53 protein-coding genes (1 of these 53 cut by a window edge) are annotated in these 57671 nt (G+C 60.1%); 26 read left to right on the forward strand and 27 right to left on the reverse strand.

Annotated elements, in window-relative coordinates; all coding sequences use genetic code 11:
• Positions 1-42 precede the first annotated feature (42 nt).
• From pcaC to pcaR, 11 genes are all read right to left on the reverse strand, one after another.
• Positions 43-441 (reverse strand): 4-carboxymuconolactone decarboxylase, encoded by a 399-nt coding sequence (pcaC, locus tag TX23_RS04745; protein ID WP_003189316.1) that lies wholly within the window; start codon positions 439-441, stop codon positions 43-45.
• A gap of 11 nt (positions 442-452) precedes the next feature.
• A complete protein-coding gene (gene pcaD, locus TX23_RS04750; RefSeq protein ID WP_057701247.1) occupies positions 453-1244 on the reverse strand; it encodes a 3-oxoadipate enol-lactonase in 792 nt (263 codons plus the stop codon).
• Positions 1245-1254: 10 nt separating this feature from the next.
• Positions 1255-2619, reverse strand: coding sequence for a 3-carboxy-cis,cis-muconate cycloisomerase (locus TX23_RS04755; protein WP_057701248.1), 1365 nt, complete (start codon positions 2617-2619; stop codon positions 1255-1257).
• A 10-nt stretch (positions 2620-2629) separates the two neighbouring features.
• Entirely contained in the window at positions 2630-3925 is a 1296-nt protein-coding gene (locus TX23_RS04760; protein ID WP_005785878.1) for an MFS family transporter, read from the reverse strand.
• A gap of 190 nt (positions 3926-4115) precedes the next feature.
• Positions 4116-4682, reverse strand: coding sequence for a protocatechuate 3,4-dioxygenase subunit alpha (gene pcaG, locus TX23_RS04765; protein WP_057701249.1), 567 nt, complete (start codon positions 4680-4682; stop codon positions 4116-4118).
• 1 nt (position 4683) lies between these two features.
• The gene (pcaH, locus tag TX23_RS04770; protein ID WP_057701250.1) at positions 4684-5388 is read right to left on the reverse strand and encodes a protocatechuate 3,4-dioxygenase subunit beta; all 705 of its coding nucleotides are present in this window, start codon (positions 5386-5388) and stop codon (positions 4684-4686) included.
• Positions 5389-5405: 17 nt separating this feature from the next.
• Positions 5406-6608 (reverse strand): 3-oxoadipyl-CoA thiolase, encoded by a 1203-nt coding sequence (pcaF, locus tag TX23_RS04775; RefSeq protein WP_209445911.1) that lies wholly within the window; start codon positions 6606-6608, stop codon positions 5406-5408.
• Entirely contained in the window at positions 6605-7384 is a 780-nt protein-coding gene (locus TX23_RS04780; RefSeq protein WP_057701252.1) for a CoA-transferase subunit beta, read from the reverse strand. Before TX23_RS04780 ends, pcaF begins: the two co-directional genes overlap by 4 nt.
• Positions 7384-8241: a CoA transferase subunit A gene (locus TX23_RS04785; RefSeq protein ID WP_057701253.1), complete on the reverse strand. Its 858-nt coding sequence runs from the start codon at positions 8239-8241 to the stop codon at positions 7384-7386. The genes TX23_RS04780 and TX23_RS04785 overlap by 1 nt, the downstream gene beginning before the upstream one ends.
• A gap of 336 nt (positions 8242-8577) precedes the next feature.
• A complete protein-coding gene (locus TX23_RS04790) occupies positions 8578-9918 on the reverse strand; it encodes an MFS transporter (RefSeq protein ID WP_057701254.1) in 1341 nt (446 codons plus the stop codon).
• Between the two features lie 145 nt (positions 9919-10063).
• Positions 10064-10906, reverse strand: a complete 843-nt coding sequence (gene pcaR / locus TX23_RS04795) for a pca regulon transcriptional regulator PcaR (RefSeq protein ID WP_032877325.1) — start codon at positions 10904-10906, stop codon at positions 10064-10066.
• Between the two features lie 568 nt (positions 10907-11474).
• Here pcaR and TX23_RS04800 point away from each other — a divergent pair.
• Positions 11475-11675, forward strand: a complete 201-nt coding sequence (locus TX23_RS04800) for a hypothetical protein (RefSeq protein WP_057701255.1) — start codon at positions 11475-11477, stop codon at positions 11673-11675.
• A 332-nt stretch (positions 11676-12007) separates the two neighbouring features.
• Positions 12008-13483: an inorganic phosphate transporter gene (locus TX23_RS04805; RefSeq protein WP_003189291.1), complete on the forward strand. Its 1476-nt coding sequence runs from the start codon at positions 12008-12010 to the stop codon at positions 13481-13483.
• Positions 13484-14223: 740 nt separating this feature from the next.
• Here the strand turns inward: TX23_RS04805 and ccoM are convergent.
• Together ccoM and TX23_RS28155 are read right to left on the reverse strand one after the other, a co-directional pair.
• Positions 14224-14340, reverse strand: a complete 117-nt coding sequence (gene ccoM / locus TX23_RS28665; protein ID WP_019817835.1) for a cytochrome c oxidase subunit CcoM — start codon at positions 14338-14340, stop codon at positions 14224-14226.
• A 143-nt stretch (positions 14341-14483) separates the two neighbouring features.
• On the reverse strand, positions 14484-14645 hold the full coding sequence (locus TX23_RS28155; protein WP_003193515.1) for a hypothetical protein: 162 nt from the start codon (positions 14643-14645) through the stop codon (positions 14484-14486).
• A 133-nt stretch (positions 14646-14778) separates the two neighbouring features.
• Between TX23_RS28155 and TX23_RS04815 the strand changes: the two genes are divergently transcribed.
• The 3 genes from TX23_RS04815 (at position 14779) to TX23_RS04825 (ending at position 17391) form a co-directional block, all read left to right on the forward strand.
• On the forward strand, positions 14779-15651 hold the full coding sequence (locus TX23_RS04815) for a LysR substrate-binding domain-containing protein (RefSeq protein ID WP_057701256.1): 873 nt from the start codon (positions 14779-14781) through the stop codon (positions 15649-15651).
• Between the two features lie 91 nt (positions 15652-15742).
• Positions 15743-16213: a RidA family protein gene (locus TX23_RS04820; protein ID WP_057701257.1), complete on the forward strand. Its 471-nt coding sequence runs from the start codon at positions 15743-15745 to the stop codon at positions 16211-16213.
• A complete protein-coding gene (locus tag TX23_RS04825; protein ID WP_057701258.1) occupies positions 16210-17391 on the forward strand; it encodes an aminotransferase class V-fold PLP-dependent enzyme in 1182 nt (393 codons plus the stop codon). The genes TX23_RS04820 and TX23_RS04825 overlap by 4 nt, the downstream gene beginning before the upstream one ends.
• On the opposite strand, the gene TX23_RS04830 is transcribed toward TX23_RS04825, so the two are convergent.
• Positions 17388-17729, reverse strand: a complete 342-nt coding sequence (locus TX23_RS04830; protein WP_003193522.1) for a hypothetical protein — start codon at positions 17727-17729, stop codon at positions 17388-17390. The genes TX23_RS04825 and TX23_RS04830 overlap by 4 nt on opposite strands.
• Before the next feature lie 219 nt (positions 17730-17948).
• Here TX23_RS04830 and rapA point away from each other — a divergent pair, with 219 nt between their 5' ends.
• The gene (rapA, locus tag TX23_RS04835) at positions 17949-20795 is read left to right on the forward strand and encodes an RNA polymerase-associated protein RapA (protein WP_057701259.1); all 2847 of its coding nucleotides are present in this window, start codon (positions 17949-17951) and stop codon (positions 20793-20795) included.
• A gap of 723 nt (positions 20796-21518) precedes the next feature.
• On the opposite strand, the gene TX23_RS04845 is transcribed toward rapA, so the two are convergent.
• Positions 21519-22865: a spinster family MFS transporter gene (locus TX23_RS04845; protein ID WP_057701261.1), complete on the reverse strand. Its 1347-nt coding sequence runs from the start codon at positions 22863-22865 to the stop codon at positions 21519-21521.
• Positions 22866-23117: 252 nt separating this feature from the next.
• Here TX23_RS04845 and TX23_RS04850 point away from each other — a divergent pair, with 252 nt between their 5' ends.
• Both TX23_RS04850 and TX23_RS04855 read left to right on the forward strand, forming a co-directional pair.
• A complete protein-coding gene (locus TX23_RS04850) occupies positions 23118-23486 on the forward strand; it encodes a YkgJ family cysteine cluster protein (RefSeq protein WP_057701262.1) in 369 nt (122 codons plus the stop codon).
• A gap of 138 nt (positions 23487-23624) precedes the next feature.
• Positions 23625-25889, forward strand: a complete 2265-nt coding sequence (locus TX23_RS04855) for a putative bifunctional diguanylate cyclase/phosphodiesterase (RefSeq protein ID WP_057701263.1) — start codon at positions 23625-23627, stop codon at positions 25887-25889.
• Positions 25890-25952: 63 nt separating this feature from the next.
• Here TX23_RS04855 and TX23_RS04860 read toward each other — a convergent pair whose 3' ends face one another.
• Positions 25953-30155: a dermonecrotic toxin domain-containing protein gene (locus TX23_RS04860; RefSeq protein WP_157243905.1), complete on the reverse strand. Its 4203-nt coding sequence runs from the start codon at positions 30153-30155 to the stop codon at positions 25953-25955.
• Positions 30156-30406: 251 nt separating this feature from the next.
• Positions 30407-30718: a DUF2288 domain-containing protein gene (locus TX23_RS04865; protein WP_057701265.1), complete on the reverse strand. Its 312-nt coding sequence runs from the start codon at positions 30716-30718 to the stop codon at positions 30407-30409.
• Positions 30719-31059: 341 nt separating this feature from the next.
• On the opposite strand from TX23_RS04865, the gene TX23_RS04870 reads away from it, so the two are divergent.
• The 9 genes from TX23_RS04870 (at position 31060) to TX23_RS04910 (ending at position 38750) form a co-directional block, all read left to right on the forward strand.
• On the forward strand, positions 31060-32187 hold the full coding sequence (locus tag TX23_RS04870; protein ID WP_003193533.1) for a branched-chain amino acid ABC transporter substrate-binding protein: 1128 nt from the start codon (positions 31060-31062) through the stop codon (positions 32185-32187).
• Between the two features lie 227 nt (positions 32188-32414).
• Positions 32415-33338, forward strand: a complete 924-nt coding sequence (gene livH, locus TX23_RS04875; protein ID WP_003193535.1) for a high-affinity branched-chain amino acid ABC transporter permease LivH — start codon at positions 32415-32417, stop codon at positions 33336-33338.
• Positions 33335-34588, forward strand: coding sequence for a high-affinity branched-chain amino acid ABC transporter permease LivM (locus TX23_RS04880; protein ID WP_057701266.1), 1254 nt, complete (start codon positions 33335-33337; stop codon positions 34586-34588). Before livH ends, TX23_RS04880 begins: the two co-directional genes overlap by 4 nt.
• Positions 34585-35352, forward strand: a complete 768-nt coding sequence (gene livG, locus TX23_RS04885) for a high-affinity branched-chain amino acid ABC transporter ATP-binding protein LivG (RefSeq protein ID WP_057701267.1) — start codon at positions 34585-34587, stop codon at positions 35350-35352. The genes TX23_RS04880 and livG overlap by 4 nt, the downstream gene beginning before the upstream one ends.
• A 1-nt stretch (position 35353) precedes the next feature.
• Positions 35354-36055 (forward strand): ABC transporter ATP-binding protein, encoded by a 702-nt coding sequence (locus tag TX23_RS04890; protein WP_057701268.1) that lies wholly within the window; start codon positions 35354-35356, stop codon positions 36053-36055.
• A 241-nt stretch (positions 36056-36296) separates the two neighbouring features.
• Complete coding sequence (locus TX23_RS04895) at positions 36297-36593, forward strand: BufA1 family periplasmic bufferin-type metallophore (protein ID WP_057701269.1); 297 nt, start codon at positions 36297-36299, stop codon at positions 36591-36593.
• Between the two features lie 23 nt (positions 36594-36616).
• A complete protein-coding gene (gene bufB / locus TX23_RS04900) occupies positions 36617-37495 on the forward strand; it encodes an MNIO family bufferin maturase (protein ID WP_057701270.1) in 879 nt (292 codons plus the stop codon).
• Positions 37492-38268 carry an HvfC/BufC N-terminal domain-containing protein gene (locus TX23_RS04905; RefSeq protein ID WP_057701271.1) on the forward strand — a complete coding sequence of 259 codons (777 nt, stop codon included), beginning with the start codon at positions 37492-37494 and terminating at the stop codon, positions 38266-38268. The genes bufB and TX23_RS04905 overlap by 4 nt, the downstream gene beginning before the upstream one ends.
• A complete protein-coding gene (locus tag TX23_RS04910) occupies positions 38265-38750 on the forward strand; it encodes a DoxX family protein (RefSeq protein WP_057701272.1) in 486 nt (161 codons plus the stop codon). The genes TX23_RS04905 and TX23_RS04910 overlap by 4 nt, the downstream gene beginning before the upstream one ends.
• Here TX23_RS04910 and TX23_RS04915 read toward each other — a convergent pair.
• Positions 38747-39655 (reverse strand): LysR family transcriptional regulator, encoded by a 909-nt coding sequence (locus TX23_RS04915; protein ID WP_057701273.1) that lies wholly within the window; start codon positions 39653-39655, stop codon positions 38747-38749. The genes TX23_RS04910 and TX23_RS04915 overlap by 4 nt on opposite strands.
• Positions 39656-39867: 212 nt before the next feature.
• Between TX23_RS04915 and TX23_RS04920 the strand changes: the two genes are divergently transcribed.
• On the forward strand, positions 39868-40467 hold the full coding sequence (locus tag TX23_RS04920) for a short chain dehydrogenase (RefSeq protein ID WP_057701274.1): 600 nt from the start codon (positions 39868-39870) through the stop codon (positions 40465-40467).
• Positions 40468-40501: 34 nt separating this feature from the next.
• On the opposite strand, the gene TX23_RS04925 is transcribed toward TX23_RS04920, so the two are convergent.
• Positions 40502-40891 (reverse strand): hypothetical protein, encoded by a 390-nt coding sequence (locus TX23_RS04925; protein WP_057701275.1) that lies wholly within the window; start codon positions 40889-40891, stop codon positions 40502-40504.
• Positions 40892-41027: 136 nt separating this feature from the next.
• Between TX23_RS04925 and TX23_RS04930 the strand changes: the two genes are divergently transcribed.
• Positions 41028-41699, forward strand: a complete 672-nt coding sequence (locus TX23_RS04930; protein WP_057701276.1) for a COG3650 family protein — start codon at positions 41028-41030, stop codon at positions 41697-41699.
• A 106-nt stretch (positions 41700-41805) separates the two neighbouring features.
• A complete protein-coding gene (locus tag TX23_RS04935) occupies positions 41806-43419 on the forward strand; it encodes an NAD(P)/FAD-dependent oxidoreductase (RefSeq protein ID WP_057701277.1) in 1614 nt (537 codons plus the stop codon).
• Positions 43420-43481: 62 nt separating this feature from the next.
• On the opposite strand, the gene TX23_RS04940 is transcribed toward TX23_RS04935, so the two are convergent.
• Positions 43482-44576: a PLP-dependent cysteine synthase family protein gene (locus TX23_RS04940; protein ID WP_057701278.1), complete on the reverse strand. Its 1095-nt coding sequence runs from the start codon at positions 44574-44576 to the stop codon at positions 43482-43484.
• 215 nt (positions 44577-44791) lie between these two features.
• Between TX23_RS04940 and nhaA the strand changes: the two genes are divergently transcribed.
• The gene (nhaA, locus tag TX23_RS04945; RefSeq protein ID WP_057701279.1) at positions 44792-45976 is read left to right on the forward strand and encodes a Na+/H+ antiporter NhaA; all 1185 of its coding nucleotides are present in this window, start codon (positions 44792-44794) and stop codon (positions 45974-45976) included.
• A 102-nt stretch (positions 45977-46078) separates the two neighbouring features.
• Here nhaA and TX23_RS04950 read toward each other — a convergent pair whose 3' ends face one another.
• The 6 genes from TX23_RS04950 to dinG form a co-directional block, all read right to left on the reverse strand.
• Entirely contained in the window at positions 46079-46543 is a 465-nt protein-coding gene (locus TX23_RS04950; RefSeq protein WP_003189251.1) for an outer membrane lipoprotein, read from the reverse strand.
• 263 nt (positions 46544-46806) lie between these two features.
• The gene (pdxH, locus tag TX23_RS04955; protein WP_057701280.1) at positions 46807-47454 is read right to left on the reverse strand and encodes a pyridoxamine 5'-phosphate oxidase; all 648 of its coding nucleotides are present in this window, start codon (positions 47452-47454) and stop codon (positions 46807-46809) included.
• 27 nt (positions 47455-47481) lie between these two features.
• Positions 47482-48627: an OmpA family protein gene (locus tag TX23_RS04960; protein ID WP_057701281.1), complete on the reverse strand. Its 1146-nt coding sequence runs from the start codon at positions 48625-48627 to the stop codon at positions 47482-47484.
• Positions 48628-48769: 142 nt separating this feature from the next.
• The gene (locus tag TX23_RS04965; RefSeq protein ID WP_057701746.1) at positions 48770-49915 is read right to left on the reverse strand and encodes a serine hydrolase domain-containing protein; all 1146 of its coding nucleotides are present in this window, start codon (positions 49913-49915) and stop codon (positions 48770-48772) included.
• Between the two features lie 82 nt (positions 49916-49997).
• Positions 49998-52295 (reverse strand): beta-galactosidase, encoded by a 2298-nt coding sequence (locus TX23_RS04970; protein ID WP_057701282.1) that lies wholly within the window; start codon positions 52293-52295, stop codon positions 49998-50000.
• A gap of 88 nt (positions 52296-52383) precedes the next feature.
• Positions 52384-54528, reverse strand: a complete 2145-nt coding sequence (gene dinG / locus TX23_RS04975; RefSeq protein WP_005785803.1) for an ATP-dependent DNA helicase DinG — start codon at positions 54526-54528, stop codon at positions 52384-52386.
• Between the two features lie 99 nt (positions 54529-54627).
• Here dinG and TX23_RS04980 point away from each other — a divergent pair, with 99 nt between their 5' ends.
• Positions 54628-55092 carry a CopD family protein gene (locus TX23_RS04980; protein ID WP_057701283.1) on the forward strand — a complete coding sequence of 155 codons (465 nt, stop codon included), beginning with the start codon at positions 54628-54630 and terminating at the stop codon, positions 55090-55092.
• Positions 55093-55209: 117 nt separating this feature from the next.
• Here the strand turns inward: TX23_RS04980 and TX23_RS04985 are convergent, their stop codons facing one another.
• A complete protein-coding gene (locus TX23_RS04985; RefSeq protein ID WP_057701284.1) occupies positions 55210-55968 on the reverse strand; it encodes a collagen-like triple helix repeat-containing protein in 759 nt (252 codons plus the stop codon).
• A 187-nt stretch (positions 55969-56155) separates the two neighbouring features.
• Here TX23_RS04985 and TX23_RS04990 point away from each other — a divergent pair, with 187 nt between their 5' ends.
• The 4 genes in view from TX23_RS04990 to TX23_RS05005 are tightly spaced (at most 21 nt apart) and all read left to right on the forward strand, a layout consistent with a single transcriptional unit that may run on beyond the window.
• Positions 56156-56653: a DUF6231 family protein gene (locus TX23_RS04990; protein ID WP_057701285.1), complete on the forward strand. Its 498-nt coding sequence runs from the start codon at positions 56156-56158 to the stop codon at positions 56651-56653.
• 4 nt (positions 56654-56657) lie between these two features.
• The gene (locus TX23_RS04995; RefSeq protein ID WP_057701286.1) at positions 56658-57128 is read left to right on the forward strand and encodes a YchJ family protein; all 471 of its coding nucleotides are present in this window, start codon (positions 56658-56660) and stop codon (positions 57126-57128) included.
• Positions 57129-57149: 21 nt separating this feature from the next.
• Complete coding sequence (locus TX23_RS05000) at positions 57150-57632, forward strand: LEA type 2 family protein (protein WP_005785795.1); 483 nt, start codon at positions 57150-57152, stop codon at positions 57630-57632.
• Positions 57629-57671, forward strand: the 5' portion of a protein-coding gene (locus tag TX23_RS05005) for an SEC-C metal-binding domain-containing protein (protein ID WP_003189235.1). Its footprint extends 158 nt past the window's final position; 43 of the gene's 201 nt are visible here — the first part of the coding sequence; the start codon lies at positions 57629-57631; its stop codon lies beyond the right edge, outside the window. The genes TX23_RS05000 and TX23_RS05005 overlap by 4 nt, the downstream gene beginning before the upstream one ends.

Consider the following 57671-nt stretch of genomic DNA (forward strand, 5'->3'; position numbering starts at 1 on the left):
AATCGCAGGCAAGCCAGCTCCCACATTTGATCGCCTTCACATTCAGTCTTGTTGGCGAGACTCCACACCCAACTCATCCCACACCGACTCAGCCAGATGAAACGTCGCATTCGCCGCCGGGATCCCGCAGTAAATCGCACTCTGCATCAGCACTTCCTTGATCTCGGCGCGGGTCACGCCGTTACTGGCGGCCGCACGCAGGTGCAGTTTCAGTTCTTCACTACGGTTCATGCCGATCAGCATGGCGATGGTGATCAGGCTGCGGGTATGCCGAGGTAGCCCGGGGCGGGTCCAGATATCGCCCCAGGCATGGCGCGTGATCATTTCCTGGAACTCGCTGTTGAACTCGGTCAGGGCATTGAGGCTGCGGTCGACATGGGCATCACCCAGCACTTCGCGGCGCACCTGCAGGCCCTCGGCATAACGTTGTTTCTCGTCCACAAAAACGCTCCTCAGCGGGCCAGCAGAAAGTTGATCACACGGTCGCTGAAGGCAGCGCCGGCTTGCACATTGGACAGGTGCGCCGCGTAGAACTCGGCGTACTCGGCGCCCTGCACATAGCGCTGGATAAAGTGGCTGCCAGCCGGCGGTGTCACCGCGTCTTCGGTGCCGGCAATCACCAGGGTCGGCACCTTGATCGACGACAGTTGCTCACGGAAATCCGCATCGCGCACGGCGCTGCAATTGGCGGCGTAGCCCTCGGGCGACGTGGCCGCGAGCATGTCGGTGATCTGCTTGGCCTGGTGTGGGCTGGCCGAAGCAAAGTCCGCAGTAAACCAGCGCGCAATCGAAGCATCGCGCAGGGCCACCATCGCAGCGGCGCCGTCACGCAGGACCATTTCGATGCGGGGGTTCCAGACCTCGGGCGTGCCGATTTTGGCGGCGGTGTTGCACACCACCAGGCGCTGCAAACGCTCGCCGGCGTGGATGCCCAGCCATTGGCCGATCAAGCCGCCCATGGACAGGCCGCAAAAATGCGCACGCTGGATATCCAGCGCATCCAGCAACGCGAGCACGTCTCGGCCCAGTTGTTCGATGCTGTACGGCCCCTCGGTCACCAGGGACTTGCCGTGACCGCGAGTATCAAAACGCAACACACGAAAATGCTCGGTGAACGCCGGGATCTGCACGTCCCACATATGCAGGTCGGTGCCCAGGGAATTGGACAGTACCAGCACCGGCGCGTCCACCGGCCCGTCCAATTGGTAATGCAGTTCGCCCTCGGCGAGTTGTACAAAAGCCACAGCAATCTCCTCAGGCAGTCAAAGCAAAGTGTTCGGTCACTGCACGGGTGACCCAGGTTTGGGCCTGGCCCAGGTAGTAAGCCGGGTCAAGCAGGCGGTACAGTTCAGCCGCCGACAGCTCAGTAGTCACCTGGGGCTCATCGGCCAGCACGGCGCGCAGGTGGCGCTGCTCGGCCACGGCGCGCTTGCAGCATTGCTCCAGCAAATGGTGCGCGGTGTCGCGCCCCAGGCGTTGGGCAAGTACGATGCTGACCGCTTCGGCCAGCACCAGGCCCTGGGTCAGGTCAAGATTTTGCGTCATGCGCTCGGCGTTGACCTCCAGCCCTTCACTGACCAGCAGCGCCTGTTGCAAGGCGCCGGACACCAGGCGGCAAATCTCTGGCAAGGTTTCCCATTCGGCGTGCCACAAGCCCAGGCTGCGTTCGTGCTCCTGGGGCATGGCGCTGAACATCGTCGCCACCAGGCCCGGTACGCGAGTGGCAGCGCTGATCAATACGGCGGCGCCTACCGGGTTGCGTTTGTGCGGCATGGTCGATGAACCGCCCTTGCCCGGCGCGGCGGGCTCAAACACCTCCGCCGCCTCGGTTTGCATCAACAGGCTGATGTCGCGCCCCAGTTTGCCGAGGCTGCCGGCGATCAGGCCGAGCACGCTGGCGAACTCCACCAGACGATCACGCTGGGTATGCCAGGGCTGTTCCGGCAAGCCCAGTTGCAACTCGGCGGCCAAGGCTTCGGCCACAGGCATGGCGTGTTCACCGAGCGCCGCCAAGGTGCCGGACGCTCCGCCGAATTGCAGCACCAACAGGCGCGGCTTCAGCTCGGCAAGGCGCTGGCGACTGCGCGTCACGGCGCCCAGCCAACCGGCGATTTTCATGCCAAGGGTGACCGGTGTCGCGTGCTGCAGCCAGGTGCGGCCAGCCAACGGCACGGCGGCGTAACGCTGCGCCTGGGCAGCCAGCACGCCCCCCAGCCGCGCCAAATCCGCCTCGATCAGCACCAGCGCCTGGCGCACTTGCAGCACCAGACCGGTGTCCATCACATCTTGACTGGTCGCGCCCAGATGCACATAACGCTCGGCATCGGCATCTTCGCTGGCGATCAACTTGCCCAGCGCCTTCACCACTGGAATCGCCGAATTACCCGCCGTGGCAATCGCTGCGCCGAGCGCATCGACGTCATACAGCGAAGCCAGGCACGCCTGGGCAATCGGCGCGACGGCGCTTTGCGGAATCAACCCGACCCGAGCCTGGGCCCGGGCCAGTGCCGCCTCGAAATCCAGCATGCCCTGCAAGCGCCCCTGATCACAGAACACTTCGGCCATGCTGGCGGCGGTGAAGTAAGCGTCGAACAGTTGATTGCTCGTGCGCAGCGTCATAACTCTTCCCTTACAAATCGTGATGCAGATACGCCGCCTGCTTAGGCAGGCGCAAGCTGAACAGGAAAGCCACCGCCATCATCGCGGTGACGTACCAATAGAAGGTGTTTTCCATGCCGATGGATTTCAGGCTCAGTGCGACCACTTCCGCCGAACCGCCAAACACCGCGTTAGCCACGGCGTATGCCAGGCCTACACCCAAGGCACGCACTTGCGGCGGGAACATCTCGGCTTTGACCAGGCCACTGATCGAGGTATAGAAGCTGACAATCGCCAACGCCAAAGTGATCAGCACAAACGCCAGGAACGGACTGGTCACGGTTTTCAAGGTCAACAGAATCGGCACAGTGAACAAGGTGCCAAGGCCCGCGAACCAGAGCATGGAATTACGTCGGCCGATCTTGTCGGCCAGCATCCCGAACAGCGGCTGCATGCACATGTACAGAAACAGCGCGCCGGTCATGATGTAGCTGGAAGTCTTGGCGTGCATGCCAACGGTGTTCACCAGGTACTTCTGCATGTAAGTGGTGAAGGTGTAGAAAATCAGCGAGCCGCCGGCGGTGTAGCCCAGCACGGTGATGAAGGCTTTGCCGTGGTCACGAAACAGCGCGACGATGCTGCCGGCGTCCTTGTCCTGGCGCATTTCCTTGCTGGTGGTTTCTTTCAGGGTGCGACGCAGCAGCAGCGAGATCACCGCAGCGATGGCGCCGATCACAAACGGAATACGCCAGCCCCAGGCGCGCAGTTCTTCTTCGCTGAGGATCTGCTGCAGGATCACCACCACCAGCACCGCCAGCAACTGGCCGCCGATCAGGGTCACGTACTGGAACGAGGCGAAAAAACCGCGCTGGCCCTTGAGCGCGACTTCACTCATGTAGGTCGCCGTGGTGCCGTACTCGCCCCCCACCGACAAGCCCTGGAACAGCCGCGCCACCAACAGCAGCGCCGGGGCCCAGGCACCGATGTCGTTGTAGGTGGGCAAGAAGGCGATGACCAGGGAGCCGGCACACATCATCAGCACCGAGATCATCATCGAATTTTTGCGTCCGTGCTTGTCGGCCACCCGGCCAAACAGCCAGCCGCCGATCGGCCGCATCAGGAACCCGGCGGCGAACACACCGGCGGTGTTGAGCAGTTGCACCGTGGGGTCGTCCGAGGGGAAAAACGCCGGGGCGAAATAAATCGCGCAGAAGGCGTAGACGTAGAAGTCGAACCATTCGACCAGGTTGCCGGAGGAAGCCCCGACTATCGCAAAAATCCGTTTGCGGCGTTCTTCTCCGGTGTAGTGACTGGTTGTTGTTGTCATGGTTTTTTACTCAGTGGGAACGGTTATAGCCTAGACATACTTTGCAACAACCCTGTTCCGCAAGCAGACTTTTGGATAGGTGGAGCCTGAGAGGGCCTCATCGCGGGCAAGCCCGGCTCCCACATTTTGTGTTGTGAACACATTCAAAGGTGGGAGCTGGCTTGCCTGCGATGAGGCCCCTACAGCCAACTCAATAGTCGAAGAACACCGTTTCCTTATCTGTGCCCTGCAAAATCACATTCCACTGATAAACCCCTGCCGCATCCGCCTGGGCAATCAAGGTGCTACGACGCTCTGCCGGCACACACGCCAACAGCGGGTCATCGCCGTTCAAGGCCTCACCGTCAAAATAAATCCGCGTGAGCAAGTGCTTTACCAACCCACGGGCAAACACCAGCACCACCAGGTGCGGCGCCTGGGTGGTGCCCTTCAGGCCCGGCACCGAACCCGGCTTGATGGTGGTAAAGCGGAACCGCCCTTCGGCATCCACCGGCACCCGGCCAAAACCTTCAAAATGAGGGTCGACCGCCTTGTCCTGTTCATCCTCAGGGTGGTCGTATTTACCGGCAGCATTGGCCTGCCAGACTTCCAGCATGGCGTCGTTGACGACATCACCGTTGCCGTCCAGCACTTGCCCGCTGATCGCCACGCGCTCGCCAAGGGTGGCGGCTACGGTCATGTCTTCGCGGTTCAGCCAGGTCAGGCCGATGTGGTAGTACGGCCCGACGGTGTGGGACGTGGTCGCGTTGAGTGTCATCTCATTTCTCCATCGGCGTAGCGTCGCGGCCGCGCAGGACGATGTCCCAGCGGTAACCGAGGGCGTAGGAAGGGACGGTTTTTTCCAGGTCGAAACGCGCGATCAAGCGTTCCTTGGCGCGGGTATCCGGCACACAGTTGTAGATCGGGTCGTATTCGAGCAACGGGTCGCCTGGGAAATACATTTGCGTCACCAGGCGCGTCAGCACACTGGGGCCGAACAGCGAAAAGTGGATATGCGCCGGGCGCCACGCATTGTGATGGTTGCCCCACGGGTAGGCGCCGGGCTTGATGGTCTGGAACTGGTACCAGCCATCGGCGTCGGTGACGGTACGCCCGGTACCGGTGAAATTCGGGTCCAGCGGCGCGTCGTGCAGGTCACGCTTGTGGTTGTAGCGACCGGCGGCGTTGGCCTGCCAGATCTCAACGAGGATGCCCGGCACCGGCAGGCCATTTTCATCAAGCACACGGCCATGAATGATGATGCGCTCGCCTTGGGGCTCGCCCTCATGCTGGGCGGTCAGGTCGTTGTCCTTGTCAGTGATGCGCTCGGCGCCGATCGTCGGGCCGGTGATTTCCGACAAGGAATGGGGCAGAAACACCAAAGGCTGGGACGGCGAACGCAGGTTCGTCGACTGATACGCCGGGTGCAGGTAATCAGGTTGAGTGCCCGCTTGCGGGCGCCGGTAACCAGGCTTGTCACTCATGGAGCAGTCCTCTTTTATTAGACGCGTTCAATCGCCAGGGCCAAGCCTTGGCCGACGCCCACGCACATGGTCGCCAGGCCTTTGCTGCCGCCGGTTTTTTCCAACTGATGCAGGGCCGTCAACACCAGCCGCGCACCGCTCATGCCCAGGGGATGACCCAGTGCAATGGCGCCGCCGTTCGGGTTGACCTGGGGTGCATCGTCGGCAATGCCCAGCTCGCGCAGCACCGCCAGACCCTGGCTGGCGAAGGCTTCGTTGAGCTCAATCACATCAAAGTCGGGGACCGCCAACCCCAGGCGCTCCACCAACTTGCGCACCGCCGGCACCGGGCCGATGCCCATCACCCGCGGTGCGACACCGGCACTGGCCATGCCCAGCACGCGGGCGCGAGCAGTAAGACCGTGTTGCTTGACGGCTTCGGCGGACGCCAGGATCAGCGCGGCAGCACCGTCATTAACGCCTGAGGCATTGCCGGCGGTGACGGTCTTGTCCGGGCCGTTGACCGGCTTGAGTTTGGCCAGGGCTTCCAGGCTGGTGTCCCGCGGGTGCTCATCGTGTTCCACCAGGGTTTCGCCTTTTTTATGGGCAACACGCACGGGTACGATTTCTTCGGCGAAGAAGCCGGCGGCCTGTGCGGCGGCGGTACGCTGCTGGCTGCGCAAGGCGAAGGCGTCCTGGTCGGCGCGGGAAACCTGATAGTCGTCGGCGACGTTATCGGCGGTCTGCGGCATGGCATCCACGCCGTACTGGGCCTTCATCAACGGGTTGATGAAACGCCAACCGATGGTGGTGTCTTCCAGCTTCATGTTGCGCGAAAACCCTGCATCAGCCTTGCCCATCACGAACGGTGCACGGGACATGGATTCGACACCGCCAGCAATCGCCAGCTCCATTTCGCCACTGGCAATGGCGCGAAAGGCCGTGCCGATGGCATCCATGCCCGAGGCGCACAGACGATTGAGGGTCACGCCCGGAATGCTGTCCGGCAACCCCGCCAACAGCAGCGCCATACGCGCCACGTTACGGTTGTCTTCACCGGCCTGGTTGGCACAGCCAAGAAATACTTCGTCCACCGCGTTCCAGTCCACCGACGGGTTGCGTTCGATCAGGGCCTTGATCGGCAGCGCCGCCAGGTCATCGGCACGCACTGTCGACAGGCCACCGCCGAAACGGCCGATAGGTGTGCGAATGGCATCACAGATAAATACATCGCGCATCAGGCTTCTCCCGGTGCTTGGCCATGGGCGGCGGCGGTGCGTGCTTCAAGCTCACGCAGCGCGGTCAGCTCTGTCTCGGTCGGTTCAGCCGTGGTACTGACCTGGTCGGCAAAACGGATTGCCCAGCCGGTGGCGGCCACCACTTGCTCGCGGGTCACGCCGGGGTGCAGCGCGGTGACCACGAACTCATGGCTGCCCTCCTCCGGCTCCATGATGCACAGGTCGGTAATGATGCCGACGGGGCCGGCACCGGGCAGGCCCAGACGCTTGCGCGAGTCGCCCCCTTCGCCGTGACCGACGGAGGTGATGAAGTCCAGTTTGTCCACAAACGAACGGGACGACTGTTTAAGGATGATCAGCACGCTCTTGGCGGAACCGGCGATCTCCGGCGCGCCACCGGCACCCGGCAAACGCACTTTGGGTTGGTGATAGTCACCGACCACGGTGGTGTTGATATTGCCGAAACGGTCAACCTGAGCCGCACCGAGAAAGCCGACATCAATGCGCCCGCCCTGTAACCAGTAGCGAAAGATCTCACCGGTGGGCACCACAGTGTCGGCGGTCTCGGCCAACTCGCCATCGCCGATGGACAGCGGCAACACGCTGGGCTTGGCGCCAATCGGGCCGGACTCGTAGATCAGCACCACATCGGGTGAAGACGTCAGGCGCGCCAGGTTGGCGGCCTTGGATGGCAGGCCGATGCCGACGAAGCACACCGAGCCGTTCTTGAGGCGGCGTGCGGCGGCGACGGTCATCATTTCATTGGTGGAGTAAGCCATTACTTAGCCTCCTGCGCGGCGGCCAGCTTGGCCTGGAATTCACTGAAGTCGGCAGTGCCGTGGATGTATTCGTCTATCCAGGCGGTAAAGGTGACACGGTCGCGGGCAATCGGGTCCCACGCCTGGTAGAAGCGGTTATCCCGCTCGTTGTAGCCGTGCGCGTAGGAAGGATGGGCACCACCGGGTACGTGACACACCGCCGTCAGCGCCCAGGTCGGCAGCACGCAGCTGTTCATCGGCGCATTGAGGTCATCGACGATTTCTTCCACGGTGACAATGCAACGCTGGGCCGCCAGGGCCGCTTCCTTCTGTACCCCGAGAATGCCCCAGAGCAACACGTTGCCCTTGCGGTCGGCTTTCTGTGCGTGAATCACGGTGACATCCGGACGTACCGACGGCACTGCCGCCAGCACTTCGCCGGTGAATGGGCACGTGACGGTCTTGATCAGCGGGTTGACCTTGGGCAAGTCGGAACCGGCGTAGGCACGCAGCATCGCGAACGGCAGGCCCGAGGCACCGGCGACGTAGGCATTGGCCAGGTCGGCGTGGCTGTGCTCTTCGATCTCCAGCGGTTGCGGCCATTGCTTCTCCACCGCGTCGCGCAGCCGATGCAGGGAGCCCACGCCCGGGTTGCCGCCCCAGGAAAAAATCAACTTGCGCGCGCAGCCGGCCCCGATCAATTGGTCGTAGATCAGGTCGGGGGTCATACGCACCAGCGTCAGGTCTTTCTTGCCCTGACGAATGATTTCATGACCTGCGGCCGTAGGGATCAGGTGGGTGAAGCCTTCGAGGGCGACGGTATCGCCGTCGTTCACGAAGCGCTTGACCGCATCACGCAGGGTGAGGATTTCAGCCATGGGGTTGGGCTCCCGGTGTTGATCGAAAAAGGCGCTGAGGTGGCGCCGAAGTGCTTGAAGATTAAGCCGGGGAAATGGGCCGAACAATCCGATAATCGACTGAGCGTTCGATTATCGAACGGATTGTTGTCTGGCTAATCATCAGAAAGAACACCGCCAATGTGGGAGCTGGCTTGCTCGCGAAGGCGGTGTGTCAGTCACTCCATCTGTTACTGCACGACCGCTTTCGCAGGCAAGCCAGCTCCCACATTTTATCTTCGCTGCCTTGAGCATTGCGTTCGCTTAGCGGACTGGCATTGGGGGCTTACCCCCACCATGTTCAACCTGTACCAGAGCTCAGGTGGCATCGGCATGGCTGACCATGCCTTTGATCAACACCGCGGCCGTCGCCAGTGCCGCCGGGATCACCAATGCCGTCAGCACTTGCTCGAAATTCCAGCCCAGGCCCAGCAAGGTGGCGCCCATCCACGCGCCCAGGATCGCGCCGAAGCGGCCGATGCCAAGCATCCACGACACGCCGGTGGCACGCCCCTGGGTGGGGTAAAAACGCGCGGCCAGGGAAGGCATCGCAGATTGCGCACCGTTAACGCACATGCCGGCGATCAGCACTAACGTTGCCAATAAAGTGATATTGCCCAGGCTTTGCCCTACCGCGTAGGCAAACACCCCGGCCAGCAGGTAGAAAGTGCCGATGACTTTGTGCGGGTTGAACCGGTCCATCGCCCAGCCCACGCCCACTGCGCTCAACACTCCGCCAAACTGGAACAACGCGCCGATAAACGCCGCCTGCTCCATGCTCGCGCCACTGTCGCGCATCAGGGTGGGCAGCCAACTGGTCAGCAGGTAAACAATCACCAGGCCCATGAAGTAAGTGAGCCACAGCAGTAAGGTGCCGGTGCTGTAGGTGCCCGAGAAAATCACCGCGAACACGTTGCGGGCCTTGACGGTTTTTTGCTCCGGCACGCTGAAACTGGTGGCTTGGGCCACGATACCGGGCTGGATGGGGGCCAGCGTCTTGCGGACCTTGTCGGTACCGCGATTGCGCACCACCAGGTAACGCGCCGACTCCGGCAGCCACACCAACAGCACCACCGCGAGGATCAAAGGCAGGATGCCGCCGATCAGCAACAGGCTGTGCCAGCCAAACGTCGGGATCAGCTTGGCCGAGATAAACCCACCGCCTGCCATGCCCAGGTTGAAACCGCAGAACATGCTGGTCACCAACAGCGATTTATGGCGTTCGGGGGTGTATTCGGAGAGCAGGGTCGTGGCATTGGGCATACCCGCGCCCAAACCCAGCCCGGTCAGAAAGCGCAGCACCAGCAACTGGTCGACATTCGTGCTGTAGGCCGAGGCCAGGCTGAACGCACCAAATACCAGTACCGCACCGACCAACACGACTTTGCGGCCAAAGCGATCGGCCAGCGGGCCAGACCCCAGTGCGCCGAACACCATGCCGATCAATGCGGCGCTCATTACCGGGCCGAGGCTGGCGCGGTCGATACCCCAATCCTGGGACAGGGCCGGTGCAATAAAACCCATCGCCGCCGTATCGAGGCCGTCGAGAAAGACAATCAGGAAACACAGGATCACCACGCGCCACTGGTAGCGTGACAATGGCTGGGTGTTGATGAAGGACTGCACGTCCAGGGGGGTACCGACAGAAGGCTGATTCATTATTTTTATTCCACACCGATGGCGGGCCGATGACCTCAGGTCATCATTATTGTTAGGCGGCGCTTTGAAGCGCTGCCGCACATTAATAAGCCAGGGGAAACACCGTCAATCGAGCCGACCGGGATCTGTGCGGTCACCGAACAGCTTAGGCAAACAGTTGCGCGCTCAACTCACGGCTGGCGGTGAGCATACTCGGCAGGAAACGCTGTTCCAGCTCGCTGCGACTGACGCGCCCGGCATGGGTGCTGACGTTAAGTGCGGCCAATACCTGGCCGGACGCGTCATACACCGGCACCGCGATGGAACGCAGGCCCTGCTCCAGTTCCTGGTCGACAATGCACCAGCCTTGCTGACGCACCTGCTGCAGGCACTCAAACAAGGCTTGGGGGGTGGTGAGCGTGCGGCTGGTCTTGGTTTGCAGGTCGGCGTGGTCGAGGTAATCCTGCAGCGAGGCGTCATCCAGGGCCGCGAGGAGGATGCGCCCCATGGATGTGCAATAGGCCGGCAGCCGCCCTCCGACCGAAAGGTCCACGGAAATCAGGCGCTGGGTGGTGGCCGAACGTGCGATGTAGAGAATATCGTCGCCTTCAAGAGTGGCCATATTGCAGGCTTCATGGAGCTGCTCGCTCATGCGGTCCAGATAGGGTTGAGCCGACACGGCCAACGGTGTGGAGGACAAATAGGCATGACCGAGCGTCAGCACTTTAGGCAATAGTGAATAGGTGCGCCCATCCGTGGTGGCGTAGCCAAGTTTGATCAAGGTATGCAGGCAACGGCGCACGGCGGCGCGGGGGATTTCCGTGCGGTGGCTGATCTGGGCGATGGTCAGGTGACGCTTGCGCTCCTGGAACGCCTGCACCACGGCCAGACCACGGGCCAGAGACGTCATGAAGTCCGGGTCACCGGTGAACGCCTGGATGCGCTTGGCCGGTGAAGCCACGATCGGTGGCGCCACTGATGCAAAGGAGTTGCGCAATTGATCGTTCATTTCCAGGGTCCTGTCTCTTGTTCTTACCACGGGAGGGTTGGCCGCTATTACAAGCCGGGCCGGTCGCGATGCACAAGCCAGAGGCGGTAACATTGGGCGATTATCGGACGATCATGCGATTATCGCAATTTGTCAGGCCAGCGCAGCCGCCGCTGCGGCGAAGTTTCAGATTTGCCTGATGAGCCGGGGAAGTGCCGGCGGTTACCCTTTTATTTAGAACAGGTGGCGACAGTATGATGACGCTGTTCACAAATAATGATGTCCCCGATAACAGCCTCCCCTTACAACGTTGACGCTTTTTAACTTTATGATGATAGTGTTATTCAAATGCGCCGCTATAATGCAACCTGTGCAGAGGTCGGCCCGGTTTCACTATCGGGATGGGAGCTCACCAGGCCTTGCAGGATCAATTCCGCGCGCCGGCCACAAGTAGCCGCTTAAAAGAACTGCCCTCAGGCCCGCTTTTCAACTTGAACGGTTTTTGACTGTTTTATTTGGAATCGCGCGAGGACGACGGTTGAAGCGTGACACTGCGCAATCAATAAACTTCACATCATTAGGTAATACTGTGACGAAAGATGAACTGCGCGCCGAACTTGAGCGCCAGGAGCAACGTTACAAGGACGTTTACGGCGGGGAAATCACCACCTACGCCGCGCAACCTGAGCCGGAACGCAAGCCATGGCGCAAACGCGCCAGCCTGCTGGACCAGGCCTTTGCCCAGGAAATCCAAAAGATCGAACAGGAACTCAAAACTGAAGAGCCATAAGTGCTTCGGTTCGAGTAGGCAGAGCCCTGCTGTCTCTGCCGGTCCACACCGGCAGGGATCACCTCCCGTCAGCGTCCGCTGGTCAGTCGCCTACAGCCACGCACGAAATTTCATACAAATGTTTCAGGGGTGACGTTTTCATGACAAACGCCGGCCTTTTGCGGCCTGCGCTTTATAAATCAAAGACTTGCCAAAGCCCCGAAAACCCTGGGATGCGTCCGCTTTGCCTGCGCCTGTGCGACGAAGATTGTTACCGATGAGCAGCTAATGCATCGATTACCGATGTTTTCTGGCATAATCGCGCCCCCTTACGACCGGGTCAGAAAACCTTCATGATCGATTTATTCAGCGGACTGGATGCTTGGGTTCTAGTGAGCCTGCTGCTCGCCCTGGCCTTTGTCCTCGCCTTCGAGTTCATCAATGGCTTTCATGACACCGCTAACGCGGTGGCCACAGTCATCTATACCAAAGCCATGCCGCCACACCTGGCCGTGTTCTTCTCCGGGGTCTTCAATTTCCTCGGCGTGTTGCTCGGTGGTGTCGGTGTCGCCTACGCCATCGTGCATTTGCTGCCGGTGGAGTTGCTGATCAATGTGAATACCGGCCATGGCTTGGCAATGGTCTTCTCATTGTTGGCGGCGGCGATCACCTGGAACCTGGGCACCTGGTACTTCGGTATCCCTGCTTCCAGCTCCCACACCCTGATCGGCTCGATCCTAGGTGTCGGCCTGGCCAACGCCCTGATCAACGACATCCCCCTGGCTGACGGTGTGAACTGGCAGAAGGCCGTGGATATTGGTGCGTCCCTGGTGTTCTCGCCGATGGCCGGCTTCCTGGTCGCAGCCCTGGTGCTGATCGGCCTGAAGTGGTGGCGCCCGCTGTCGAAGATGCACAAGACCCCGGACCAGCGCCGCAAGCTCGACGACAAAAAGCACCCGCCGTTCTGGAACCGCCTGGTCCTGGTGATCTCGGCCATGGCCGTGAGCTTCGTGCACGGCTCCAACGATGGCCAGAAAGGCATCGGCCTGATCATGCTGGTGCTGATCGGTATCGTGCCGGCGCAGTTCGTATTGGACCTGGGCAGCACCACTTACCAGATCGAACGCACCCGCGACGCAACCCTGCACCTGAACCAGTTCTACCAGCGCAACCACGAGACCCTCGGCGAGTTCCTGGCCCTGGGCAAAAGCGTGAAGGATGATCTGCCGGGCAAGTTCCGCTGCAACCCGCAGCAGACCGAACCGACGATCAACGCGCTGTTGGGCACCCTCAAGGGTGTATCGGACTACCACTCGTTGACCGCCGACCATCGCATCGAAGTGCGTCGCTACCTGCTCTGCCTGGACGACACCGCGAAAAAAGTCGGCAAGCTGCCTGGCCTGGATTCCCGTGAGAAATCCGACCTCGACAAGCTGCGCAAAGACCTGACCGCCACCACCGAGTACGCCCCGTTCTGGGTGATCCTCGCGGTTGCACTGGCTTTGGGCTTGGGCACCATGGTGGGCTGGAAGCGCGTGGTACTGACCATTGGCGAGAAGATCGGCAAGCAAGGCATGACCTATGCCCAGGGCATGTCGGCACAGATCACCACCGCCACCATGATCGGCTTCGCCAATATCTTCGCCCTGCCAGTGTCCACCACCCACGTGCTGTCTTCCGGTGTGGCGGGGACCATGGTTGCCAACAAGAGCGGCCTGCAAGGCGGCACCGTCAAGACCATCCTGATGGCCTGGGTATTGACCCTGCCTGCAACCGTCGGCCTGTCGGCCGGGTTGTTCTGGTTGGCGTCCAAGGCATTGGGCAACTGATAGCCAGCCGGCAATAAAAAAGGTGCGATCCGCGAGGGTCGCACCTTTTTTTATGTTCCAAGCGCACCGTAGTCCACCTGTGGCAAGGCATCTTGCCCCCGTGGCGACCGGACAGCCGACACATATCTACCTGACGCCCTGCGATCAAACTGTGGGAGCTGGCTTGCCTGCGATGGCGGCCTGCCAGCCGACGCCTATCTACCTGACACCCCGCAATCAAACTGTGGGAGCGGGCTTGCTCGCGAAGGCGGCCTGGCAGTCAACACAGTTGGACCGGGTACATATCCGTTATTTAGGTAACGGCCACTTAGGGTTCCGCTCTGACAGCGGGTCACTTTGGAAAAGAGCCCCAAAGTAACCAAAGGGCTCTTGCCCCACCACTCGGCACCTCGCTTGGGCTCGGTGTGCCCGTAATCCGCCAGTGATTTGGGGGGCCGCCGCCACGCGCCATCCATGGCGCGGGGCGGCTAAACCGGCATCCCTGCCGGTTTACCCCCCAAATCCCTGTCGAATTCCGGCCAGCGTGGTTTAACGGGGCGCCTAAGATCAAAAGCAGATCAAGATCAAGAGCGGCTCGCTTCGCATCGTGGTTACCGTCGGCGGGTACAACCTACAAAATTGCGTAGATACCTATAAACCAGCTCCCACATTTTTTATCTTCAGCCATCAATTAACAGCCAAAAAAAAGGGCGACCGAAGTCGCCCAAAATGCCTTGCGTGCTCATGTAACCCGGAAAAACTTAAGGTTTTTTACGCTTGTTCGCGTCTTTCCAGATAAAAAATCCAAACCCTACAAAAAACAACACCATCAGGCTGACAGTCAGCACTCCGGCAAAAACCACATTATCGAAAAACATGACCGGCCTCCTGCACGTGCCCTGTTGCGATAGGGCTAAGTTAATGGAGAAGGCGCGGTGGGAAATTGACCAGGATCAATGTCGCCCACAACGGGGCGTAAAGAAGGGGAATAACTGACCTGCATCAACGGATGCAGGGTGTTTCAACGCTTTTTCGGTTTGTTCTTGGGCTTTTTCTTGGGTTTGCCCAGGGGCATGGCTTGTTCAAAGGCTTGGCGCACTTCATTCAAGCGCTTGTCATTGAGGTCGTGCACACGCTTGGCGCGTTCGGCATTCAGGTCGATCAGTTTGTCGTCATCACTCATGGCTTGGCTTACGTCGTGGCGGTAATGCCTCAATAATGCGGCCTGCCTCGCCCGACGGCAATTAAGCGGGCGACAAAATGCAGGCCATCGACCAGAATCGGCACTTTCTACCCTGCCCAGGAGGCGCATCCAGGTGGCCTTGCACAACGACCTTCCGCCACTGTTGGCCCTGCGCGCCTTCGAAGCAGTGGCGCGGCACTTGAGTTTTATCAAGGCGGCCAACGAGTTGTCGGTGACCCAAAGTGCGCTGAGCCACCAGGTGCATAAGCTCGAACACCACTTGGGCAAACCGCTGTTTATCCGGCGAACCCGTGCGATTGACCTGACGTTGGCCGGGCAAGCGTACTACGAGCAGATCCGCCCTGCCCTGGACGCTATCGCCGCTGCAACGCGCAACCAACGGGGTGCGCCCAGCGCCAATGTGTTGCGTATCGGCTTGCTGGCGTCCTTCGCCACGCTGTGGCTGGCGCCGCGCCTGGCCGAGTTTCTACAGCGCTACCCGCATATCCAGGTGGAGTTGCTGCCCGCGATTCAACTGGCCAATGTCGCGACGGCCGAAGTCGACCTGGCCATCCGTTACGGCAAGGGCGATTGGCCCGACGTGCAAGCCACGCGCCTGATGGCCGAAACCTTGTCACCGGTGTGCAGCCCGGCGTTCAAGGCCAGCCAGGTGACGAGTGGCCCCTTGCTGATGGCGACCTCGCACCGTCCTTTCGAGTGGACGGATTGGTCCGCCCATTACCAGGTCAACCTCGACCGCCACCCCAGGGTGATGCTGCATGACTACAACATCGTGGTCGAAGCCACCGTGGCCGGCCAGGGTATCGCCATGGGCCGCCATCGCCTGATCGAACGCAGGCTCCAGGACGGCAGCCTGGTGCAGGCCTTTGACTGGCCGCCCTATCACAGCGAAATCGGCTATTGGCTGATCGCCCCCCAGGGCCCGCTCAGTGAGGCGGCTGAATGCTTCAGCCAGTGGTTGAAGCAGGCGTGTGTCGACCCGTGAGTTTTTTCGATACGTCGATTGAGATCTATCCGTTTGTCGCCCGCCGCCCCCCCCCACATGCTGGAATCTTCTGACACCAGAGGATTTCACCATGACCGACTCCATCCGCCAGCGCGTAAACGCCCTCGGCCTGACACTGCCCACGCCCAGCCAACCCGCCGCCAACTACATCAATCATGTGGTCAGCCAACACCAGCTGTTCATCTCGGGGCAAATTCCCATGCTCGATGGCAAACCCGCCTACATCGGCCGACTGGGCGACTCCGTCAGCGATGAAGAAGGCGCCCAGGCGGCGGAACTGGCGGCGCTGGGCCTGCTGGGGCAATTGAGCGATGCGCTGGGCGATGACCTGTCGCGGGTGGTGCGCATTCTGCGTCTGGGCGTGTTCATCGCCAGCAGCGCCGACTTCCAGCGCCAGAGCCTGGTCGCCAATGGTGCCTCGAACCTGCTGGTCAACGCCCTCGGCGACAAAGGCCGACATGTGCGAACTGCTGTAGGCGTCAGCAGCTTGCCGGCTGGCGTCGCCGTGGAGGTGGATGCCATTTTCGAGCTGCTGCCATGAGCCCGCTGGACGTCCAACAACTGCGAGAGGCCACGCCCGGCTGCCATTCCGGCATCGTGCACTTCAACCACGCCGGGGCTTCCTTGCCCAGCCAGGCGACGCTCGACGCCATCATCGAACAGTTGCAACACGAAGCCCGCAACGGCCCGATGGAAGCCGGTGAACAGGGCGCCGTGCTGGTGGAAAACGCCCGCCGCGCAGCCGGGCAGCTGCTCAACGCACCGCCCTCCTCGATTGCCTTCGCCAGCAGCGGCTCAACAGCCTGGAGCATGGCGTTCCAGGCGCTGGGACCTTGGCGGCCGGGCGAGCGCATTTTGGTGGGGCGCCACGAATGGGGCGGCAACCTGGCGAGCATGGAGTTGGCCGTGCAGGCGGGCGCGCGCGTGGAAGTCATCCCCTGTGATGCCACCGGTGCGGTTTGCCCGGTAGCACTGGAAGCGATGCTGGATACCAAGGTAAAGCTGATCGACCTTGCCTGGCTGCCGGCCAACGGCGGCCTGATCAACCCGGCCCAGGCCATTGGCGAAGTGGCTCGTCGCCACGCCATCCCCTATTTTATTGACGCAGGCCAGGCCGTCGGCCAGGTACCGGTGGATGTGCAAGCGTTGCAGTGCGACGTGCTCAAATCCGCCGGCCGCAAACACCTGCGCGGCCCGCGCGGTACGGCACTGCTGTATGTCAGGCCGGATTTTCTTGCGCACCTGAACCCGGCCCAGCGCGACGTGTTTTCAGCACCTTGGACCGCCGACGGTTTCGACCTGCGCAACGATGCCCGGCGCTTCGAAACCAGCGAAGCGTCCTTCGCCCTGCTGGCAGGCCTGGGCAATGCATTGCAGGAGATCAATCGACTGGGGATCGAGCAGGTGTGGGAAAGCGTCTCGCAGACCAGCACACGAATCCGCGCAGCGCTGGGTCAGATACCGGGGATTAGCCTGCATGACCTGGGCAGTACGCATTCAGGCTTGATCGCATTCAACCTGGCCGGCTGGGATAGCTTTGAACTCAAGCGGCGCCTGGGGTTAAAGGGCATCAACATCGGCGCCAACGGCGTGGCCTATACACCGCTGGATATGCAAGCACGCGGGTTGAACAGTATTGCGCGAATATCCGTCAGCCCGCTCAACACCGATGACGATGTCGAAGTGCTGATGAAGGCCTTGGGTGAATTGAACGATTAAACCTCGATGTCCACCCACAAGCCCTGGCGCGGCGCGTCTTCGATCAGCGGCGCCACGGGCACCGTGTTGTCAGCGTTGAGCAAGTCGCCGGGGATAGGCAAGTGCTGCTGCGCATCGTCGTCGGCTTCGCGCCGACGCTTTTGCTGTTCCTGCTGACGACGCTGCTCTTCGCGCAACAGAAAGGTCGATTGCTCGGCATCGCCTTTTTTCAGGTCGATCGTGCTCTCGTTGGAGCCCGCTTGAACGGGCACCACCGGCGGAATATCCGGCTTCTGACGTGCCGGATCGAGTTGCGACGTAACCGGCACAACACTGACGGGCAGCATGGGTGGCAGCATGATAGTTATTCTCCTGATCAACAGGCTGTCGGCGCATTGCCGGGCGACTTGAGCACCGGCGTGCCAAGCTGTGACTCAGTCGACACTCGCAAGTGCCCGCCACCCGTCGATTCGGCACTCTGCCCGCCGGCCAAACGGAGTAGTTTTTGTCAGAGTCCTTGGGCGTAAGGGCTTGTTCCGTTAAGATAGTCGGCTTTTTCACGGCGGGAGTCAGGCAGCATGGCGCAGCAGTATCAACCGGGGCAACGCTGGATTAGTGACAGCGAAGCAGAGCTGGGGTTAGGCACCGTTCTGGCACAGGACGGGCGCTTGTTGACCGTGCTCTATCCGGCCACTGGCGACACCCGCCAGTATGCGCTACGGAATGCGCCCCTCACTCGCGTGAGGTTTTCGCCGGGTGACACCATCACCCATTTCGAAGGCTGGAAAATGACCGTACAGGAAGTCGACGACGTCGACGGCCTGCTGGTCTACCACGGCCTCAATGGGCAAAACGAGCAGGTCACCCTGCCGGAAACCCAACTGTCCAACTTCATCCAGTTCCGCCTGGCCAGTGACCGTCTGTTCGCCGGGCAGATTGACCCGCTGGCGTGGTTCTCGCTGCGCTACCACACCTTGGAACACACCAGCCGCCAGTTGCAGTCCTCGCTGTGGGGCCTGGGTGGCGTACGTGCTCAACCTATTGCTCACCAACTGCACATCGCCCGTGAAGTCGCTGACCGTATCGCGCCACGGGTCTTGCTGGCGGACGAAGTGGGTTTGGGCAAAACCATCGAAGCCGGCCTGGTGATCCACCGTCAACTGCTCTCGGGCCGCGCCAGCCGTGTGCTGATCCTGGTCCCGGAAAACCTGCAGCACCAATGGCTGGTGGAAATGCGCCGCCGCTTCAACCTGCAGGTGGCGCTGTTCGACGAAGAACGCTTTATCGAAAGCGATGCCACCAACCCGTTCGAAGACACCCAGCTTGCACTCGTTGCGCTGGAATGGCTGGTGGACGACGAGAAGGCCCAGGACGCGCTGTTCGCCGCCGGCTGGGACTTGCTGGTGGTCGACGAAGCCCACCACCTGGTGTGGCACGAAGACAAGGCCAGCGCCGAGTACGCGCTGGTCGAACAACTGGCTGAAGTGATTCCCGGCGTACTGCTGCTCACCGCCACCCCGGAACAACTGGGCCAGGACAGCCACTTTGCGCGTCTGCGCCTGCTGGACCCGAACCGCTTCCACGACCTGCAGGCCTTCCGCGCCGAGAGCGAAAACTATCGCCCGGTGGCCGAAGCCGTGCAGGAGCTGCTGGACAAGGGCCGCCTGTCGCCGACCGCGCACAAGACCATTCAAGGCTTCCTCGGTGACGAAGGTGAAGCCCTGCTCACCGCCGTCAACGATGGCGACACCGAAGCCAGTGCCCGCCTGGTCCGTGAACTGCTGGACCGCCACGGCACCGGCCGCGTGCTGTTTCGCAACACCCGAGCCGCGGTGCAAGGCTTCCCCGAGCGCAAGCTGCACGCCTACCCGCTGCCGAACCCGGACGAATACCTCGAACTGCCCCTGGGCGAACACGCCGAGCTGTACCCGGAAGTCAGCTTCCAGGCGCAACCGGACATCGAGGAAGAGAACCGCTGGTGGCGCTTCGACCCACGGGTCGAGTGGCTGATCGACCAGCTGAAAATGCTCAAGCGCACCAAGGTCCTGGTGATCTGCGCCCACGCCGAAACCGCCATGGACCTGGAAGACGCGCTGCGCGTGCGCTCCGGCATCCCGGCCACGGTGTTCCACGAGGGCATGAATATTCTGGAGCGTGATCGCGCGGCGGCTTATTTTGCCGATGAAGAGTTCGGTGCCCAGGTGCTGATCTGCTCGGAAATCGGCAGTGAAGGCCGCAACTTCCAGTTTTCCCACCACCTGGTGCTGTTCGACCTGCCGTCGCACCCCGACCTGCTGGAGCAACGCATCGGGCGTCTGGACCGGATCGGCCAGAAACACGTGATCGAACTGCACGTACCCTACCTGGAAACCAGCCCGCAAGAACGCCTGTTCCAGTGGTACCACGAAGCGCTCAACGCCTTCCTCAACACCTGCCCGACCGGCAACGCCTTGCAGCATCAGTTCGGCCCACGCCTGCTGCCCTTACTGGAAGCCGCCGACGACGGCGAGTGGCAAGCCCTGATCGACGAAGCCCGTGCCGAGCGCGAGCGCCTGGAGCAGGAGCTGCACACCGGTCGTGACCGCTTGCTGGAACTCAACTCCGGCGGCGCCGGTGAAGGCGATGCGCTGGTCGAGGACATCCTTGAGCAAGACGACCAGTTCGCCCTGCCGATCTACATGGAAACCCTGTTCGACGCCTTCGGCATCGACAGCGAAGACCATTCGGAAAACGCGCTGATCTTGAAGCCCAGCGAAAAAATGCTCGACGCCAGCTTCCCCCTGGGCGACGACGAAGGCGTGACCATCACCTACGACCGTAACCAGGCGCTGTCGCGTGAAGACATGCAGTTCATCACCTGGGAACACCCAATGGTGCAAGGCGGCATGGACCTGGTGCTGTCCGGCTCCATGGGCAACACCGCCGTGGCGCTGATCAAGAACAAGGCGCTCAAGCCGGGCACCGTGCTGCTGGAACTGCTGTACGTCAGCGAAGTGGTCGCCCCGCGCTCGCTGCAACTGGGCCGATACCTGCCACCGGCGGCCTTGCGCTGCCTGCTGGATGCCAACGGCAATGACCTGTCGGGCCGGGTGTCGTTCGTAACCTTGAATGACCAACTGGAAAGCGTGCCACGGGCCAGCGCGAACAAATTCGTACAGGCGCAGCGCGACCAACTCACCCCGCGCATCAATGCCGGTGAAGAGAAGATCGCCCCGCGTCACGCCGAGCGTGTAGCCGAAGCCAAGCGTCGCCTGGCCGCGGATACCGACGAAGAACTGGCGCGCCTGACCGCGTTGCAAGCGGTCAACCCGACCGTACGTGACAGCGAGTTGGTTGCCTTGCGCAATCAACGCGAGCAAGGCCTGGCCATGCTCGACAAGGCAGCGCTGCGACTGGAAGCGATCCGGGTGTTGGTGGCGGGCTGATAATCCGCAGCCAATTAGGAGGCCCGCTTAGTGCGGGCCTTTTTATTGGGTTTGAGGGCCTCATCGGGGGCAAGCCCCCTCCCACACTGACCGAGTAGAGTTCAAACAACTCGGTCAAATGTGGGAGGGGGCTTGCCCCCGATAGGCATGGGTATCTACACAACTTTTGTAGCCACTGCCAACCGTAACCACGATGCGAAGCGAGCCGCTCTTGATCTGCTTTTGATCTGCTTTTGATCTTGATCTTAGGCGCCCCGTCAAACCACGCTGGCCGGAATTCGACAGGGATTTGGGGGGTAAACCGGCAGGGATGCCGGTTTAGCCGCCCCGCGCCATGGATGGCGCGTGGCGGCGGCCCCCCAAATCACTGGCGGATTACGGGCACACCGAGCCTAAGCGAGGTGCCGAGTGGTGGGGCAAGAGCCCTTTTGGTTACTTTTGGGGCTCTTTTCCAAAAGTGACCCGCCGTAAGGGCGGAACCCATAGCAGCCGTTACCCAAACAACGGATATGTACTCGATCTGATCCAACATCCTGACCGGCTGCCAGGCCGCCATCGGGGGCAAGCCCCCTCCCACAGTTGGATTGTGGGGTGCCAGGTAGATAGGCGTCAGCTGAAAGTCTGCCATCGCAGGCAAGCCAGCTCCCACAATTGACCACACAAGGTTCAGTCAACTCGGTCAAAGGTGGGAGCTGGCTTGCCCGCGAAAGGGTCACCTCGGTCTCAAGCTGTAGCCGCAGCCGTCGGCACCTCAACCCCACTCAACCCATCCTTCATGCGCTTGGCGTCACGCACAAAACTGCGCGAGGCCTGGAACAGAAACAGCATGGTCAGGAACAACGCCACCGGAATCAGGTACATGGCGTCATGCAACCCCACAGCTTTATAAGCCTCGGTCATTTGCTCTGCCCCGGCCGCATACATCGCCGAGTGGGCAAAGTGATCGGACAGCGCCCCAACGACCACCGGCCCCATGCCACCGCCGAGCAAATACAGGCCTGCAAAAAACAGCGCCATGGCCGTGGCGCGCAGGCGCGGTTCGACCACGTCCTGGATCGCCGTATAAACGCAGGTGTAGAAGTTGTAGGCAAACAACCAGCCCACGCTGAACAGCGCGACAAACACCCCAATCTCAATGCGTCCGGCATGTAATGCCCAGGCCGTGGTGAGCGTGGAAATAATCAAGCTGAACGCGGCAAACAACAGTCGGCCATTGGCGACGCGTTGATGGATCTTGTCGGCCACCCAGCCGCCCAGGGTCAAGCCCACCAGGCCAGTCAAGCCGACGATCACACCGGTGGCAACGGCCGCGTCCTGCAACGGCAGGAGGAAATAGCGTTGCAGCATCGGCACCAGGAACGAGTTGCACGCATAAGTGGCAAAGTTAAAGCACAACCCGGCCAGCACCAGCCACAGGAAGGTCGGCACCGCCAGTACGCGGCGGATCGGGCGATCGACACGCTCTTGGGACACTTGCACGGTTTCCGCCGCACCGCGTTTGGGCTCTTTGATATAGAACATGAACACCGCCAGGATCATTCCGGGCACGGCGGCGATAAAGAAGGGCGCACGCCAACTGTCGAACGCTTTGACCATCGCGCCGATGGTGAAAAACGCCAGCAACAGCCCCAACGGCAGGCCAAGCATGAAAATCCCCATGGCCCGCGCACGGCGGTGGGCGGGGAACAGGTCGCCGATCAGTGAATTGGCCGCTGGCGCATAGCTGGCTTCTCCGATGCCAATACCCATGCGCACCAGCAGGAAGGTCCAGAAACTGCCGACCATGCCATTGACCGCCGTCAGCCCGCTCCAGGCGAACAGGCCCCAACCCATCAATTTGCTGCGCGAACCGGTGTCGGCCAGTCGCCCGAGCGGCAGCCCGGCAATGGCGTAGACGATGGTGAAGGCGGTGCCGATGATACCGAGCTGAAAGTCGCTCAGGTGCCACTCCATGCGGATCGGCTCGATGATGATCGCGGGGATGGTGCGATCAAAGAAGTTGAACAGGTTGGCCAGGAACAGCAGGAACAGAATGCGCCAGGCATTCGCCGCTTGGGTCGAGTTCTGCATGGGTCCGTCTCTTTTATTGTTATGAGCGCTGCGATGCCCGATGCATCCTGCCCGGTACCTGCAACATAGTCAGGTAAGGCGGGGTTGTCTGTAATGATTCGTAAAGCTGATAGGGCATGATTTCACCCGGCAACACGGGGATTTGTCCCACGAAAATATAAGTTCGCGCCCCCCTTCCCAACGGCCATGGCACGGATAGAATGGCGAGCCTTCCTGTAACACCCCCAACCTACTTTCTTATTGATGACGCCCATGTCCGAAGCCAGTCCGTGTCTGAATTGCGGTGCCTGCTGTTCACACTTTCGCGTGTCTTTCTTTTGGGGTGAGTGCGCCTCATCGGGGGGCACGGTGCCCGATGATCTGGTGGTACAGATCAACCCCACACGGGTGGCAATGATCGGAACCGACCAAAAGCCTGCACGTTGCTGCAGCCTTGAGGGCGAAGTGGGCAAAAGCACCAGTTGCTCGATTTACGAACAACGCTCCAGCCCCTGCCGCGAGTTCGACGCCTCGTGGAGCCAAGGCGTGCAGAACGTTGATTGCGATGCTGCCCGTGCTGCCTTCGGCCTGGCCCCGTTGCAAGCCCCTCCTTTTGAACTGGACCTGCCCATCAGCGCTTAGCACCAAACGCTATGCACAACATGACAAATTAATTGAGATCAAAATGCCATTATCCATGGCAAATCCCATGAGGCTTCTATACTCGACGGGGTAGGTCATCGCCTCTGGCAGTGACGTGGCTCTATGACGGGATACGCTATGGAATGGCTGGGCCAGCACTTTTTCACCGACCTTCCAGACAGCGGGCATTTATTGCTCAATTGCAGTCATAACCCCTTTCTGGTGCTGCTCGCGTACCTGGTTGCCTGCGCGGCGGGTTTCGGCACGCTGGACATGGCCGAACGCGTCGGCCATGTAGAAGACCCCACCGCCCGCCGCCATTGGCGCTGGCTGGGAGCGGGCTGCCTGGCAGGCGGGATCTGGTCGACCCACTTCATCAGTATGCTGGCCTTCCAGGCCCCGATCGCCATTCATTACGAATTGCTCACCACGTTCGCCTCGCTGCTGATCGCCCTGGTCGCCTCGCTGTTCGCCATGAAAACCCTCAGTCATGCCCATCTGCGTTTACACCAATACCTGCTGGCGTCGGTATGGATGGGCCTGGGCATCGCGCTGATGCATTACGTGGGCATGGCGGCGATGCGCTCCCAGGCCCAGGTGTACGTTGAATCGCAGTTGTTCATGGCCTCCGTGGCGATTGCCATCGGTGCCAGCCTGGCGGCGTTGCTGCTGTCCAGTTACCTGCGCAACGGTGCCGGAGTGTTTCACCAACTGCTCAAATACGCGGCCAGCCTGGTGCTGGGCGCCGGGATCCTGAGTATGCATTTTACCGGCATGGCGGCCATGCAAATGCTGGTGCCCAGCGGCGCGGACCTGTCGTTGCCCGTGGACAACAACCCGATTCAACTGGGCCTGTCAGTGGCGGTAATTACTCTGCTGGTGATCGGCAGCGGTGTCAGCGCAGCCCTGGCCGACAAAAAACTGCAGCACAAGGAGCGTGACCTGCGCCGAGTCAACGCGCTGCTCAGCGAACTCGACCAGGCCCGCGCCTCACTGCAACAAGTGGCCCATTTTGACGCGTTGACCAACTTGCTCAACCGCCGTGGCTTCAATCAGATCTTCGCGGAGAAAGTCGCAGAAAAAACCCGAAGCCAAGGCATGATGGCGGTGATTTTTCTCGATATCGACCACTTCAAGCGCATCAATGACAGCCTCGGGCACGACGCTGGCGATCAGTTGCTCACGGTGCTGGCCGGGCATATCAAGGGCTCGATACGCAGCCGTGAGGATGTGGTCGCACGGTTTGGCGGCGATGAGTTCTGCATTCTGATCAATATCCATCACCGTGACGAAGCGCGGCACATGGCCCAGCGCATCATGCAGAAAATGAAAGAACCCATCGAGCTGGCCGGCCGCCGCATGGTGATGACCACCAGCATCGGTATCAGCCTGTTCCCCGACGATGGCCAAACCTGCGAAGAACTGCTGAAGACTGCCGACCTGGCGCTGTACCAATCCAAGGACACCGGGCGCAACACCTTGAACTTCTTCAGCTCCAACCTCAAAACCCGCGCCTCCCTGGAACTGCAACTGGAAGAGGAGCTGCGTGCCGCATTGCGCGCGCGCGCCCAACTGGTGTTGTTTTATCAACCGATCTTCGACATGAAACTGGGCAAGGTCACGCGCCTGGAAGCGCTGGTGCGCTGGCAACATCCCCAACATGGGCTGCTGGCCCCGGACCGGTTTATCGGCATCGCCGAAAACAATGGGCTGATCGCCGAGCTGGATCACTGGGTATTGCGCCAGGCCTGTCACGACCTGAGCCTGTTGTCTGACCGGGGCTACACCGAGCTGACCATGGCCGTGAACTGCTCGGCCCTGAACCTGGCGCGAGACGAGTTGGCCGATGAAATTGAAGACGCCCTGCGCTTTGCCGGCGTGGCGGCCAACCGCCTGGAACTGGAAGTCACCGAAAATGCGTTGATGGGCAATATCAGCAGCACCCTGGCGCTGTTGCGGCAAATTCGCGCCCTGGGGGTGTCCCTGGCGATCGATGACTTCGGCACCGGCTACTCATCCCTGGCCTACCTCAAGCGCCTGCCGCTCAACACCTTGAAGATTGATCGCTCGTTTATCCAGGACATCCCCAAATCCACCGCAGACAGCGAAATCGTCCAGGCGGTCATCGGCATGGCCCATACCCTGCATCTGCAGGTAGTCACCGAAGGCGTGGAAACCCAGGCGCAGTTTGAGCTATTGCTCAAGCACGACTGTGACTTCATTCAGGGTTACCTGCTCAGCCCGGCGGTGCCGTTCAACGACATTATCGGCGTGATGCAAGGCATCGCGATGCGCAACCCGCTCTACCCCTTCAGCGTGGAGGGCACTAAAGACGCAACTGCACCCAAAGACCCTGGTGCAGGCCGCATTGGCCCGGCGGCCATCGTCAGACCAATTCGTTGACACCGAACAGGGTTAAAACTGACCGTCCCAGGCGCAAGTCGCTGTAAAGCTGCGAGCGCTCATTCAGGTGGCAAAGGCATCCAACTTTATGATGAACAGTTGAGGTGGCTGTACCCCATGCCGATTGTGCTGAACCCCTCCTACCAGGTTAATTAGTTTGTTCTCACCCAGCGCCGATTCGACGAGTGCTCTACTGTTCCTGAAACTGAAAAAATCTCGAGGCACGGCGAAGCCCTCCACCCTTGCGGTGATGAATGGCTCCGTCACGTCCACCGGGTGCAGGCAATACAGCATATCGTCCCCGACCCGCCTGAACAAAAGCGCAGTACCGTCTGATGTCGACTCCAGGAACTCAGCACGCGTGACCCTGCGCATGACCTCGACCATAAGCGCCCGAAGTGTGACCGGTCCCTGGCGAGTGACGGCTTGATGGTAATGCGGATGAAAACTGTCGGGCTCGAAATCCAAGCGACGCCAGACGGTTGGTTGAGTGCCCCGATGAGCTCGACCGATATGTAATCTGCGATTCGCACCTCTCGTACGGCGAGTCAACTCAAGTAATGACAGAGGATCAGCCACGTGCGTTTGGCCCGTGCGCCATACACGTAGCATGTCCACAAATTTGAAATCTTTCTGATATCGATTGAACACCGCCCTGGCAACCTGGGTTCGGCTGGAGGGTGTCATTTCTGGAAACGCATCTTCAACGTAAGCAGCAATTTTCTTTTCAAAAGGCCTTCGCTCCAGGACCTCCCAGGCCGCCGTAGCGCGGTTATAGGTTGCAATCATGGGCTGTTCACTGGGGTTGTTTCGCAACATCAACTCGAAACTGTCAAAATCGCCATAAGAGACGTTCGAGTTTCGAATAGCTACTGTGGTGTCGTACCAGCGCACATCAAAGGTGGTCCGGTAAAAACGATCATTTAACTTAATGAAAGTACCTTCAACCAGAGACCAACCAGCCTCTGCCGTGAAAACGGGTTTGTACTCAAACACACCGTAGGTATGCTGCACTTTGTTCAACAATCCGGCTTGAATTTGCTGGCCCCAGGATTTCCAATGATTGGTCACAATGACACTCGGACGCGCCGCAGGCAGGGCCACAGGAACCGCGTACGCACTGGGTTCGATACCCTGAAGCCGTAGCCTGACCTGATCAAGGGTCGTGGCCGGATTGAGGTACTGACGAAACTCATGGGGAATATCCCGCAGACCTATGGCCTGCGACTCCAGTGAATTACGCCCCAAATGCCTGACAAACCGAAGTTCCATAGCCCTTTCACGACCTACAGGGAACTCAAATGAATCAAGCACCCTTGCAGCTTGCAGCGTATCCAAGTCGGGGTAGAATCTGGTCAGGTCATCGCATGCCATTCGCGAGTGATAGCCCCCTCGCAAGCCATAGTGGGGCGAGCGGATGACCCATTCATTCAAGGCGTTCTGAGAGATTGGCGGTTGGTGATATGCGTGCTCTCCCGTTTGACGAGGCTTTTTCAGGCGCCAGGTGCCGGTCCCCGAAGTCTCGTCATAGGCCACCTTGTACCACTGGTCTTTCTCCTTGAGAAAATGCTGTCCTGGTGTCGAGCCTTTTCCGGCACGGGTGTAGATCCCCTGGCTTTCCCACCCAGATAACGGCGTCACATCTTTGGGCGCTGCCCTGAGGGCCATACTGCGAGGCAATCCATGCACCCTGGACGGCGTGAAACGGACCGGAGCCACGCCCACGGCACCGTCGACCAGCGCCCCAACCAAGTGAGTGAAGGCTTTTACAAATTCATGGGTCGCCCCTATCGAATCATCATTTTGCAGGGCGTCCAGCGCAGCACTCAACGCCATTGCGCTGCGCACCAGGCCAATGACAAAGGTCACCTTGACGGGAAAAACGGCCAGCGCCACTTCCACCAGCCCCTCAACGACGGTCCAGGTACTGCGCACATTTGACTCATGTGTACTGGTAGTCCTGCGGTCGGCGCGGACAATGGCGGCACGTGTCTCCCAGTCGTAGGTTCGCTCTAGAAAATTCCCCCTGATGGGTGACAGGGAAACCTCTTCGCGAAAGATCCCTCTTTTGAAGGTGCTACGCATTCGCGGCAAGGTGCCGCCATCCATTCGCTCATACAAATAGTCATGCCAGGCAGTGTTATTCACGAATTGTTCGAGCAGTTGAGCCATGCCGTTATATTCACGAAACACCCGCCCATCCTTGGCCCTGGGGGTATAAAGCACCACGACGTTGATCTTGGGGCTAGACGATATGAAAGCCAGGACGCCCAGCACGTGGATATCACGCACATAGAGTGCCGCAACCGTCACTTTATGGCCTTCAAACGTTGCTCTTTGAGCGGTTTCCGTGGGGTGGTCAAGCACGTTTTCGACAAGGTGATAACCGCGATCCTGTGGATCCGGTAAATAATCCCTGGATATCTTGGCCTCGATGGCGTCGACCCTGAGTTGCTTGAGCATCACATTAACGAAGTCCTGCTTGAGATTTTTCGCTTCGGCAGACGTTTGCAAATGCCGTTTGAGAAAGTCGATGTAGGAACCACCAATATCCGTGTCACGCACCAGGTCCTTGACCTGCTGTGTGGTCAATTGCGTGAAGGGTTTGCCATGCAGACTCAGTCGGGACTTGGCGACAAACACTTCATCCAGATAGTCGACGTTTTCCAGGGCCAGCTCGGCCAGGCTCTTGGTTTCAATCGAGTAATGGGACTGGCCGAGCTGCGGATTAGGCCTGGCGCCCGGAAAGTAGATGCCGGGAGCCGGATTGGGCCGACGTATGGTCACCTTGATATCGGAAGGAGACTCGTCGATGCCATATTCGTCCTCCAGGGCTTGGGCCAGTCGTTCGTCGCTGTAGGCCAGCAGCGCATCATGGTCACCGAACTGTGAGATCGAAGGCAGGCCATCTCCTGCCTGCGCATTTTGCAGTTCACTCAAGTACTCCCGCACTGCCGTAGCCCAAGCCTGTTTATCGGGCTCCGATGCTGCACTCAAAAACTGCTCGAGCTCGGCTTTTGAACGCTTGGTTTCGCGTGCCAGCATCACCCTACGAACGCCGAATAACCGCTCCATGTCGGTGGTGAAGTTAAGGCTGGCGGGCAGTTGGCTGATGTCTGCGTGTATGCCTCGTTGCTGGTAATGCGCCACCATGGACTTGAAATCGTGGATCAGCTTTTCATATTGAGAGCTCACACTGACGCTGACGATTGGCCCCAAGACCTCTTTGTAGTCAAAGCAACCAGTGACATGCGCCTTGTCACGAATATCGGTTGCAGACTCAACATCTTTGTCCGCCAACAGCTCGAAGAGACTATCGAATTCGTTATCCGTGTTCAGCCGACGATGCAGTTCCTTATCCAGAGACTCCAAGGAGGGGAATGCTTCCAGGCCACGATTGGGAGTAAACAGAATGACGAAACCAACATCGGCATCGACTGCGATGGGCCGAACCTTAGGCGCGGCGTCAGGTGGGCTTGCCTCGGAGACGGAGTAGGACTGATCGCGAACCGTGAGCACCAACGCACCGTGCAGAGACAAGTCAGGTGCAGCGCCCTCGCCCTTGAGCACCACAGTATAAGCGGCAGGCCGACGAGGTCGGGAGTGCCGCGCCTTGGCATCCGGATATGCGATGAACTCTTCAATCAGCAACACGCCATTGGAGTTCAAAGTACCGTCAGCCCGGAGCAATATAGCCTCCAACCTCAACTGGTCACTGCGCGATGCAATGACCAATTGTTTAACGGAGCGGGGGTCAGTGGCACTGACAGCCTCATTCCAGAACGCATCCAGGCGAGTCTTGTAAGCGCTATCGAGCGAGCCCGCGAGATCATCGAGAAAAACGCTGAAGGCCGTCGGGGTGAGTGAGGACGGCAAATCCTCGTCGTCCTGTGCTTCTCGGCCGAGCGTGAAGCGCGTCTGAGGACTGGCAAAAAGTGCTGACTGCTGGCCGACGATTCGCTTGATCCCGGCATCCATCAAACTGGGAAGTAACCCGGTGGCGTTGTTGGAAGGCTGCGCAACCGGTAAGTCGGTCGAGTCGTTGCTGATGAAAATTCGAGAGGCTTCCAGCGACCCGGCACTTGAGGTAAACGTAGCGTTCAATCGCTCATTTACAAACGCTGAAAATGTCGGTCGCCGCCTGAGAATCTGCAACCTTTTACCGACAGCCTCCAATTGCTCCCGGTAATGGGTCTTGTAGTCATTATCTTGCAAAGCCGCAAGCGTCGCGGAGGGTGTGGAAGACAATCGTGGAGCCAGTTGCATAGTCGTGCCCTGTTTGATCACTGAAGATTTCAGGGCCTAGAATCACGATGTTTCGACTTTTGCGTGCATCACATACTTACTGCCGGGTCGATGTTGGACTTAGTAACAATTAAACCTACCCGCGAGAAGTCATATAACTGTTCCCGTGACGTTAACGTCACCCATGCGTGTGACGTTTCTCCACGGCAAAGAGCCATCACGCTACTCCGCTACACACTTCGCTTCGTTTCAATGACGCACCATTATGGAGCTCATTCTGTGGCTGACGCCCTTTCCTGGATCAGAATCCAGGGCGAAACCACCACTGCCCACAAGCTCGGATCACGCTCAACCAGGTCCAGCGCCCGCGTCGCAGACACTTCGCCCAGGCTCCCGGAAGCCAGCCAGGCAGCGACTTTGTCACGGTTGTCTTCGGCCATTGCCTCGGCCGCTTCGATCAAATCCAGGGCAACGTCGACCCACAATAGGGCGCCCTTGGCAAAGAACGGCTCAAGCTCCTTCCAGGAAATTTCAGCGGTTTCACCGAGCAGCTTGGCATAGAGGGTGCTAGGTTCTTGCGACATGGGAGTTCACCTGAGTAAAAAATCGGCGCAATCATAGCCTTCTGACTCAGGCAGAAAAACCCAGTAGCAAATGAGGTAGCGATTGAGAGGGCCAGAAAAGCCAGGGAATGCCTAGAAGGATGCGGTAAGCCCGCCGCAATTCTGTCTTTTTCTTTCATTTAAGCGACACGCCAGGGTTTTGCCCCCCGTTGCCAGCTTTTCAAGCGATCAACCGGCGCTCTACACTGTACCGGTACAGTTGCCAGGGCAATGCCGGGGGGATATCCGCGATATCTGATCCGGTTCTGCAGCTCACAAGGCCGCTAGAACTATAAAAAATACAACAGTAAGAGTGGAGCACTATGAATAAGGCTACTAAGCAGATTTCCAAACTGTTTGCCGCTATGGTCCTGGCTGGGGTTGCCGGCCATTCGTTCGCAGCCGACACCATCAAGATCGGCATCGCCGGTCCCAAGACCGGTCCGGTAACGCAATACGGCGACATGCAATTCATGGGTGCCAAGCAAGCCATCAAGGACATCAACGCCAAGGGCGGCGTCGATGGCAAAATGCTTGAAGCCAAGGAATACGATGACGCTTGCGATCCCAAACAAGCCGTTGCCGTTGCCAACAAAGTGGTCAACGACGGCGTCAAGTTCGTAGTCGGTCACCTCTGCTCCAGCTCCACTCAGCCTGCGTCGGATATCTATGAAGACGAAGGCGTCATCATGATTACCCCAGCCGCCACCAGCCCTGAAATCACCTCCCGTGGCTACAAGCTGATCTTCCGCACCATTGGTCTGGACAGCGCACAAGGCCCGGCAGCCGGCAACTACATCGCCGACCACGTGAAACCGAAAATCGTTGCCGTCCTGCACGACAAGCAGCAATACGGTGAAGGTATCGCCAGCGCCGTGAAGAAGACCCTTGAAGAAAAAGGCACCAAGGTTGCCGTCTTCGAAGGCCTGAACGCCGGTGACAAAGACTTCTCCTCGATCATCCAGAAGCTCAAGCAAGCCAACGTCGACTTCGTCTACTACGGCGGCTACCACCCTGAGCTGGGCCTGATCCTGCGCCAAGCCAAGGAAAAAGGCCTGAACGCCAAGTTCATGGGCCCAGAGGGCGTGGGTAACGACTCCATCTCGCAAATCGCCCAGGGCGCTTCCGAAGGTCTGCTGGTGACCCTGCCGAAATCCTTCGACACCGACCCTGCCAACAAAGCCATCGTTGAAGAGTTCGCCAAGAACAAACAGGACCCAACCGGTCCGTTCGTGTTCCCGGCGTACTCAGCGGTTGAAGTCATCGCCGGCGGTATCGCTGCCGCGAAGAGCGAAGACACCGCCAAAGTGGCCGAGGCCATCCACGCCGGTACCTTCAAGACCCCTACCGGCGATTTGAGCTTCGACGCCAAGGGCGACCTGAAGGACTTCAAGTTCGTGGTCTACGAATGGCACTTCGGTAAACCAAAAACCGAAGTTTCCCCTCAGTAAGCCAGGCGTTACTGGTCAACAAGCCCACTGTGCAAGCAGTGGGCTTTGTTTTACGAGGTTTATGGGCCATGTCACCCGCGATCCGGGCGCTGGCTCACCTGAAAATCTTAAAACCGTCACCAGCGGTTCGCTGGCAAACGCTTCGTGCAACCTGGTCACTGAACAGGGCACCGAGCCGGAAATGACTCCACCAGTGAAATGCGTATCGGGTTTTTAGGAGCGCTGTAATGCCTGAGATCTATCATTTTTTCCAACAGCTGGTTAATGGCCTGACCATTGGCAGCACCTATGCCTTGATAGCCATTGGCTACACAATGGTTTACGGCATCATTGGAATGATCAACTTCGCCCATGGCGAGGTGTACATGATTGGTTCCTACGTGGCCTTCATCGCCCTTGCCGGGCTGGCCATGATGGGGATCCACTCCCTGCCGCTGTTGATGACCGCTGCGTTCCTGGCATCGATCATCGTGACCAGTGCCTATGGTTACAGTATCGAGCGGGTTGCCTACCGTCCCTTGCGTGGCAGCAACCGTTTGATCCCGCTGATTTCCGCGATCGGCATGTCGATTTTCCTGCAGAACACCGTACTGCTGTCTCAGGACTCCAAGGACAAGTCCATTCCCAACCTGATCCCGGGGAGCATCTCCTTCGGCCCAGGTGGCGCACAAGAAGTGCTGATTTCGTACATGCAGATTCTGGTTTTCGTGGTCACCCTGGTGGCCATGCTGGGCCTGACGCTGTTCATTTCCCGCTCCCGTCTGGGGCGCGCCTGCCGGGCCTGCGCCGAAGACATCAAGATGGCCAACCTGCTGGGCATCAACACCAATAACATCATCGCCCTGACCTTCGTCATTGGTGCTGCGCTGGCGGCCGTGGCGGCCGTGTTGCTGAGCATGCAATACGGCGTGATCAACCCCAACGCCGGTTTCCTGGTGGGCCTCAAGGCCTTTACCGCAGCGGTATTGGGCGGCATCGGCAGTATTCCGGGCGCCATGCTCGGCGGGCTGGTGCTGGGTGTGGCCGAAGCCTTTGGCGCCGATATCTTCGGTGACCAGTACAAGGACGTCGTCGCGTTCGGCCTGTTGGTTCTGGTGTTGTTGTTCCGTCCGACCGGCATCCTGGGCCGTCCGGAGGTTGAGAAAGTATGAGCAGATATCTTAAATCGGCGTTTTTCAGCGCCTTGCTGGTGTGGGCCGTGGCCTTCCCGGTACTCGGCCTCAAGCTGAGCATTGTCGGCATCAATCTGGAAGTGCATGGCACTGGACCGCTCACGCTGAGCGTGATTGCCGTGTGCTCGGTGCTGATGTTTTTGCGGGTGCTGTTGACCCACCAGCTGGGTGCGTTGTTCAAGCGCAGTCGTGGTCCGTTGGTTCCGCCCAAGGTAAGCGAATTCCTGACTCTTCCGCGCACGCAGCGCTACATCATCATCGCCCTAGTCGCCGCCGCCCTCGTATGGCCGTTTTTTGGCTCCCGAGGCGCGGTGGATATCGGCATCTTGATCCTGATTTATGTGATGCTTGGCTTGGGGTTGAACATCGTAGTAGGGCTTGCGGGTTTGCTCGACCTGGGTTACGTAGGTTTTTACGCTGTTGGTGCTTACACCTATGCACTGCTATCGCACTACCTCGGCTGGGGCTTCTGGATCTGCCTCCCAATCGCGGGAATGATGGCCGCAACCTTCGGTTTCCTCCTGGGTTTTCCCGTGTTGCGCCTGCGCGGCGACTACCTGGCAATCGTAACGCTGGGCTTCGGTGAAATAATTCGTCTATTTCTTCGCAACCTGACAGACCTCACCGGAGGTCCAAACGGCATAAGCAACATTCCCAAGCCAACGTTTTTCGGTCTTCCACTCGATAAAACCGCGCCTGATGGCGGGCAGACGTTCCATGAGTACTTCGGGTTGGTTTACAGCGGATCTGACAAGATAGTTTTTCTCTATCTGATTGCGCTGTTGCTGGTGCTGGCGACGTTGTTCGTGATCAATCGCTTGCTGCGCATGCCGATCGGTCGAGCCTGGGAAGCACTTCGTGAAGATGAAATCGCCTGTCGGGCGTTGGGTATGAACCCGACAGTCATCAAACTCTCGGCATTCACCCTCGGGGCGACCTTTGCCGGTTTTGCCGGCAGCTTCTTCGCTGCACGTCAGGGACTGGTTACACCAGAGTCGTTTACCTTCCTTGAGTCGGCGATCATTCTGGCAATTGTCGTGTTGGGCGGGATGGGTTCACAACTGGGCGTCATTCTGGCAGCCGTGGTAATGACACTACTCCCCGAACTGATGCGCGACTTTAGTGAGTACCGCATGTTGATGTTCGGCGCCCTCATGGTGCTGATGATGATCTGGCGCCCTCAAGGCCTGCTGCCCATGCAACGTCCACACATGGAGCTGCGCAAATGAGCCGCGAGATCCTGAAAGTCGAAAACCTGAGCATGCGCTTCGGTGGTTTGCTGGCGGTCAATGGCGTGGCCCTGTCCGTCAAAGAGAAACAAGTGGTAGCGCTGATCGGCCCCAACGGCGCCGGCAAGACCACGGTGTTCAACTGCCTCACCGGCTTCTACAAGCCGAGCGGCGGCAGCATCCTGCTGGACGGCCAGCCGATCCAGGGCCTGGCCGGTCACGAGATCGCTCGCAAGGGCGTGGTGCGTACCTTCCAGAACGTGCGGTTGTTCAAGGACATGACGGCGGTCGAGAACCTGCTGATCGCCCAGCACCGTCACTTGAACACCAACTTCTTTGCGGGCCTGTTCAAGACCCCGGCGTTCCGCAAGAGCGAGCGCGAGGCCATGGAGTACGCGGCGTACTGGCTGGACAAGGTCAACCTGACCGAGTTTGCCAACCGCCCGGCAGGCACCCTCGCCTACGGCCAGCAGCGTCGCCTGGAAATCGCCCGTTGCATGATGACCCGCCCGCGGATTCTGATGCTCGACGAACCCGCCGCCGGCCTGAACCCCAAGGAAACCGAAGACCTCAAGGCGCTGATCAGCGTGCTGCGCGAGGAAAACAACGCCACGGTGCTGTTGATCGAACACGACATGAAACTGGTCATGAGCATTTCCGACCATATCGTGGTGATCAACCAGGGCACGCCGCTGGCCGACGGGACGCCGGAGCAGATCCGCGACAATCCTGAAGTGATCAAAGCCTACTTGGGGGAAGCGTAAAATGCTGCAGTTCGAAAACGTTTCCACGTTCTACGGCAAGATCCAGGCCCTGCACGACGTCAATGTCGAAGTGCGCCAGGGTGAGATCGTCACCCTGATCGGCGCCAACGGTGCCGGCAAATCGACCTTGCTGATGACCCTGTGCGGTTCGCCGCAAGCCTATAGCGGCAGCATCCGCTATATGGGTGAAGAACTGGTGGGCAAGCACTCCGCCGAGATCATGCGCAAGAGCATTGCCGTGGTACCGGAAGGCCGCCGCGTGTTCTCGCGCCTGACCGTGGAAGAGAACCTGGCCATGGGCGGGTTCTTTACCGACAAGGGCGACTACCAGGAGCAGATGGACAAGGTGCTGCACCTGTTCCCCCGCCTCAAGGAACGCTTCAGCCAGCGCGGCGGCACCATGTCGGGCGGCGAGCAGCAAATGCTCGCCATCGGCCGGGCGCTGATGAGCAAGCCCAAGCTGTTGCTGCTGGACGAGCCCTCCCTGGGCCTGGCACCGATCATCATCCAGCAGATCTTCGACATCATCGAACAGCTGCGCAAGGACGGGGTAACGGTGTTTTTGGTGGAGCAGAACGCCAACCAGGCGCTGAAAATCGCCGACCGCGCCTATGTGTTGGAAAACGGCCGGGTGGTGATGCAGGGCACGGGGGAGCAATTGCTGACCGATCCCAAAGTGCGCGAGGCGTACCTCGGCGGCTAACCCAGTTCAAGGCAGCAACCGGCTCTAAAATGTGGGAGGGGGCTTGCCCCCGATAGCGGGGTATCAGTCATATGTCTTGTGGCTGACACACTGTCATCGGGGGCAAGCCCCCTCCCACATTTTGCTTGGCGTAACTTTGGAGTTTTTTTCTACTGATCTTGTAACGAACTCTATCCCCCTCTCTCTAGTGGTGCATGCAGGCAATCAAGCCTGCGCATTCAACCACTGCTGGAGACACACCATGACCACCAAACTGTCCGCCGCCACCCTCGTCCTCGCCCTGGGTTCGGCCCTGAGCCTGTCCGCCCTGAGCACCACTGCCCACGCAGCCGACGACATGCAGAAATGCTTCGGCGTGGCTGAAGCCGGCAAGAACGATTGCGCCGCAGGTGCCGGCACCTCTTGCGCCGGCACGTCCAAAACCAAGGACCAGGCCAATGCCTGGAAGCTGGTCCCCGCCGGTACCTGCACCAAGACCCCAAGCAGCACCTCACCGACCGGCTTCGGCCAGGAAACCGAATTCACTGCCAAATCCTGAAACCTCGTGCAGCCTGAGTACTGATGATGACGCCTACATCCCCTCACACGGTCTCACCGGCTCAGGCGCCCGGCCTGCCCTTGCGGGCCGGGCTGGGGTTGAAAACCGAGCACTTCACCCAAGTGCTTGAGACCGGCCCCGATATTGGTTTTTTCGAAGTACACGCCGAAAACTACATGGTGGCCGGCGGCCCGTTTCATCACTACCTGGGACTGATCCGCGAGCAGTACCCGCTGTCGTTGCACGGCGTGGGCCTGTCCATCGGCGGCGAAGGTGCCCTGGACCGCGACCACCTGACACGCTTGGCCACGTTGATCGAGCGCTATCAACCCCAGTCTTTTTCCGAACACCTGGCCTGGTCCAGCCACGGCCCGGTGTTTCTCAACGACCTGCTGCCACTGGCTTACGACGCCACCACCCTGAGCCGGGTGTGCGACCACGTTGACCAGGTGCAAAGCACGCTCAAGCGGCCGATGCTGCTGGAGAATCCCTCGACCTACCTGCAGTTCGAGCGCTCAACCCTGGACGAAACCGACTTTATCAGCGAGGTCATCGGCCGGACCGGTTGTGGCCTGCTGCTCGACGTCAACAACGTCTACGTTTCCTGTATCAATCACCAGCGCGACCCATTGGCCTATATCGACGCCCTGCCCTTGCACGCAGTGGGCGAGATTCATCTGGCAGGCTTTGCCGAAGACACCGACAGCCTGGGCGACCGCCTGCTGATCGATGACCACGGCGCGCCTATCGATAACGCCGTGTGGCAACTGTACGAGCACGTGCTGGCGCGGACCGGGCCGGTAGCCACGTTGATCGAGCGGGATAACCAAGTGCCGGCGTTCAGCGTATTGCAGGCCGAAGCGCGGCAGGCCCAATGGTATTTGTCGCAGGTGACGCGATGAGCCTTCAACAGGCCTTCGCCCACGCGTTGCTGACGCCGGGCGCGACCTGCCCGCAGGGCATGTTCAGCAGCAACGGGGCCGACCCGGCGAGTCGCTTCGCGGTGTATCGCAATAACGTCCACAGCGCGTTGATCAATGCGCTCGTCGCTGCCTATCCGGTGACGCGGCAACTGGTTGGCGATGAGTTTTTCCACGCCATGGTCGGCCTGTACGTCCAGGCTCACCCGCCCACCAACCCGTTGATCAGCGAATACGGCAGCACATTGGCTGAGTTTATCCAGCGGTTCGAACCGGCCTCAAGCGTGCCTTACCTGGCAGATATCGCTCGGCTGGAGCGCCTGCGGGTACGGGCCTATCACGCAGCGGATCACCCGACGCTTGATCAACACAGCGTTCTTCAACAACTGCAAAGCGCCGAGGAACTGGGACAACTGCGTGTGCGGCTTCATCCCTCGCTTGCAACCGTGGAATCTCCCTACGCGATCGTATCGATTTGGGCCGCGCACCAGACCGACGGGGTGATCGCCACCTTAAACCCCTGGTACGCCCAAGGCGCGCTGGTCCTGCGCCACGGGTTGGCGGTCAAGGTGTTCGCCATCGACAGCGGATCGGTGACGTTTATCAACCGCCTCAATCAAGGCGCGGGACTGGAAATGGCCCTCGCTGACGCCCTTCAAGCCTCGGCCGAATTCGACTTGCACCAGTGTCTGACGCTGCTGATCAGCCACGACGCCATGACTCATTTGCATCTGCCACCAAAGGTATCGCCATGAACACTTCAGCTCCATGTCTGGTAAAGCGCACCGTCGCACTGTTTGAAAAAATCCCCTACAGCCTGATCGCCTTTATTGCGCGCTTCTCCATTGCCGCGGTGTTCTGGAAATCCGGGCAGACCAAGGTCGAAGGCTTTGCCGTAGATCTCATCAGCGGCACATTCCAGATCGGTGAACCCAAGCTCGCCGCCTCGACACTCTGGTTGTTTCGCAGCGAATATCAGCTGCCCCTGGTGTCGCCGGAGGTGGCCGCGTACCTGGCAACCTTTGCCGAGCACTTTTTCCCGGTATTGATCCTGCTGGGGTTCGCCACACGCTTCTCGGCCCTGGCCTTGATCGGCATGACCTTGACCATTCAGCTGTTCGTCTACCCGGACGCCTACCCCACCCACGGCACCTGGCTCGCGCTGTTGTTGCTGTTGCTCGCCAGGGGGCCAGGCTGCCTGTCCATCGACCACTTGATTGCCCGTCGTTTTCGTTAAAGCCGATCCAGCGCCTCGCCGCTGCGCCTGAACCAATCCACCAGGTAATCGGCCAACACCTGGGTGCGTCTCGGCAGGCCGCCCTGGTAAGGGTGAACCAGGTACATCGGCATTCGGCGAGTCTGATAGTCGCGCAGGATCCAGCGCAATCGCCCCTCGGCCAACTCCGTGGGCAACACGTAGGACGGCAGGCGGGCGATTCCGGCCCCCACCAGGGCGGCTTTTTTCAGCAGGTTGTAATGGTTGGAGGCAAACGTGCCGCTCACCCGTACGCGCAGTAATTCGTGTTGCTGGTGATACAACCACTCCTCACGACCGCTGTAGTGACTGTTGAGCAAACAGCTGTGTGTCGACAGGTCCGCCGGGGTCAGCGGTTCGCCATGCTGCTCCAGGTAGGCCGGGCTGGCGCAGGTCACCTCGTGCCAGGCCAGCAAAGGCTTGGCGACCAGGCGTTCATTTTCGATAGCACCCGCGCGTACGCCCAGGTCAAAGCCATCGCGCGCCAAGTCCCGGTAGCTGTTGTTAAGCTCCAGTTCGATCTGCACCTGCGGATATTGCCGGGAGAACTCCAGCAACAAGCCATCGAAGAAAGTTTCGCCCAGCGACACCGGAACAGTCATACGCACAGGGCCGGCCAAATCATCCTTGAGCCGCGCCAATGCCTGGCGCGCGCGTTCCACTTGTACCACCAACGCTTGTGCCTGGGGCAGCAATGCCGCGCCGGCGGCGGTGAGGCTGAGCTTGCGCGTGGTGCGGTGCAACAGCACCACGGCGAACTGCGCTTCCAACTGGCTGATGCGCTTGGACAACTGCCCTTTGCTGCAGCCCAACTGCTCGGCCGCCACGGTGAAACTGCCCGCTTCGATCAGCACGGCAAAGGCTGCCAGGTCATCCATTTCGCTCATCGATTGTTTCCATTTGAAAACCAAAGGTTGCCTATTAGTGCGTTTATTCGACTGAAAAGCCACATTAAACTGAACCCTCAATCACCGTAGGAGCGAGCTTGTTCGCGAAGATCGTCAACGATTACTCGGTAAGCCTGGCTAAACGGCGGCGCTGCTGAGCTTTTCGCGAGCACGCTCGCTCCTACCTTCAATTAGCCCAGAGGAACAGCGCGATGAAAATCCTATTGATCGGTGCCAGCGGCACCATAGGTTCAGCGATCAAGACAGAACTGGCGCAACGCCATGAAGTGATCAGCATCGGCCGTACCAGCGGCGACTTCCAGGTGGACATCAGTGATAGTGCCTCGATACGCAGGCTGTTCGAGCAGACCGGCAAGTTCGACGCCCTGATCTGCGCGGCAGGCAGTGTGAACTTCGTGGCACTGGGCGAGATGAGCGACGGCGATTTCGAACTGGGCCTGCGTGACAAACTGATGGGCCAGGTCAACCTGCTGCTGATCGGCCGCGAATACGCCAATGACGCTGCCTCGTTTACGTTCACCAGCGGCATTCTCAACCGCGACCCGATCCGTACCGGTGCCTCGGCCGCACTGGTCAACGGCGCACTGGATGCCTTCGTCAAAGCCGCGGCGATCGAGTTGCCGCGGGGCCTGCGTATCAACTCGGTGAGCCCGACAGTGCTGCTGGAAGCCATGGGCAGCTATGCCCCGTACTTCCGCGGGTACAAACCGGTACCCGCTGCGGAGGTGGCATTGGCCTACGCGAAAAGTGTCGAGGGCTTGCAGACAGGCCAGACCTTTATCGTAGGCTGATATGCCTCATAGGGATTCTCGGTACCTGCCGCCTTTATTGGAGGTACCGGGTTGCCCATTCGGCAGCCAGGTCTTTGGGCACGTCGACCCTGAATTGACCGCCCATAATCCCTCTAACGTTGCTGGTAGATAAACGGCGGCCGTCGATGTAAAGCGTCATCTGTTTGCCGTAGGTAAGCGTGGTAATGGCTGTGGTACGAGCCGTGGCTTCTTCGCTCAAGGTGATACCGACCGATACGGTATCTGCATCCAGACGGTGGCTACTCTTGAGTTCAAGGGAGATCTCGGTGAAGTCATTAGCCGACGAATACTCCAGTCTCGCGGCGTCATCGGCAACTACCGAAACACTGACGAACAGCAGTCCATATAGGTTCCATCTACTTGTCATCGCAACTCTCCCAGGCAAAGTCATCAACCCTTGCATACCGCCCCCCAGCATTGCATCAGTAAAGGCTTAAAGGCAGACGTCTGCCGCAGGTATTGGTTTCCAGCTGTTTACACACTTGTGGTGCGACGCGAGGCTGCGTAACGTGGCGGCACTTGTTTTGGAGACCCGATCAATGCGCGCCGCCCGTACTCTTGCACTGTTTGCCCTGCTGCCCCTGTTCACCGCTTGCCAGATGTTCGAGAGCGAGCCGGCCAAACCATCTACTGCCGGGCTGACCCGTATGCAGGGTGAGTTGACCGCAGTGGAAGGCAAATTGTTGTTCCAACCGTGCGGCGACAAACGCAACTATGTAGTCAACGACACCGGCGGCACCAGCATCCTGCAGGAAGCCGCATCCCTGGCCGGCCAGCAAGGCGCGTTGTTTGCCGACCTGCGCGGCAAGTTTTCCGGGGTTGCCAGCGGCACCCAGGGTTCGCTCGACCTGCAACAGCTCTATCGTGTAGAGCGTTCGACCTCCGCCTGCAACGATCCGGACTTCAAGCGCATGATCCTGCGCGCCAACGGCCATAAGCCGGCCTGGGCAATGAATGTTACAGCCAAGGGCATGGTGCTGGAACGTGAAGGCCAGCCACCGCTGGCAGTACCCTACGTCGAAGAGCAACTGGGCGACGGGCGCTTCAACCTGATGACCGAAGCCAATAACCAGCACATCGAACTGTGGGTAGCGCCCCAGCGCTGCGTCGACAGTGTGAGCGGCAGCCTGCAACACATGAGTGCCGAGTTGCGGGTTAACGGCCAGGTGCAGCGTGGCTGCGCGGCGTTTGGCGGCTCTCGGGATGACTGATTCTGCCTTGGGCTGTTTTAACCTGACGGAAAACCGCCTTTGGGGCTTATAATCGCCGGTTTGCAAAACAGCCGGCCTCCTCGCCCGCCGCCTACCGGATCCTGTCATGTTACGAATCACTGAACTCAAGCTGCCCATCGACCATCCCGAAGAAGACCTGCGGCCTGCCATCGTGCAGCGCCTGGGCATCGCCAGTGATGACCTGCTCGATTTCACCCTGTTCAAACGCAGCTACGACGCCCGTAAAAAGTCGTCGGAGCTTTGCTTCATCTACACCGTCGATCTGAACGTCAAGGGCGAAGCCGCCCTGCTGCTCAAGTTTGCCGACGACCGCAACGTCAATCCCGCGCCGGATGTGAGCTACAAGGTAGTCGGCCAGGCGCCGGCAGGCTTGGTTGAACGGCCAATCGTGGTGGGTTTTGGCCCCTGCGGGATCTTCGCCGGGCTGTTGCTGGCGCAGATGGGCTTCAAGCCGATCATCCTCGAACGCGGCAAGGAAGTGCGCCAACGCACCAAGGACACCTGGGGCCTGTGGCGCAAAAGCGTGCTCAACCCCGAGTCCAACGTGCAGTTCGGTGAAGGCGGTGCCGGGACCTTCTCCGACGGCAAGCTGTACAGCCAGATCAAGGACCCGAAGTTCCACGGTCGCAAAGTGCTCCACGAGTTCGTCAAGGCCGGCGCACCGGAAGAGATCCTCTACGTCAGCAAGCCGCATATCGGCACCTTCCGCCTGACCGGCGTGGTGGAGAACATGCGCGAACAAATCATCGCCCTGGGCGGTGAAGTACGCTTTGAACAACGGGTCACCGATGTATTGATCGAAGACGGTCAGTTGAACGGCGTGGTCATCGACGGCGGCGAGCAGATCCTCTCCAGGCACGTGATTCTTGCCCTGGGCCACAGCGCCCGTGACACCTTCCGTATGCTCCATGATCGCGGCGTGTACATGGAGGCCAAACCGTTCTCGGTGGGTTTCCGTATCGAACACCCGCAGTCGCTGATCGACGCCGCACGCCTGGGCAAATACGCAGGCCACCCGAAACTGGGTGCTGCGGACTACAAACTGGTGCACCACGCCAAGAATGGCCGCTCGGTCTACAGCTTCTGCATGTGCCCGGGCGGCACGGTGGTAGCCGCGACCTCAGAACCCAATCGCGTCGTGACAAACGGCATGAGCCAGTACTCGCGTAACGAACGCAACGCCAACTCCGGCATCGTGGTCGGCATCACCCCCGAAGTGGATTACCCGGGCGGCCCGCTGGCCGGCATCGAGTTGCAGGAGCGCCTGGAGTCCCACGCCTACATCCTCGGTGGCAGCAACTACGAAGCCCCCGCGCAACTGGTAGGTGACTTTATCGCCGGCAAACCTTCCACCGCCATCGGCAGCGTGGAACCGTCCTACAAACCCGGTGTGTCCCTGGGCGACCTGGCCCTGGCCCTGCCGGACTTCGCCATCGAAGCCATCCGCGAAGCCTTGCCGGCGTTCGAAAAGCAGATCAAAGGCTATTCGCTGCACGATGCGGTGTTGACCGGCATCGAAACTCGCACGTCGTCGCCGTTGCGCATTACCCGCAACGAATCGATGCAGAGCTTGAACGTCAAAGGCCTGTTTCCGGCCGGGGAAGGCGCGGGTTATGCCGGCGGGATTCTGTCGGCGGGTGTTGACGGGATTCGGATTGCCGAGGCGCTGGCGCGGGATATGCTCGGCATCGAGGCCTGATCACACCGCAATGCAAGTTTGGGAGGGGGCTTGCTCCCTCCCACATTTTGATTTGCGTTGGGTCAGATATTGGCGCGCAGGATGCTGGTCGGCAGCGACTCGCCTTGCTCTACACTCGCCGCTACCGCTGCAATCAACCCATCCAACTCATACCCCTGCCCCGCCAACCACGCCTGATCGTAATAGGTCGTGGCATAACGCTCACCACCATCACACAAGATCGCTACGATCGAGCCTGACTCTCCTGCCGCTTTCATCTGGTGCGCTGCCATCAATGCGCCGATCAGGTTGGTCCCGCTGGACCCGCCCACCCGTCGTCCCAAACGCCCAGCCAGGTAATGCATAGCCGCCAACGACAAGGCGTCTGGCACCTTGACCATCGCATCAATCACCGCCGGCAAAAACGATGCCTCAACGCGCGGACGACCAATCCCTTCGATTCGCGAACCACACTCCAGGCGCAGGCTGGCGTCGCCGCTCTGGTAGAAGTCGAAGAACACCGAGCGCTCGGCATCGGCACACAGCACGCGGGTGCAATGCTGGCGATAACGTACGTAACGGCCCAGTGTGGCGGTGGTGCCGCCAGTGCCGGGGCTGGAAATCAACCAGCTGGGCTCCGGGTGCTGCTCAAAGCGCATCTGCTGGAAGATCGATTCGGCGATGTTGTTGTTTGCGCGCCAGTCGGTAGCACGCTCGGCGTAGGTGAACTGGTCCATGAAGTGACCACCACTTTCCTGGGCCAGGCGTTCGGATTCGGCGTAGATCTGCGTCGGGTCCTGAACCAGATGGCTCTTGCCGCCGTAGAAGGCGATCTGGGCGATCTTCTCCTGGGAGGTGGTGGCCGGCATGACGGCAATGAACGGCAACCCCAACAGGCGAGCGAAGTAAGCTTCAGAGATGGCCGTAGAACCGCTGGACGCTTCGATCACCGGGGCGCCCGGCTTGAGCCAGCCATTGCACAGCGCGTACAAAAACAGCGAGCGGGCCAGCCGGTGTTTCAGGCTGCCTGTGGGGTGGCTGGACTCGTCCTTGAAGTACAACTCGATGCCGGGCAACCCGGGCAACGGCAACGGGATCAAGTGGGTGTCGGCGCTCCGCTGGAAGTCCGCTTCAATGATGCGAATGGCTTCGCGGGCCCAGGTACGGTGGTCGCTCATGGTGAATTCTCTAAAGTTTTCAGCCCTGATCTTAAGGTGTTTCCTACACTTCACACAGATACAGTACCGACTCAATTGGACACACAATTGCTAGTCTTAGCCGCATCGGCAACCCGGCTCATCTCTTATAACAAATAAGAATATAACTTTTGTTTTAACAACTAACTGTACGGGTTAGGGTACCCACCTATTGAACCTGGAATGGAGAGCATCCCTTGCCTCTGCGTAGCACTTTCACCCGTTTCTTCCAGCTGGAAGCCGCCAGTGGCTTGTTATTGATCGCCGCTGCCGCTTTGGCGCTGATCATCAACAATTCACCGTTGTCGCATCTGTACAACGCGTTTCTTGATACGCCTGTGGTTGCTCAGGTCGGCGCGTTGAAAATCGCCAAGCCGGCACTGCTGTGGATCAACGACGGCCTGATGGCTCTGTTTTTCCTGTTGATCGGCCTGGAGGTCAAGCGCGAACTCCTCGATGGTCACCTGTCCAAACCGTCCCAGGTTGTGCTGCCCGGCGCAGCAGCCATCGGCGGCATGGTGGTGCCGGCGCTGATCTACTGGGCGCTGAACAAGGACAACCCGGCCGCCCTCGCCGGCTGGGCGATCCCCATGGCCACGGATATCGCGTTCGCCCTGGGCGTGCTGGCCCTGCTGGGCAAGCGCGTACCGGTGTCGCTGAAACTGTTCCTGATGACCCTGGCGATCATTGATGACCTCGGTGCCATCATCGTCATCGCGCTGTTCTATTCCGCCGACTTGTCCGGCGCTTCCCTGGCGGGCGCGGGGGCTTGCTTGATTGCCTTGATTGCGATGAACCGCCTGGGCGTGATCAAGCTAGGGCCTTACCTGATCATCGGCCTGATCCTGTGGGTGTGCGTGCTCAAAAGCGGCGTGCACGCCACGCTGGCCGGCGTGACCCTGGCATTCTGCATTCCACTGCGCACGCGGAACGCTGAAACTTCACCGCTGCTGACGCTGGAACACGCCCTGCATCCGTGGGTGGCCTACGCCATCCTGCCGTTGTTCGCGTTCGCCAATGCCGGGGTTTCCCTCACCGGCGTGAGCCTGGAGAGCTTCACCCACTCCGTGCCCATGGGTATCGCCGCCGGCCTGTTGATCGGCAAGACCATCGGTGTATTCGGCCTCACTTGGCTGGCGATCAAGACCGGCATCGCTTCCCTGCCCAGCGGCGCCAACTGGGGCCAAGTGCTTGGCGTGGCTATTCTGTGCGGTATCGGCTTCACCATGAGCCTGTTTGTCGGCTCCCTGGCGTTTGTGCCGGGTGCCAGCGAGTTTGCCGGTGAAGACCGCATGGGGATTCTGACCGGGTCGATCCTGGCAGCCTTTATCGGGTATGCGGTGACGGCAATGGTGAGTCGCAAGAAAGCCGTCGTTGCATGATTTGAAGTCAGTCAGTTGCAGGAGCGAGCTTGCTCGCTCCTACAAACAAAACCCCCAACCGGTCACCCGGTTGGGGGTTTTTCTTCGCCTGTAGCTCAACGCTTAGCGAGTAACGCGGCTGGTACCGTCGACGGTCATGATGCGTACGCGGTCGCCAATGCGGAAGATTTCATTTTCCTGCACGGCTTGTACGTAGGCGCGCATGCTGCCGTCGTCTTCGCGCACGGTGATTTCCACGCCCTGGGTACGGGTCAGGCCTTCTTCGGTGGCCGAGCCCAGCAGGCCGCCCGCAACTGCGCCGATCACCGCAGTGACGATGCTGCCACGGCCGCCACCGATGGCGCTGCCGCCAACGCCACCGATGACTGCGCCCGCAGCGCCGCCGATTGGGGTCTTGGTGCCTTCGATTTTCACCGGACGCAGGGATTCGATGGTGCCCATGCGCACGGTCTGGACGCGGCGCGCCTCATCACGGGAGTACGAGTCGCCGGTCAGACTCGAGGCGCAGCCACCCAGCAGCAACGACAGGGTGGTAAAGCAGGCAACTAGTAAAACGGACTTACGCATAGCATCAACTCCAAAGGACAGGTATTCATTAAACGCTGTGGCTTGGCGCCTGTCACGGCAAGCCGGGCAGAAAGTTGCTTTCATTCAGCCTGAGTACAGACTGCCAGCACCAGAAAAGACGACCAACGGTAGTCTAACCGTGGTGCCGAACGGTGCCATCCGCTGCTTGATCATTGTAGCCGCACAACCAAAAGCGCCGAAGTCTCTGAGTAGGGACGTCGGCGCAATGGACATGATTCACACGGGATGACGAAAGGTGATGCTCAGGGCGCCAAACGCTCGCGGACCCACTGAGCACCTTGCAAGCGGTAGTTGAGACGATCATGCAGGCGGCTGGCGCGGCCCTGCCAGAACTCGATGCGCTCGGGCAGCAAACGGTACCCCCCCCAATGCTCGGGGCAATCGGGTTGAGTATCGCTGAAACGCTGCTGCGTCGCCTTGAGCAGGTCCTGCAGCTCTTCACGGTCACGAATGACCTTGCTCTGCGGGGATGCCCAGGCGCCCAGGCGGCTGCCCAAGGGGCGCACCTGGTAATAGGCATCCGACTCTTCAGGCGTGACCTTGACCACGCGCCCTTCAATGCGCACCTGCCGTTCCAGGGTTGGCCAGAAGAAGGTCATGGCCGCAAACGGCCGCGCCGCAAGTTGCTCACCCTTGGCACTCTGGTAGTTGGTGAAGAAGGTAAAGCCCTGTGCATCCAGGCCCTTGAGCAACAGGATGCGACAGTGCGGGCGACCGTCCTGATCGACCGTCGCCAGGGTCATGGCATTGGCCTCCACCGGCGGCTGTTCGGTTTTCACCGCGTCGCCAAACCATTGGTGGAACAACGCAAACGGTTCGTCGGGGGCCTGGGCCTCGCTCAAACCGTCCCGTGTGTAGTCACGGCGCATATCAGCCAGTGCCTGGGTCATGCGACTTTATCCTTGTGGTTCAACGGCTCAGTTTTTCGCCTGGTCGTTCGAAGCGGGTGCAGCAGCCTTGGCTTTGGTTGCCGCCGGTTTCTTCGCAGCGGGTTTGGCCGCGGCCTTTTTAGCCGCTGGCTTGGCGGCCGCTTTCTTGGCCGGGGCCTTCTTGGCGGGTGCTTTTGCTGCCGGTGCCGGGGCTGGAGCACTCTGTACGGCAACCATTTCCGCAACAGGCGGCGTCTTGCCCGAATTGTATTTGCTCAGCAGTGCCAACATCGTTGTACGCTGAGTGAACATAATTTCCATGCGACGGTTCAGCGCACGGCCCTGATTGCTGTCGTTGGCGGCACGCGGCATAAGGTCGCCCATGCCACGCAGCATCAGGCGGTCCTGCTTCAAACCACTGAGGCTGAAGATCGACGCAATCGACTGCGCACGTTCCTTGCTCAACGCCTGGCTCGCAGGAGCACTGCCGGTGGCATCGACGTGACCCAGAACCAGTACGGCGGTCTTGGGATCAGCTTCAACGGCCTTGGCCACACGGGTGAACGGGCCCAGGGTCACCGGCAACAGCATTGCCGGACGTTTTGGGTTGTAGGAGCCGTCTACCGGTGCAATCACTACCAGCACGTTGTCACGACGCTCAAGTTGCAGGTTGCTGTCCTTGATAGCGGCGCGCAGGCGTGGCTCGTAGTCGTCCAGCCAGGCTTGGGTAATTTTCGGGTCGGGCATTGGTACGTTGGTCACGTCGACCTTGGACAAAGGCTTTGGCTTGCTTTCGAACGGCCACCACCAGCGCGGTTCGGCGTCGGTCTTGGCGACGACAGGTGCCGCGTCCGAAGACGGGGTTGCGGCCTTGAGGTCGGCTTTCAGGTCGGCCTTGGCATCGGCGGCTTTTTCTTCGGCGCTTTTGGTGGAGAACGGCCACCAGCTGTAGCCGCTATCAGCCTTGGCGGCCGGAGCAGGTGCAGCAGCAGCGGCGACAGGTTCAACAGGCTTGGCGCCTGCTGCTGGTTTGGCATCCGGCTTGGCGTCGGTTTGGGTCACTGCGTCCTTGGTCGCAGCCTTGTCCGAACCAAATGACCACCAATGCCCACCTTCGGCATCATTTTGTGGAGTTTGTGCGCAACCAGTAATAGTGAGGCACAGCGCTAGTGCCAAGGACTTGTTCGATAACATGAGATATCCACAAAATGAGAAAAAACCAGGGGGCCTGGTGACCCGTTAAACAGACGCTTAAAGAACATTCAAGTTACAACACGTCGTTCAGCATCTTTTTATACTTGCCTTTGTAACAAAAAATTGTGAAACAGCAAGGGGTTTATAGACAACCGGCCAATATTCCGACCAACTTCTGCGCGCGTGGGTCCATAAGTACGTAAGGGCCCAGGGTATTAGTCACAAAACCGAACGCTACATCATGTTCAGGGTCGGCAAACCCGACCGAGCCTCCTGCACCGGGATGCCCGAAAGCGCGTGGCCCGAGGCCGAACGTGGCATTGGGCAGCTGCGGTTGATCCAACATGCAGCCCAGGCCGAAACGGGTTTGGGTCAATAAGGTTTTATCCGGCCCAATACTGTGTTCGCGAGTCAATTGTTCGAGCATGTCGCTTTCCAGCAAACTACCGTCCAACAAACCGCTATAAAACCCGGCCAGGCTGCGTGCATTACCGTGACCATTCGCCGCGGGCTGCTGCATGCGTCGCCATTCAGGCTTATTAGTGCTGGTCAGAATAGACGGTGGATTGGCAAATGCACGTGTGGTCATCGCCGCCGGTTCGCGCATCATTACTTGAAGTAACCGTTGCGCGGCTTCATCCCCCATATTGCCTTTGCTGCGCGCTATATGGGCCACACGATAAAACTCTGTATCCGCCAGACCGACGTGGAAGTCCAGCCCCAGCGGCCGTGCGACCCGTGCCACGATCGACTCCCCCGGCCCGCGCCCATCGGCACGGCGCAGCAGTTCGCCGACCAGCCAACCGTAGGTAATCGCCTCGTAGCCATGGCCCTCGCCCGGTGTCCACCACGGAGCCTCGGCCGCCAGGGTGTCGACCATCAGTTGCCAGTCGTACAAGGCTTCGGTAGGCAGCATTTCGCGGATGGCCGGCAGCCCGGCCTGGTGGCAAAGCAACTGGCGCAACGTGATCGCTTCCTTGCCCGCCGCCGCAAACTCCGGCCAGTAGTCTGCCACCGGGGCATCAAGTTTGAGCTTGCCTTCGGCCACCAATTGCAGGGCAGTGACAGCCGTGAAGGTCTTGGTGCAGGAGAACAGGTTGACGATGGTATCGCTGTGCCAGGCTTCGGCACCCTCCTTGTCGGCAGTACCGGCCCACAGATCGACGACGGTTTGCCCGCCTAACTGGATGCACAGCCCGGCACCACGCTCCTGGGGGTCATCGAACAATGCGGCAAAGGCTTCGCGTACCGCTTCGAACTGCAGCTCGTAATGACCCTGAATCTGCACCTGAATCCCCTCGCAAAACACCATGAAAAGTGGTCGCCATTCTTTCAGCCATTGTGGGTTTTGTGAACCCGTCCACGACGAATCAATGGCCGTTGCCGGAGTGCCCACCGGCATGTCCGGCGCCCTGCCCTGCGGCTTTGCCGCCCTGGCCCGGCTTGGCGCCTTCACTTTCACGCGCCGTGCGGGTCGCCTTGGCTTTTTGCGCCTCACGGCCCAACTGGTCGACTGCCGCCAGGTTGCTCTTGCGCACACTGTCGACAAACCCCTGGAACGGTAGGTCAGTGATGCCCACGAGGCCGAAGTGACCGTTTTCGCCATCCAGCAGACGCCCGGTCACCGGCTGATCCAGGTACTGGAACCAGTGCACGCCAACAATCGACGGCTCGGCCATGGCCTGCTTGAGGAACGTGGCGTACGCCGTACCGCGATCTTCTTCGCGGGCCAGTTGCGTCACGCCGCCCCAGAACGGGCCACGGTCGGCCGAGCCGAAGTTGAATTCGGTGATCAGCACCGGTTTGTCCAACGCACGCAGGGCGGCGAAGTCATAACCGTCCTGGGGTTTGAGGGTGTACATGTTGAAGCTCAGCACATCGCAATACTGCGCGCACGACGCCACGGCTTCCGGGGTGCTCACCGCAAAACGCCCGCCCAGCAACAGTTGGTTGGGGGCGTGCCACTTCAGTGAGTCGGAAATGGTTTTGAAGTACGCGTCGGCGAAGGTCTTCTGGAAGTATTTGAAGTCAGCTTCGATTTCCGGGTGCTCTGCACTGGGCATCGGTGGCTCGAAGCCGGGATCTTCCATCAGTTCCCAACCAGCCAACTGTATGCCCCAGGCTTTGGACAGACCTTCTTCGTTGCGATATTTGTCGCGCAACTGCTTGAGGAAGGCGCGCTTGGCCGGAACATCGGTGGTCATGCGCAGGGTGCCGTAGGCCAGGGCGTAACGAGATTTGGCATCGTCGCCGGGACCGGCCCAGGCCAGTTCGTTGTCGGCAAAGAAACCGATCAACCACGGATCATCGCGGTGATCGCGAGCAGCGATGGCCACGGCGCGTTCGGTGGCCATGGCGAAACGTGGATCGAACGGGTCGGGCATACCGCCCCACCAGTCGGTGCCGGTGCTGATGCTGGCGTAGTCACCCACAATAGACAGCGGCAAGGTGTACGGCACGCGGTCGGCAGTGGCCAGGTCCTCATCGCTCCAGTTGCCCACGGTATTGAAGCCCCAGGCTTGCAGGCGGTCCAGGGTGTGCGTCACCCAGCGTTTCTGGTCCAAACCTTCGCCGCCGTAAGTGCGCTGCAGGTTGGCGCCATAAAAATCGTACCAACGCCCCGAACCAAAGCCGCGACCTTCGCCGGCACCGTTGCCGGTGCGGTTATCGCTGCTGCCGTAATACTTGTCGAAGGGTTCGCCGGCCTTGGGCAGCGCCGCGAACATCCATTCACGCCCGGCCACGTAGGTCTGGCTGTTGTCCGGGGCCACAGTGTTGACCCCCAGGGAGTAGAACGGGTGACCTTGCGGCGTCACCAGGTACCAGCGCCCATCGCGTTTCTCGGTGCGGAAAAAGCCACTGGCATCGAACGCCGGGCCTTTGTTCCAACCGCCGTATGGGTCCAGGGAGGATTTGCCTCGCTCAGCCAACCAGGTGTTGAGCTGCTGTTGCTCTTTGGCCGCCGACGTTTTGAGCTGCTCGTCACTGCTGACCTTCTCCGGCCAGCGCGCCCGGGTGGATTGGCCATAAGCGTCGACCAGTTCGCTGTAGGCGGCCTTGATCACCGGTTCGCTGTCCTGCACGCCAAAACGCTCCAGCAGGATGCTTTGGGCAGCATTGGGTTTGATCATCGACAAGGTCACCGACACCACCTGGCTGCGGTCGATTTCGCCAGCACTGCCGGCCAGCAACACGCGCTGGCCATCCACGGTCATCGGCATCGGCGGGCCCGCCTTCATACCCTGGCTCAGTGGCGAGTTGGCTTGCAGTGGCACCAGCAAGGTCTGCGCAGGCCCGGCCGGCAGGTCGATGCGGCTGACCAGGGTCTTGCCGTCGGCGCTCTGCACCTTGACGTAGAGCGTCAGAGCCCAGTTCATCGCACTCTGGATACGCAAGCTCATGGCGCTTGATTGCGACCAGTCCCACACGCCGGTTTGCGGGCTGAGCACCAGGCTCGGCTCGGCGGCCGGGTTGAAGGTGATACGACGCAGCACCTCGCCTTCGGGAGTTTGTTCGGCGTTGTATTGAGGCAGGCTGGCGTCCTGAGTCGCCACCTTGACCACATCGGCAGGCCGGACGAAGTTGAACAGCGTTTGTTGCCCGGCAGGCGCAGCCATCAACGGCGCGGCGAACAGCAAGGCAAAAAGAGCGGGCAGCGTGCGAATCATACGAACAAGGTTCTCCCAAACGGCCGGTGAATGACCCGGTGATAGTGATGAGATAGACCACGAAGTGGGCGAATTCGCCCACGGTGGCTTAAGAAATTTCGCGCCTGAACGGCGGCAATGCATTAAGGATAGCCTTGCCATAGCGCTGAGTGACCAGGCGACGGTCCAGCAAGGTGATGGTGCCGCGGTCTTGCTCGGTACGCAGCAAGCGCCCGCAGGCCTGCACCAGCTTCAATGAAGCATCCGGCACCGAGATTTCCATGAACGGGTTGCCGCCCCGGGCTTCGATCCATTCGGCCAGAGCCGCCTCGACCGGATCATCCGGCACCGAGAACGGGATCTTGGCAATCACCACGTGTTCGCAGTAAGCGCCGGGCAAGTCCACGCCTTCGGCAAAACTTGCCAGGCCGAACAATACGCTGGAATCACCGCCGTCGACCCGCGCCTTGTGCTTGTTCAGGGTTTCCTGCTTGGACAGGTTGCCCTGGATAAACACCTGTTTGCGCCAGTCGCGGTCAAGGCCGTCGAACACGTCCTGCATCTGTTTGCGCGACGAGAACAGCACCAGGGTGCCGCGCGAACCCTCCACCAATGATGGCAAATCGCGAATGATCGCCGCGGTGTGGGCCGCAGCATCCCGTGGGTCGGCCTTCAAGTCCGGCACGCGCAGCACACCGGCATCGGCATGATGAAACGGGCTCGGTACCACAGCGGTAACGGCCTTTTTCGGCAAACCGGCGCGCATACGGAAGCGATCGAAGGTGCCTAAAGCGGTCAGCGTGGCCGACGTTACCAGGCAGCCGTAGGCCACGTTCCACAAGTTGCGACGTAGCATTTCAGCGGCAAGGATCGGGCTGGCGTTGACCTCGATATCAAACAGCGCACCGCTTTCCGACAGGGTCAGCCAACGGGCCATGGGCGGGTTGTCTTCCGGGTCCTCCACGGTAAAGGCCGTCCATAGTTCCCAGTTGCCCTGGGAACGCGACAACAGGCTGCCGAACAGCGGGTACCATTCCTCGGCCTGGTTGCTGGCGATGCCGATGTTGACCTCGCCGTCCATGCCTTCCTTGAGCAAATCGGTAAGACGTGTGAACAGATCGGTCAGGCGTGAAAAGCCCTTCTTCAGCTCGATGCCCATTTCGCGCATGTGCTCGGGGATCATGCCGCCGACAAACCGGTGGCGCGGGCGCTCACGACCCTCAACATCTTCGCCGGGCTTGAAGTCGGCCACCTGTTCGCAGGCGCTGAACATGAATTGCTGCTGGGTCTTGATCTCCCGCGCCAGCTCCGGCACCTGCTCGATCAACTTGCCCAGGTCGCCCGGCAATGGATGCTGGGCCAGCAGCTTGGTGAGGTTTTTGGCAGTGGTTTCCAGCCAGTCGGCAGTGGAGCGCAGGCGCGTGTAATGGGCGAAGTGCCCGATGGCCTTGTCCGGCAGGTGGTGACCTTCGTCGAACACATAAAGTGTGTCGCGTGGGTCGGGCAGCACCGCGCCGCCGCCCAGAGCCAGGTCGGCCAGCACCATGTCGTGGTTGGTGACGATGACATCCACCTTGCCCATGCCTTCGCGAGCCTTGTAGAAGGCGCACTGACCGAAGTTGGGGCAATGGCGGTTGGTGCACTGGCTATGGTCGGTGGTCAGGCGCGCCCAGTCGGAATCTTCCAGGGCGGTGGGCCAGCTGTCGCGGTCGCCGTCCCATTTGTTGCCGGCCAGCTTCTCGATCATGCTGGTAAACAGCTTCTGGCTGGCCTCATCCACCTCGATCTTGAAGCCTTCTTCTTCGAACAAGGAGGCGGTGGCGGTTTGCGCATGGCCTTCCTGCAGCAATACGTCGAGCTTGGACAGGCACATGTAGCGCCCACGGCCCTTGGCCAGGGCGAAGGTAAAACTCAAGCCGCTGTTGCGCATCAGGTCGGGCAAGTCTTTGTAAACAATCTGCTCTTGCAGGGCGACAGTGGCGGTGGCGATCACCAGGCGCTTGCCGGCGGCCTTGGCGGTGGGGATCGCGGCGAGGCTGTAAGCCACGGTCTTGCCGGTACCGGTGCCGGCCTCGACGGCCACGACCGCGGGTTCGCCCTCGCGGCGACCTTCGTCGTCGGTGTCGATATCCCCGAGGACTTTCGCCACTTCGGCGATCATCAGGCGTTGGCCATAACGCGGTTTCAAGCTCTTGGCTTCGAGAAAACGCGAATAGGCGCCCTGGATCGTGGTTTTGAGTTCAGTGCTGATCATGGATAGTCGGGCGCAAAAAACGCTGGATAAATTTTCAGTGGTTCGGATCGGCCGCTATCATACCCCGCTAATTAATCCCGCGCAGAACGGAGTACCACAATGACCGCGTTTAGCCTCGCTTACACCCTGCATGTACTGGCCGCCCTGATCTGGGTCGGCGGTATGTTTTTCGCCTGGATGATCCTGCGTCCCGCCGCCATGGCGGCCCTTGAGGGCCCTGCCCGGCTCAAGTTGTGGGCAAATGTGTTTCAACGCTTTTTTGTGTGGGTGTGGGTCGCGGTGGTGATTTTGCCGATCAGCGGCGTTGGTTTACTGCAACTGCGCTTCAGCGGGTTTGAAACCGCGCCGCGTTATGTGCAGGTGATGATGGGGTTGTATCTGGTGATGACTGCGTTGTTTATCCGCATTCAGGCGTTGAAGTTTCCCGAACTGAAGGCCGCGGTGGCCGCTGAGGATTGGCCGGCGGGCGCCGCTGCGCTGGGGCAGATTCGCAAGTTGGTGGGGGTTAATTTGATCGTGGGGTTGGTGGTGGTGGCGGTGGCTTCGGCTCGGCCGATGTTCTGAGCTGTTGGCTTGCCCTAACGCGTGTAGGAGCGAGCTTGCTCGCGAAAAACTCACAGACGCCGCGTTTATTCAGGAAGCACGCGTTATCGTTGACGTTTTTCGCGAGCAAGCTCGCTCCTACAGCCGCTGAATAGTCACAGCCCCCGCAGGCCCAGCCGGCCCCGGTTGCCCTTCCAGCCCTGGCCGGCCCTTGTCGCCGCCATCGGCGCGGTACACCAGGCAGCCTTTGGACTGGCCGCCCTTGCCGGGTTTGCCCGCCACGCCAGGCAAGCCACCGGCACCGCCGTCCACCAAGACCTTGATTTGCTCAATCGGGAAGTCCTGCGGCAACTCCAGGCGTACCTGTGCGCCCGCTGCGCCCGGCAGGCCGTCGCCGCCGTTGTCACCGTTAAAACCGCGCCCGGCTGAACCCCAGGTGCAGCCCGGGTCTACGCCGTTGGCACCATCCAGGCCCGCATACCCTTGGGCACCGGCACCGCCGCGGGCGTCTACCGACAACGTTTCAGCGCTGAGGGAATTGATCCGCAAGGTCAGGTCACGGCCAGCCTTGGCAGGTTTTTCATGGGTGCCGGGGGCGCCGCGAGACGTGATCTGGCTACCCTGCTCCAGTTGCGCCTGGCGCACTTGCATTTGCAGCGCGCTGGCACCGGGAACAATGGTGATGCGTGCGTCGCGGCCCAGGTGCAGCTCATCCACCGTGACCTGGCTGATAGTGGCCGGAATCAGCAAGGTGCCGTAGTCCGCCACGTCCAGGCGCTCAAGCTGCAACACGCTGGTGCTGCTGGGCAGGCGCATCAACGAGTTGGTTTCAACACTGACGCTCTGGGCCAGGGCAACGGGGCTGACCAACAGGGCCAACAGAAAAACCTTACGCATCATGGGGCTCCTGAGTGTTTTCAAATTTTTCTTTGAGCGCACAGTAACGACTTATACCGGCGATTTGCCAGTGAAGGATCAAAAAAATCCGCAGGTACGGTACAAGCCGCCGTGGCCCTGGCCGCAATGTCCTAGGCTCACACGCCCAGCCGCGCTAGTCTCTACGGTCCTGATGTGAGGATCTGCAATGACCGCTGGTATTTCTTCCCGTACACCCCAGCAAGCCCTGGCTGCCCTGCTTGAATTGCACCAGCCTAAACGCCTGCTGTTATTGGGCGCCAGCCAGTTTCCGGCGTTGGAGGCGTTTAAAACCGCGCACCCTGATGTGCACGTCAGTGTTGCCGCACCTGGGCCGCTGCCTGCCGAACTGGCAGCGCAGCGTTTTGATTTGGCGCTGGTAGTCGATTGCCTTGAACACGTGCCCAAGCCTCAAGGTCTGACGCTGTTGGGCGGCGTTCGAAACCTCAATGCCAGCCGAATCGCGGTGCTGGTCGACCTGCGCGCCTGCGACTGGAAGGACACCGACTTCTTTTCCCTGGCCCTGCAAGCCGGGGAGCGCTTCCAGCGCGAAGAGCAAGTTCTGACGCTGTTTACCTATGATCTGCTTGACTATAAACAAGTACCCGACTGGCTCAACGCACGCTTCTGGGCCAACCCGGAGAATTTTGGAAAGTATTGGTGGTAACCCGATGAGTACATCCATTTGCCCGTGCGGCAGCGGCAATCTGCTGGATGCCTGCTGCGGCCATTATCACGCCGGCCACCCGGCGCCCTGTGCCAGTGCCTTGATGCGCTCGCGTTACAGCGCCTATGTGCTGGGCCTGGTCGATTACCTGGTGGCCACCACCCTGCCCGCGCAACAGGCCGGCCTGGACCGCGACGCCATCGCCGCCTGGAGTGCTCAAAGCACCTGGCTGGGCCTTGAGGTTGAAAGCTCCGAGGTCTTCGGCGGCCAGCCGGAACACGCGTTCGTCACCTTTACCGCGCGCTGGCATGACAGCACCGGCGAACATAGCCACCGCGAGCAGTCTTCTTTCGTACAGAATGAGGGGCGTTGGTACTTCATCGACCCGACGGTGGAGGTGAAGGCCGGGCGTAATGATGCGTGCCTGTGCGGCAGTGGGCAAAAATTCAAGAAGTGCTGTTCCAGCTACCTTTAATTGACTGACAGGGATAACGCCATGCTTCGGATTTATAGCTTGATGCTGGCGTTGACCCTGGGCCTGACCGGCTGCGCCTCGTGGTTCGAAGATGACTCGCCGCCGCCTCATGTATCGCTGGTGAAGGTCGAAGTCGTGCGCGCCAAGCTGCTGGAGCAGAAATTCAAACTCTATTTTCGCGTGGACAACCGCGACGATGCCGACCTGACCGTGCGCGGTCTGATCTACAAGGTCACCCTGGGCGACCTGGTACTGACCGAAGGCGAATCCAATGAATGGCTGACCGTGCCGCCGCGCGGTCATAAAGTCTTCCGGGTCTCAGTACGCACCAACCTCTGGCCGCGCGTACGCGATGTGGTGCAGATGCTGAAAAATCCCGAGCGCCCCGTGCCCTATCGCCTGGAGGGCGAGCTGAAAACCGGATTATTCATCGGTAATGACGTGCAGGTGGCTCACAATGGCGAGATAATCCCCGGCGATTTTATTCCGGAGCAACATCGATGACTCAGCAACCCCATGTCCATGGTCCTGACTGCAACCACG

Source organism: Pseudomonas paralactis, assembly GCF_001439735.1.
Lineage (GTDB): Bacteria > Pseudomonadota > Gammaproteobacteria > Pseudomonadales > Pseudomonadaceae > Aquipseudomonas > Aquipseudomonas paralactis.

Bases quoted from the DNA above. Each gene is read 5' to 3' on its own strand.
- TX23_RS04755 (WP_057701248.1), bottom strand. From the start codon at position 2,619: ATGACGCTGCGCACGAGCAATCAACTGTTCGACGCTTACTTCACCGCC.
- TX23_RS04760 (WP_005785878.1), bottom strand. From the start codon at position 3,925: ATGACAACAACAACCAGTCACTACACCGGAGAAGAACGCCGCAAACGG.
- pcaG (WP_057701249.1), bottom strand. From the start codon at position 4,682: ATGACACTCAACGCGACCACGTCCCACACCGTCGGGCCGTACTACCAC.
- pcaH (WP_057701250.1), bottom strand. From the start codon at position 5,388: ATGAGTGACAAGCCTGGTTACCGGCGCCCGCAAGCGGGCACTCAACCT.
- TX23_RS04780 (WP_057701252.1), bottom strand. From the start codon at position 7,384: ATGGCTTACTCCACCAATGAAATGATGACCGTCGCCGCCGCACGCCGC.
- TX23_RS04785 (WP_057701253.1), bottom strand. From the start codon at position 8,241: ATGGCTGAAATCCTCACCCTGCGTGATGCGGTCAAGCGCTTCGTGAAC.
- TX23_RS04790 (WP_057701254.1), bottom strand. From the start codon at position 9,918: ATGAATCAGCCTTCTGTCGGTACCCCCCTGGACGTGCAGTCCTTCATC.
- pcaR (WP_032877325.1), bottom strand. From the start codon at position 10,906: ATGAACGATCAATTGCGCAACTCCTTTGCATCAGTGGCGCCACCGATC.
- TX23_RS04805 (WP_003189291.1), top strand. From the start codon at position 12,008: ATGATCGATTTATTCAGCGGACTGGATGCTTGGGTTCTAGTGAGCCTG.
- ccoM (WP_019817835.1), bottom strand. From the start codon at position 14,340: ATGTTTTTCGATAATGTGGTTTTTGCCGGAGTGCTGACTGTCAGCCTG.
- TX23_RS28155 (WP_003193515.1), bottom strand. From the start codon at position 14,645: ATGAGTGATGACGACAAACTGATCGACCTGAATGCCGAACGCGCCAAG.
- TX23_RS04820 (WP_057701257.1), top strand. From the start codon at position 15,743: ATGACCGACTCCATCCGCCAGCGCGTAAACGCCCTCGGCCTGACACTG.
- TX23_RS04825 (WP_057701258.1), top strand. From the start codon at position 16,210: ATGAGCCCGCTGGACGTCCAACAACTGCGAGAGGCCACGCCCGGCTGC.
- TX23_RS04830 (WP_003193522.1), bottom strand. From the start codon at position 17,729: ATGCTGCCACCCATGCTGCCCGTCAGTGTTGTGCCGGTTACGTCGCAA.
- rapA (WP_057701259.1), top strand. From the start codon at position 17,949: ATGGCGCAGCAGTATCAACCGGGGCAACGCTGGATTAGTGACAGCGAA.
- TX23_RS04845 (WP_057701261.1), bottom strand. From the start codon at position 22,865: ATGCAGAACTCGACCCAAGCGGCGAATGCCTGGCGCATTCTGTTCCTG.
- TX23_RS04850 (WP_057701262.1), top strand. From the start codon at position 23,118: ATGTCCGAAGCCAGTCCGTGTCTGAATTGCGGTGCCTGCTGTTCACAC.
- TX23_RS04855 (WP_057701263.1), top strand. From the start codon at position 23,625: ATGGAATGGCTGGGCCAGCACTTTTTCACCGACCTTCCAGACAGCGGG.
- TX23_RS04860 (WP_157243905.1), bottom strand. From the start codon at position 30,155: ATGCAACTGGCTCCACGATTGTCTTCCACACCCTCCGCGACGCTTGCG.
- TX23_RS04865 (WP_057701265.1), bottom strand. From the start codon at position 30,718: ATGTCGCAAGAACCTAGCACCCTCTATGCCAAGCTGCTCGGTGAAACC.
- TX23_RS04870 (WP_003193533.1), top strand. From the start codon at position 31,060: ATGAATAAGGCTACTAAGCAGATTTCCAAACTGTTTGCCGCTATGGTC.
- livH (WP_003193535.1), top strand. From the start codon at position 32,415: ATGCCTGAGATCTATCATTTTTTCCAACAGCTGGTTAATGGCCTGACC.
- TX23_RS04880 (WP_057701266.1), top strand. From the start codon at position 33,335: ATGAGCAGATATCTTAAATCGGCGTTTTTCAGCGCCTTGCTGGTGTGG.
- livG (WP_057701267.1), top strand. From the start codon at position 34,585: ATGAGCCGCGAGATCCTGAAAGTCGAAAACCTGAGCATGCGCTTCGGT.
- TX23_RS04890 (WP_057701268.1), top strand. From the start codon at position 35,354: ATGCTGCAGTTCGAAAACGTTTCCACGTTCTACGGCAAGATCCAGGCC.
- TX23_RS04895 (WP_057701269.1), top strand. From the start codon at position 36,297: ATGACCACCAAACTGTCCGCCGCCACCCTCGTCCTCGCCCTGGGTTCG.
- bufB (WP_057701270.1), top strand. From the start codon at position 36,617: ATGATGACGCCTACATCCCCTCACACGGTCTCACCGGCTCAGGCGCCC.
- TX23_RS04905 (WP_057701271.1), top strand. From the start codon at position 37,492: ATGAGCCTTCAACAGGCCTTCGCCCACGCGTTGCTGACGCCGGGCGCG.
- TX23_RS04910 (WP_057701272.1), top strand. From the start codon at position 38,265: ATGAACACTTCAGCTCCATGTCTGGTAAAGCGCACCGTCGCACTGTTT.
- TX23_RS04915 (WP_057701273.1), bottom strand. From the start codon at position 39,655: ATGAGCGAAATGGATGACCTGGCAGCCTTTGCCGTGCTGATCGAAGCG.
- TX23_RS04920 (WP_057701274.1), top strand. From the start codon at position 39,868: ATGAAAATCCTATTGATCGGTGCCAGCGGCACCATAGGTTCAGCGATC.
- TX23_RS04925 (WP_057701275.1), bottom strand. From the start codon at position 40,891: ATGCAAGGGTTGATGACTTTGCCTGGGAGAGTTGCGATGACAAGTAGA.
- TX23_RS04930 (WP_057701276.1), top strand. From the start codon at position 41,028: ATGCGCGCCGCCCGTACTCTTGCACTGTTTGCCCTGCTGCCCCTGTTC.
- TX23_RS04935 (WP_057701277.1), top strand. From the start codon at position 41,806: ATGTTACGAATCACTGAACTCAAGCTGCCCATCGACCATCCCGAAGAA.
- TX23_RS04940 (WP_057701278.1), bottom strand. From the start codon at position 44,576: ATGAGCGACCACCGTACCTGGGCCCGCGAAGCCATTCGCATCATTGAA.
- TX23_RS04950 (WP_003189251.1), bottom strand. From the start codon at position 46,543: ATGCGTAAGTCCGTTTTACTAGTTGCCTGCTTTACCACCCTGTCGTTG.
- pdxH (WP_057701280.1), bottom strand. From the start codon at position 47,454: ATGACCCAGGCACTGGCTGATATGCGCCGTGACTACACACGGGACGGT.
- TX23_RS04960 (WP_057701281.1), bottom strand. From the start codon at position 48,627: ATGTTATCGAACAAGTCCTTGGCACTAGCGCTGTGCCTCACTATTACT.
- TX23_RS04970 (WP_057701282.1), bottom strand. From the start codon at position 52,295: ATGATTCGCACGCTGCCCGCTCTTTTTGCCTTGCTGTTCGCCGCGCCG.
- dinG (WP_005785803.1), bottom strand. From the start codon at position 54,528: ATGATCAGCACTGAACTCAAAACCACGATCCAGGGCGCCTATTCGCGT.
- TX23_RS04980 (WP_057701283.1), top strand. From the start codon at position 54,628: ATGACCGCGTTTAGCCTCGCTTACACCCTGCATGTACTGGCCGCCCTG.
- TX23_RS04985 (WP_057701284.1), bottom strand. From the start codon at position 55,968: ATGCGTAAGGTTTTTCTGTTGGCCCTGTTGGTCAGCCCCGTTGCCCTG.
- TX23_RS04990 (WP_057701285.1), top strand. From the start codon at position 56,156: ATGACCGCTGGTATTTCTTCCCGTACACCCCAGCAAGCCCTGGCTGCC.
- TX23_RS04995 (WP_057701286.1), top strand. From the start codon at position 56,658: ATGAGTACATCCATTTGCCCGTGCGGCAGCGGCAATCTGCTGGATGCC.
- TX23_RS05000 (WP_005785795.1), top strand. From the start codon at position 57,150: ATGCTTCGGATTTATAGCTTGATGCTGGCGTTGACCCTGGGCCTGACC.